This window comes from Psychroserpens sp. AS72, from assembly GCF_038900375.1.
In the GTDB taxonomy this organism is placed as follows: domain Bacteria; phylum Bacteroidota; class Bacteroidia; order Flavobacteriales; family Flavobacteriaceae; genus Psychroserpens.
The window spans coordinates 1-44,318 of sequence record NZ_JBBMRC010000016.1; the positions used below are offsets into that span (position 1 = coordinate 1).

The following is a 44,318-nucleotide window of genomic DNA, read 5'->3' on the forward strand; positions in this document are numbered from 1 at the left end:
TTTGTAGTAACAGATGCGTCTGGAAATACAGCGACTTGTAGCTTTGATGTGACTGTTGTAGACAATGAAAATCCAACTATTGCTTGTCCTGGAGACATTACTCAAGATACTGATTTAGGTATTTGTGGTGCAATCGTAACATACAGTGTGACTTCTGCAGATAATTGTCCAGGTCAAACGATAACTCAAACAGCTGGTATTGCTTCTGGAAGTCAATTTCCTGTAGGAACAACAACCAATACTTTTTTAGTCACTGACGATTCTGGAAATACTGCAACATGTAGTTTTGATGTGACTGTTAATGATACTGAAGCACCAATTGTAGATTGTTTAAGCTTACAAGTTCAGTTAGATGAATTTGGAAATGGTACTATTTCTGAAAATGATATTAATGGTAACTCAACAGATAATTGTGGAATTGCAAGTATCTCATTATCACAAACTACTTTCGATTGTAGTGATATTGGTGGTGATTTAGATGCTTTAATAATATCAGAATATGTTGATGGAAATAATAACGATGATTGTATTGAAATCTTTAATGGAACTGGTAATGATATAAATCTTAATGCAGGTAACTACACACTTAACTTCTATATTGATGGAAGCTCAACTCCTACTTACACTGTTCCTTTATTAGGTGTAATCGCAGATAGAGAGGTGTATGTGGTTTGTAATCCTTTTACTCCAAATGCAGACGTTGTTGCCAATCAAACTGGTGCCTTCGGAATTGATGGAAATGATGCTATAGCTTTAGTCTCAAATGGAAATGCTGTTGATATTATTGGAGAAATAGGAATTGATCCAGGTACTGGATGGAGTTCTGGTTCAGTATCAACAAGTGGTACAACGCTCGTTAGAAATTTAGATGTATTACAAGGTAATATAAATACTTTTGTAGCAAATCTAGCTACAGAATGGAGCTCTTATCCACAAAACACATTCTCTCAATTAGGAGCACATGAAATAGAAATTACAGAATTAGCAAACAATGTTATACTTACTGTTACAGATACTAGTGGCAATGTTTCTACATGCGAAGGAAATGTTACCATTTTAGATGTTACACCTCCAGAACCTATTTGTCAAAACGTAACTGTAGAATTAGATGCTAATGGAAACGGAAGCACAACTGCTTCAGCAGTAGACAATGGTTCTAATGATGCCTGTGGTATAGCTAGTTTATCATTAAGTGTTACAGATTTTACATGTAACGATATTGGTGATAATCCAGTTGTTTTAATGGTAACAGATAGTAATGGTAATACAAGCACGTGTACTGCTACTGTAACTGTAGTAGATAATGTAAATCCAATAGTATTAACACAAGACATAACTGTTCAACTAGACGCTAATGGTACTGCTATTATTTCTGCAAACAATATTAATGATGGTTCTAGCGACAATTGTGAGATCTTAAATATATCTGTGTCTCCTAGCACATTTGATTGTTCTAATGTTGGTGTAAACACTGTTACACTTACAGTAGAAGATGTCAACGGAAATAGCGCAACAGAAACAGCAACTGTAATTGTGGAAGACAATGTAAGTCCTACGGTTAGTTGCTCACCTATTACAGTTGAATTAGATAGTACTGGAAATTACGCTTTGACACAATCTGATATCGATGCCATCGCAGATGGTAGTAATGATGCTTGTGGCATTGAAAGTTTATCTGTTACACCTAACAGCTTCACCTGTGATGAAATAGGTAGTAATACAGTAACACTTACACTAACAGATAGTAATGGAAATACAGCTTCTTGTACTACTACAGTTACCGTAGAAGGTATTATACCAGACGTAACGATAATTGAAAGTCCACTTCCAGAATTCTGTCAAGGAGCCGTATTGGTATTGACCGCAGAGACCACAACAGTTTCAGGGCAAACGGATAGTGACATTAGTTCCTATTTATGGAATACTGGTGAGAATACTAAAAGCATTGAAGTGCCAGGCAATGGTACTTATGGTGTTATTATAACCTCGCAAACCAATTGTGATCGTTATTTTGAGTATGAGGTCACAGGATTTGATCCAGGAAACTTGATTTCAGCATATACCATTTTAGCAACAGATGAAGTTCATTTACAAAATAACAATCTTGTACAATCTGGAGGTGTAGGCGTCATTGGAGTAGGCAAAAAAATCAAGGTTCATAATGCAAGTAATATTGTAGATTTTGCACAAGCATCTCAAATACAAATTAATGGAGGAAGTTCAGTTGGAACAGTAGTTTATTCGCCAGCTAATCCAATAATTCCATCATTTGTTTATAATATTCAATCTAATAGTGAAAGTCCGAATGTTACAATAAATAATAATGCAACAGTAACACTATCTGAAACTGTATATGGTAAGATTACTATTAAAAATGGCGGAACTGCTATATTTACCGAACCAAATGTTCATATAGATGAATTGACAACAGAGAACAATACAATCATAGAATTTTCAGGCTGTACTAATGTTTTAATTAATAAAAAATTAAACTTTGGTAACAATTCAATATTTAATTCTGATGGAAATATGGTAACTGTCTATGTCAATAATCAAGTTGATATAAATAAAGGCTCTTTGATTGTTGCACGTATACATGCAAACGATAATAACATTGATGTAAAAGGTAATAATGGAACGCCAACATATTTAACAGGACTATTTATTGGTAAGAACATTAAAGGCAATAAAAATGTGATTTGGAATTCAGACACATTTTGCAGTCCTTGCCCAGCACCAAATGATGGTTCTCTTTGTAGTGATTCAGCAGAAATACCTTTACCGTTTGTTTTTGAAGGTGTAGGAGAGTTCTGCTGGGAAACATCAGGAGTTATTAATTTCATAAACTCTTGGTCATTACAATCATTAGAAATCAATGGTGTTAATTATACCAACCAGTACACTACAATTATGCCTGATAGAATTGATGGTAAATATTATATACGTTATGTTTCTAATTTTGATTGGGGTCATTTTGAAATCAATGGTTTTGAAGATAATGAAGATACTGGCTTAGGTTGTGAAGACCCGATTGAAATTGCAGTTCCTTATGTATTTGATGGTACTGATGAATACTGTTGGGAAACCACTGATGATATAGACATAGTAAACTCTTGGTCATTAGAATCATTAGAGATAAACGGTCAGGACTTTACTAATATGTATTCTACAAATTTACCAGCTAAAATAGGAGGTAAATATTATATACGCTATACTTCCAATTATCCTTGGGGTCATGTAGAACTTCAGAATTCATCAAGTCGTATTGGTCTTTTTGAAGTTAAATCTTGGCCAAACCCATCAGATTCTGAATTCAATTTAAGATTGATTACTGATAACATTTATGATAAAGCTGAAATCAAAGTATTTGATTTAAACAACAAGTTGGTACATTCTAGTGAATTTTATCCAGACCGTACTTATAAATTTGGTAAAGAACTTCAAGGTGGAGTGTATATCATAAAAGTAATTCAAGATGGAAAACTAGCCACTGAAAGGTTAGTGAAGTATTAATAATTATCTTAACTAAAACAAAAACCCTTCAGGATTCTGAAGGGTTTTTATTTACAATATATAGAAAGAATCAATCAGAGTAGCTATCTTATAATTAGAGTTTCCAAATAATTTCACTAAATCAACTTTTATGACGTATTAATAAGAAATAAATTAGCGATAATATTATGTTCTTGGCTTATTTATGCCTCTATCATACATTACAATACTACCTGCTACGGAAACATTAAGACTCAACTCTGATTTAAATTTAATCAAAAAATGGCTCTTTTTAATAGCCTGAGTTGTGAGTCCGTGATCTTCTGCTCCAAGTAAATAGACACAACGTCTTGGATGGTGGAATGTTTCAAGATCTTCGGCTTCATCTGTTAATTCGACACCAACTATTCTAGCACCTTTAGGTAGATTATTAAAAAAGTCTTCAAAAGTATCATAATGAAAATAAGGCATAGACTTTACTGCATTGTGAGTATCACTAGCTTGTTTAGCGTATCTATTTCCGATGGTAAAAATAAAACTCGCACCCAAATTTTGCGCTGAGCGCCAAAGTACGCCAAGATTTTCTGGTGTTTTTCCGTTTTGGATTCCTATTCCGAAGAACTCATTTTCGAAGTTATTAATCATAACATCAAAAATAGTAATAGTGTTTAACGTTTTATAACAAAATTTAAAATTAGTCCAGTTAGAATTAATAAAATACCTAACAAACTAACTAACGTATAAGTTTCATCTAACCAAATAGCACCTATTATCATGGTAAAAATCACTTCAATATATTTTAGAGGTGCGACTTGATTAATTTCTGTAGTTTGGATAGCCTTAGTCATATATAATTGCCCAAAGTATCCGTAAACACCTAAACTTAAAAGTAATAACCACTCTATACCTTTTGGATTCGTCCAATTATTTACACATAGAACTCCACCTATTATTGCAGAGATAATCATGAAATAATTAATGATAACGACAGGATGATCGCTATTTCCAATCTTTCTAATAAAAATATAAACTAAACCAGTAAACACAGCAGAAGAGATGGCATAGAGTAATCCAATATTATTTATTTGATTGTCAAAACCTTTTAAAAGAACAACGCCAAAAAATGCTATTCCAAAACAGAACCATTGTAAATACTTTATTTTTTCTTTTAATAAAAACAAGGCAAAAACCGCAGCGAAAATGGGAGAAATGTATCTAATAGAAACGGCAGAACCCATTGAAAGATGCTTGATAGACATAAAGAATAATGTCATTGCTACGCAACCAACAATACCTCTAGAAATAAGTAACAATTTTTTATTACCTAAAAAGGAAATTTTATTTTTAATTAAAAAAGGAAATGTAAAAAGTAACGTACCAATAGATCTAAAAAAAACGATTTGATACACGTTAAAATAACCTAACTTTTTTACAAAAACATTTAATAGTGCAAAGGCCAAAGCACTAATTGACATATAAATTATAGCTTTTTTGTACATGTATTAACGTATTAAAAGCTAACTTATTAATTGTTTTAAAGATTTTTTAAAACTTATAATTACTTGCTCTTTTAGACTTTTTTTACTTTGATGATTTGAAATTTCAATATACTCAATAGGTAATTGATTATTAATAAAAATTGAGGAATTATCTTGTTTGAAATTAGAAATCATGATGGCAGCATCAACACTGCCATCATTTATATTTTTTAAGCATTGTTCTTCTTTTTCTTGAGAATAAAAAGATTGAAACACAAGTAATCTATAACCATGTTTAAAAGAAAATTCTTGTATTTCTGAAATAATACTACCATAACAAGAGTCTGCTATTTCTGGAACAATTATGGCTAAGGTTTTAGTTTGCTGCTTTCTTAAAGATAAAGCAGAAAAATTAGGCACATAATTGTGTTCTACAGCAATATTTTTTATGAGCTCTTTAGTTTTAGAGCTAATATCACTTTTTCCGTTTAAAGCTTTAGAAACTGTTGAAACAGAGTATCCAGATAATATAGATATACTTTTAAGGGTTATAGTAGATTGATACATTAATTGTTTTATTTTTTTAGCTCAGAAATTATAGCCAAAGCATTTTTAGTATCTGCTTCAATTTTAGCTAAATCATAGTTACCGTCTGCTCCTTTTGCTATTAGCTTAGAACCCATACCAACACAAGTTACTCCAGCTTTAAACCAGCCTTCTAAATTTTCTCTTGTTGGAGAAACACCACCTGTTGGCATCACACTTGTCCAAGGTTGAGGACCTCTAATTGCTTTCACAAAATCAGGACCATAAATACCACCTGGAAATAATTTTACAACTTCACATCCTAATTCTTCAGCACGGCAAATTTCAGTTAAAGAACCACAACCTGGAGACCAAGCAACTTTTCGTCTGTTACAAACTATTGCTATATCTTCCCTTAAAACAGGTGTTACAATAAAATTTGCTCCTAAAGCCATAAAACGAGAGGCAGATGCAGCATCTGTAACAGAACCAACTCCCATAATCATTCCTGGTAATTCTTTAAGAACCCATTTATTAAGCTCACCAAAAACTTCGTGAGCAAAATCACCTCTTGCTGTAAATTCTAGTAAACGAGCACCACCATCATAAGTCGCTTTGATTACTTTTTTACTTATTTCTAAATCTGAATTATAAAACAATGGAACCATTCCGGTTTGTTTCATAACATTTGCAACTTCTATTCTTGTATAATTTGCCATAATATTGATGTTTTTTTAATTCCAGTTTAATATTTTTTTGAAATCATATGCCTCTGGATTAGATACATATGCTTTCGCTTTTTTGTAATCTTTTTCTTTTATAAAAAACAGATTGTCTATAAATAGTTGTGCCATATCCGAATTGATATCTACCAATCTAGGCGGAATTTTACCATTTTCATCTTCAAAATCTTTTAAAAATAATGGCTTAATATCTCCACTTGAATTTGCACTAACTATACAACCAGTAATTCCTTGATCGTATAATTTCTTAACACCTATACCTAATAAAGTGCATAATGTTAGATCGAATGCTATTGGGTTACAACATCTTAATTCGTAACCAAGTTCAACTGGTCTTGATTTAATTTCTAGACCAATTTCTTTTAATTTTACTTGTAATAAATAATTAAATATATGGGACTTGCTTACATTTCCTAATTCTGGATGACCATGATCATCATATGTAAAATTAATACCTGAATTAATAATTTCGTCTTCATCCATAAAGTGAAAAACGCCTTCACTTATCAATACTACACCATATTCAACACCTTCAATTTTACATTTCACGATTGAAGAAATAATCATATTGATTAATTTATCAAATGTGATTTTAGTTTTATTGAACATTTCAGGAATAATCATCATTTGAAAATGACAAGCCGAAGCAATCCCAAATGCCAAATGACCAGCAGATCGTCCCATTGCTGAAACGACGAACCAGTTTTCACTTGTTCTTGCATCTTCATAAACCGTATTCCCAATTCTAACACCTTCGTCTTTAGCTGTGTGAAATCCAAACGTAGGATTTCTATCAGGCAAAGGCAAATCATTATCTATGGTTTTAGGAACATGAATATGAGCAACTTCTAAACTTTGAGTATTTAAATATTTGGTTAATCTATTTGCAGTAGATGCTGTATCATCGCCTCCAATAGTAACCAAAAGTTTCACATTATTATTCTTGAAAAAATTGGCATTAAAATCGCTGTCTTTTGGTTTAAACCTACTCATAATAAGCGTAGAGCCACCTCGACTAAAAATACGATCAGCATGATGAAAATCGAAAATCTTCACTTCAGGATTATCAGAACATAAGCCTTGATACCCATGATGTACACCAATAACCTCATAGCCATCTTTAATAAAAGTTTTAGCTAATGTGCTTATGACAGTATTAATTCCTGGTGCTGGTCCACCACCACAAATAATCGCTATTGATTTTTTCATTTTAAAATTAGATTTTAACTTTAAATACTAATTTCTTCACTTCACCATTTCCAATCATAGGAGCATGAACATCATTAGGATAGAAAATAGCAAACTGATTATCTGTTAATTGAAAAAACATATCTGGCTTATCATTAAAAAAACGTCTATCTCTTTCTGGATCGTAATCTCCATTTTTAATAGTGCATTTTTCTCTTGGTTTCCAAGCAATTGTTTCTAAACCTTTTGCACAGATTTGAATATCGATATACGCGTCGTGACATTCAAATTTTTTCAAACTTTCTTCTTTTGATTTAGCGTCACCAGTTGCGACAATAAGCTTTAAGCCTTCAGTAATTTCAAATTTCCCGTCTTCAAGACTTAGTATATCTTTATGACTTATATAATCAAATGCTGTTTCAAACAAAGGATGTAAGCTACTGTAAGCTTTAGCGTTATTTAGCGTATCTACTATCATTACAATTTATCTTGCTACTCTTCCAGATGCATCTCCACCCATTAACTTTTCAACTTCGGCAACAGTTACCAAGTTAGCATCACCTTTTATAGTATGCTTTAAACAAGAAGCTGCAACTGCAAAGTCTAATGCGTTTTGATCATCTTCAGGATATTTTAATAATCCGTAGATTAATCCTCCCATAAAAGAATCTCCACCACCTACTCTATCAACAATATCAGTTATTTGATACTGACGTGTTTCAAACATTTTTTCACCATCATATAAAACTCCAGCCCAAGTATTATGAGATGCAGAAATTGAACCTCTTAACGTTGTAATTACTTTTTTAGCTCTTGGGAATTTTTCCATCATTTGTTTACAAACAGATAAGAATGCTTCTGCTTTAACATCATGACCATGTTTATGAACATCTAAACCTTCTGGATGAATACCAAAATGTTTTTCAGCATCTTCTTCGTTTCCTAATACAACATCGCAATATGATGTTAATTCAGTCATTATTTTTTCTCTATGAGCATCATCACAAAATGTCCAAAGCTTTGCTCTGTAATTTAAATCTGTAGAAATAGTCACACCCATTTCGCTAGCTACTTTTACAGCTTCTAAACAAGCATCTGCAGCACCTTGAGAAATTGCAGGTGTAATACCTGTCCAATGAAACCAAGCCACATCTTTAAAAACTGATTTCCAATCCACCATACCTGGTGTGATTTCTGAAATTGCAGAATGTGCACGATCGTAAACTACTTTACTCCCTCGACTTACTGCTCCAGTTTCTAAAAAGTAAATTCCTAAACGGTCTCCACCATATATGATATTATCTACACCAACACCTCTCTTACGCATTTCCATCATTGCACAAGCACCAATATCATTTTTTGGTAAACGTGTTACAAAATCTACAGGCACACCATAATTAGCTAATGATACTGCTACGTTAGATTCTCCTCCTCCATAAACGACATCAAATGTTGATGCTTGTGAGAATCTCAAAAATTGTTGTGGAGCTAATCTTAACATGATTTCTCCAAAAGTGACTACTTTTTTCATTGTATAATTTTAATTTATTATTGTTTGGTTAAACGTTTAAGCAGATTACTAAAAATAAAATCAAAACAGTGATATTTTGATTTTATCAAGTTAAAACAATACTTTTGCTTAAACGATTAAGCAAATATATAAAAACTAAGTGAATAAAAAAAGAACTACCATAAAAGACATCGCTAATGTTTTAGATATCTCACCTGCTGCTGTTTCAAAAGCAATGCACGATGATTCAAGGATTAGCGCTAAAACTAAAAAAGCTGTAAAGCGCGTTGCCAAAGAGTTGAATTATCAACCCAATCATTTAGCTAGTGCATTAAGAAGCGGAAAAAGTCATTTGGTAGGTGTAATTGTGCCCAGAACAAATAGTAATTTCTTTTCTTCTGTAATTGAAAACATGGAAGGCGTGCTTAATAAAGCTGGTTACAATATTATCATTACTCAATCTAATGAATCTTTTGAAAAAGAATGTAAAAATATTGACACTCTCCTATTTACTCAAGTTGACGGAATAATTGCTTCTATGGCAAATGAGACTGTAGATTTATCTCATTATGAAAAAATAAAATCTAAAGGAATTCCATTAATTTTATTTGATAGAGGTGAAAACGACTTAAATGTAGATTATATTGGCATAGATGATTATGACAGTAGTCATATGATCATAGAACATTTAATTTCTAAAGGTTGCAAACGTATTGCTCATATTGGTGGTTTTAGACGTACTAGAATTTTTAATAATAGGATACGTGGTTTTATAGATGCGATTCATAAACATAATTTACCACACGATGATGATCTTATAGTGGAAAGCAGTTTAACCCTTGAAGATGGTAGAATAAAAATGCAAGAACTACTTGCTTTAGATAATCCACCAGACGCTGTTTATGTTGCTAGTGATTATGCTGCTTTAGGTGCACTTCAAGTTTTAAATGAACACCATATAAAAGTCCCTCAAGAAATTTGTTTAGTTGGCTTCGGAAATGAGCCATTTACATCTCTAGTTAGTCCTACCATTACAACTGTAAAACAACACAGCAAGCAAATAGGGAAAATTGCAGCAGAAACATTTATTAAGCGAATTAAAGCTAAAAATTGGAAGCCTAAATTGGAGAAAAATATTTTAAAATCTGAATTGATAATAAGAAGTTCATCTGATAGAGATTTACCTATTAAATCGACCTGAAGTATTACCCTCTATAATATTTAATACTTCATCTACATTAGAAAAATTGACATCACCTTCATAAGTATGTTTTAAAGCACTTGCTGCAGCAGCGAATTCCATTGCTTTATAATCATCATCAAAATGTTGTAATCCATAAATTAATCCACCAGCAAAAGCATCACCAGTACCTATTCTATCAACAATATGCGTAATATCTAAATCTACAGTTTCTCTATACTCATTTCCGTTCCACATTCTAGAACGTATTTTATGCCATGACGCATTAATTGGAGTTCTAATTTTATCAAATGTTTTTTTTATGCTAGGAAATTCTTCAATCAACTGTTTACTTGCTTCAATAAAATCTTCGTTTGAATAGTCGTAATCAGATCCTAAAACTTCATTCATTTCATTAATACCACCAATAAATATAGTACAGTACTGTAATAAATCTGATAGAGTTTCTTTTGGTTCTGCTCCATATTTCCATAACCCACTTCTGTATGTAGGATCTACAGATACTTCAACACCCATTTTTTGGGCTAAAATTAAGCCTTCTCTTAATGTATGATATCCTCCTTCACAAAGCGCTGGTGTAATACCTGTCCAATGAAACCATGTACATCCTTTAAGAGACTTTTCCCAATTTACCATTTCTGGTGTTATTTCAGAAAAAGCGGAATGAGACCTATTATAAGAAATTGCACTAGGACGCATAACAGCACCTACTTCTAAAAAATAGATACCTAAAGGACGCTTAGAACGTACAATTCCAGCTGTACTTACTCCAAATTTTCTTAAATATGATTTTGCAGTATCTCCTATAAAATCGTCTGATATAGATGAAACATGTCTTACTTTACCACCAAAATTTGCAATTGAAATAGCAACATTGACTTCTGTTCCTCCAAAATAAAATTCCAAACGATTAGATTGCATGAACTTTTTATTTCCTAAAGGAGAGAGACGCATTAAAACTTCACCAAATGTTACAGTTTGATTCATAGTTGATAATTTTAATTAAAATACAAAAAAAATGCCTTTCAAAATTGAAAGGCATTTAAACTTTTTATTAAATAGTTTGTTTAGATACCTAAAGCTTGACCACCACCAATTTGGATAGTTTCAGCAGTAATAAATGCAGCATCCTTACTCGCTAAGAAAGATATTACACCAGCTACATCTTCTGGTTGACCTAACCTACCTAACATAATATTGTTTGCCCAAGATGCAAAAACTTCTGGCTTTGTTGCTTTAATTTGAGCATGAAATGGCGTATCAATAGTACCAGGTGATACTGCATTTACTCTAATACCATATTCTGCTAAATCTTTTGCTAATGCTCTAGTTATTGCATGAACTCCTGCTTTAGATGTTCCGTAGATACCAGCTCCTGGTCCACCTGCAGTCCATCCAGCGTTAGATGTATAGTTAATAATTGAAGGATGTTCTCCCTTTTTTAAGTAAGGTATTGCAGCTCTAGATGCAAAAAATACAGAATCAAGGTTTAGAGCCATAACAAATCTGTAAAAGTCAGTTGTCATTTCTTCAAAACGAGATCTTCCACCTAATCCACCAGCATTGTTTACTAGTACATCTATTCTACCGTATTTATCACCAATTTTTTTGATGTTAGATGTTACAGCTTCATCACTTGTTACATCAAAACCGTAATATTCAGCAGTAATACCTTCATCTGTAAGTTGCTTTAATTTTTCAGCTCCTGCTTTATCATCTATACCGTTTAAAATAACAGTATACCCATCTTTACCTAATCGTTCTGCTACTGCAAAGCCGATTCCTCCTGTTGCTCCTGTTACTACAGCTACTTTTCCTTTATTTTTACTCATAATATATTTTATTTTAATCTATTTTTATTTTTGTTTTTTAAATTTTTACGGTGTAGTAATTATAATTTAGGTTTTAGAGGTTCAATTTTAGGACATAAGACCCAAACCGCTAAAAGTGCTATTATTGCTAAAGCTCCACCTATTATAAAAGCAGGTGTATAATTCCCTCCTGTAGTTATGAATGTTACTAAAATGGTAAGTCCAGCTGCGCCAAGTTTAGCTGCCATACCTGCAAACCCTGAAAGTGTTCCAACGATTTTTCCGCTAAAAAGATCACTTGGCATTGTCTGTATATTTCCGATAGCTACTTGAAATCCGAAAAGCAATACTGCCATAATAATTACTGCATTGATAGCAGATCCAGGTGCTTTTAATAAGAAGAAACAAGGAATCATAATTAAACAGCCTAGAGTGATAGTCATCTTTCGTGTCTTATCTACAGACCAACCTGCATTAAGTCTATTTTTAGCAAGTAAACCACCAAATATAGCGCCAATCATAGCACCAACATAAGGTACCCATGCTGAGAATGCAATTTCTTTGACATCCATTCCAAAAACTTCTGATAAGTAAATTGGTATCCAAACAATGAAAAGCCACCAAATAGGATCAATAGCTGCAGAGGCAATTATGACTCCCCAACTCTCTTTATGTTTAAATAGCTGCCCAGTGGTAGGAGTGTACCCTTCATCATAATTCCCATCTTCATTAATATCTTGATTTCTTTGTCCTGAAAGAATATATTTTTTTTCATCATCAGTCAACCAAGGGTGTGTCTTTGGTGGTGCTTTTACTACGAATAACCAAGGTAGTAACCATAAAAACCCAAGTACAGCTACAACTATAAAAATTGCCTTCCAATCGAAATAAACTGATAACAATCCAATAATCGGATAAGCTACAATACCACCTATAGCTGCTCCTGAATTAAAGATTCCTTGAGCAAGCGCTCTCTCTTTAGTTGGAAACCATTCTGCATTGGCTTTAGCAGCACCAGGCCAGTTTCCAGCTTCAGCAATCCCTAATATAGACCTGAAAATTGAAAAACTCAACATTCCTTGAGCAAATGCATGCAACAAAGTAGCTAAAGACCATACACCAATTGAAAGTGCAAAACCAAGTCTGGTTCCTATCCAATCGAAAATTTTACCAAAAAGAGCTTGACCTCCAGCATATGAAAGTATAAATACTGTTGATATGGTACCATAGATGGCTTTGTGACCATCCTTATCCATTTCTGGGAATAAATCATTAGCGATGTCTGGCCACAGAGCTCCAAAAGCTTGTCTATCTATATAATTTATAACTGCAGCTAAAGCCACAAACCCTACTACCCACCAACGTAAACCTTTAACTTTCATACTCTTCTTTGTGTAAATTAAGATGACTTTTTAATATTATAACAATACTGATACAACACACTAAAGTGTTCTTTCATTTTTTGTTTTGCTAATTTGGGATCTTGTTTTTTAATGGCGTCAAATATATCATCATGTTCTTTGATTCCACTTTGAGCTAAACCTTTATCACAAACATGATATTTTTCGAAATTGGTAATAATTCCAGGTGTAATAACAAGCATAAATGTATTCATTGTACTATTTCCACTTGCCTTAGCTATCGCTAAATGAAAAAGTAAATCTTCTTGCACTGCATCTTCGCCTTTTAATACTTTTTTAGTATAAGCATCTAAAGCTTCTTTTATCTTTTTTAAATCTTCATCTGTTCGTCTAATCGCAGCCAAACGAACCGTCTTGAGTTCTAATAAGATTCTTGTTTCAACTAGAGATTTAAAATCTGGACTCTCAAGTCTTAAAATATCTTCTATCATTCCATTCATGGCAATGACTCCAATATTTGCAACAAAAGTTCCACTTTGTGGGATTGACTCTAGTAACCCGTAAAATTCTAATTTTTGAATCGCATCTCTAACGTTACTTCTAGTAACTTCAAACTTTTCTGACAACGTTCTTTCAGAAGGTAATTTATCACCTGGTTCAAGATTTTTATTGTTTATTAAGTCTCTAATTTTAGAAATGATAGCGTTCTGTAAATCCAAACTATCCATTTTTGCTAATATTTCTAATTTCATATTTTAAACTTTATAAAATGGTTATCAAGATTTAACGTGTTAAATTTATATAATAAATCCAAAATCAACGATTTTAATCTTACAAAAACTTTAAAAGTACTTAAAGAATTCTACTCATCATTATATAGATCAGTAGAACTCAATAAGTGACCAACTCTCAAATAATCAATTTTAATGTTTTACTTCTAAACTATAATATTTTACACGAGCAAACGAACCTTCATCTCGCGATTGAAAATAATTACCAGCTTTAAAATAGTTTTCAAATATTCCCCATTTTTTAATGTTGATATCTTCGTACACTTTGAATTCGTTATTATTTAAAATAATAACCATTTTTCCATCGGAAACTTGTACTTCTAAAGTAAATTTCCTAAAGCCTACTTCTTGTTCAAAATTAAATCCTTCATCATTTCCCCAAGACTCTTCATAAAGCAATTCGTTACCAGTAGCACTTAAGTTTTTTAAGACTTTTGTTTTTACTCTTATTTTACCTTTATCCCAGTAAATTTTCAACATAGGTGGTGCATTGTTATCATCTTCACCAATTGCATCTCTTTGCTCATTTGTTAAACGACCATGGATTTGCATGATAATAACACGATGATATTTCCCATCAGAATCCCTAGAGACCTCTTCCATTGCGAGTTTACCTTTCATGGTTCCTCCTTGTTCAAAAGTCCAATTAGTGTTATTATCTCCAGGCACCATTTGTTCTCTAAGTTCTGACCTTGAAAATTTTGTATTCTTGGTCGTTGAACTAGTTGGGTGAGCGTAAAAAACTAATGCACCTTTAGTTGAATCGTTATACATATAAGTCTTCAACTTTTCATTATTAGCATAATCTAATATCTCTGGAGGCTCTACTTCATAAGGCTTTCCTTCTTCATTTGAAACTGGAATAGTAACTTTCCAATGACTCAAATCTATCTTAGGAAGTTTTACTTTTTTGTTTTTCTTCTTCTTTTTATCTTTTTTAGATTTTGAATTTAATTCCTTAACATTATTATCATTATTTTGAGAATAAGAGTTAAGTATTACGAAAGACAAAAACACAAAACTTAGTACCTTAATTTTAGATTTGATTAACAACATCATAGTATTAAAAACTTAATATTAATCTGCTGGATAAACCTTTACATTATCAACATATGCATCAACATCTGTTACTCCATATATTAATATTGCAATTTCACCAGAAGCATTTGAAGTAAATGTAAGTTCTACTGTTGTAAATACAGTTTTACCTAGAACTTCTGTTCCAACATGGTTTAATAATGGTCCTGCATCATAACTAGCAATACCATCTGCACCATCATCAAAATGTCCATCTATAATTCCACCAATGATTCTATTTCCTCCATCAGCTACACCAGATTGCTCATCTGGAGTTTTAATAGCATATAAATATTCTAATACATACTCTGTATTAGGAGACACTATTAATTCTTGATATGCATATCTAGTATTAGAACTTAAATACACTCCTGCTGAAGTACTCATCGTCCATTTAGCTCCTGGAGTTTTTGAACCATTATCTGATCCATCATAATTAATCCAAGATCCATCACTACTAGAGTTAAAAGGACTTGTTGTTCCTCCAGAAAAACTAGAAAATTTCCAATCATTTTGACCATTTGAGAAATCACCATTTAAAATTTCAGGTGAAATAGGTACAAATACATCTACAACTTCTACATCAATAGTTATCATATCTGAAGCTCCATTTGCATCACTAGCTGTTAGTGTTACAGGGTAAGTTCCTTCTCCAGCAAACGTATAGATAGGATCTTGTAATTCAGATGTTGCACCTCCTCCAAAATCCCATAGGTATGTTGTGGATTGAAATGAAAGATCTGTAAACTGAATTGTTTTAAAATTATCTGGATCTGGAACGTATGAAAAGTCTGCTGTTGGTAAAACAGTATCGATTTGAGAGTTAGACTCTGGCAAATCAAATTCAAAAGCACTTTCACAGCTATTGAATACTATACCTGAAATTAGGCATAGACTCAAAACTGATACTCTACGGAAAATATTTATTTTATTTTTCATGTTTTATTTTTTTAATATTTTAATTGTATCCAGGGTTTTGACCTAAAAGTCCACCACTTAAATTAATTTCTCTTGAAGGAATAGGCAATAATAATTGTCTAACATTGTAGTCAATATACCCTTGAGAATTTGCATAAGGACTTAATACTGCATCTGCAACTCCAAATCTAACTAAGTCAAAGAAACGTTGATTTTCAAAAGCTAATTCAACACGTCTTTCTACTAATAATGCCTCTTTAGTTAGAACTGAAGGACGATCAGCTATAGGATCAAAACCAGCTCTCTCTCTTACTTCCATATAAGAATCAATTGCAGCACTATTTGTAGTTTCACTACCACCTGCTAAAATTGCTTCTGCATGCATTAACAATACATCTGCATAACGTAATATTATCCAATCATTTCCAGCTTGTTGTGGAGATGACCCATATGTTGGAGGAGTAGCATTAATATCTGATCCATCTGGTAAAAACTTTGTTACTTCTGTTGCACCATCACTGTATGTTTTATAAGATACCGCTGTTCTATTTCCACCGTAAGTAACAAAATCTGCAATTAGATTATCTTCAACCATGTTAAGACCATCTTCTCTACCTTGACGACGTGTTCCTGAAGTAAATTCCGCAGAAAAACCTTGACTCTCTAAAGAATTAGCTGTAGCATATTGAATAGCAAAAATAATTTCACTGTTCAATTCATTATAAAACACATCACTAAAGTTATTTTGTAATGAAAAACTACCATTTATAATATCTGCACACAACTGTTGAGCAGCACCATAATTAGTACCTTGAGTCATATAAACTTTAGCTAAAAGCCCTTGTGCAGCAGCTTTTGATGCTCTAGATTTAAATGAATTATCTAAAGTCTCAACCGCTTCTAGTAGATCTAGTTCAATTTGCTCATAAATTTGAGCTTCAGCTACTCTAGTAAACAATGCTGCGTCATCTTCTGGACCTACTACAGATGTTACTAATGGAACATCACTAAATAATCTAACTAAATTGAAATATGCATAAGCTCTTAAAAATTTAGCCTCAGCTGCATACTTAGCTCTATTACTTTCGTCTGCAACACCAACATAATTTAATATATTGTTTGCTCTAAAAATAATTTGATACATAGATTGGTAATAATCTTCTGATTGAACATTAGTTGCATCAATCAAATATCTATGGAAATCTGCTTTAGAACCTTCAAAAGTTTGCCCTCTTGTATTGTCTGTACGGTGTTCTGTTAAAAGATATTCAACTTGAATTCCTCTATTAGATCTCTCGTAACTTGTGTCTGTATTTTCATTAACGCCTTGTATAGCATCATAAATTCCAATAATACCTGCCAATACATCTTCATCAGATTGATAAAAACCTTCTACAACAATAGCAGAATCTGGTAATGGGTTTAAAAATTCTTCAGTGTCACAGGAAAAGAAAACTAGTCCTGTTACTGCAAAAATTAAATATTTTATATGTTTCATAATTTGGTGTATTTTTTAAATTAAAAATTAACGTTCAAACCAATTGACATGGTTCTAAATATAGGACTACCAGCTCTTTGAGCACCATATGACGTAGGAGTATTACTACTATCAATATACTCAGGGTTAAAACCATGGTAATCATCAGATGTTATGTAAAGTAAATTCTGACCTGTAGCGTAAACTCTTAAACTTTCTAATCCTAATTTAGAAGTTACTTCATCTGGCAGATTGTACCCTAGGTTTACATTTCTTAATGAGAAATAACCTGCACTTTGTACAACATCATTTGTATGAATTCTTTGTTGTAAGAAAGAAGCATGAGGAATTACACCAGCGTCAACAACTGCTTGAGGGCTAGAAGTAGCTCCTTGCCATTGTGTAAAGAAATATTGATCACCAATATTTTTCACTTCAGCACCTTGACTTCCTTGTACCATAAAAGAAAAATCAAAATCACCTAATTTAAATTCGTTACTAAGACTCCAAACAATTTCAGGATAAGGATCTCCAAGGATAGTCTTATCTTCATCTGTTATTAATCCATCACCATTTAAATCTTTAACGATAACATCTTGTGATTGACCATTAATTGGAATCCAAGGAGAGTCATAATATTCAGTAGCTAATTCTTGATCCACTACATAACCATAGAAAGATGATATAGGGTTACCAACAGAATTAATCCATTGTGAATTTCTACCAAAACCATCCTCTGATAGAGCTCCGTCAGAGTCTCCAAAACTAAGTAATTCGTTTTTATTAGTAGATGCTATAAGTGTTGTACTCCAAGAGAAATTTTCTTTAACAATATTTTTAGTTCTTAATTCAAACTCCCAACCTCTATTTTCGACTTTACCTAAATTCACAATTCCAGTATTAAATCCTGTAACATATGAAACCGGGTTATCTAATAGTAACTTATCACTAGTTCTTCTATAATAATCTACAGATCCTGAAATTCTATTGTTTAAAAACCCAAAATCTACTCCAGGATTAAATTCTTCAGAAGCTTCCCATTGTAATAATGTATTTGCTATATTACGAGCAGCAACACCAGTAGATATACCTCCTTCTGTAATGGCATTTGTATTATCTAACAATGCCAAATAAGGCCATGCATTAAGCAAGTCATCACCTAAATTAAAATTCTCATTACCAGTAAGACCGTAACTAACTCTAAACTTTAAATTATTTAAAACCTCACTATCTCTCAAGAAATCTTCTTTAGAAGCATTCCAACCTAATGATATTGCAGGGAAATTACCCCATTTTGAGTTTACACCAAAAACAGAACTACCATCTCGTCTATAAGAAGCTGATAATAAATACTTATTATCATAAGCGTAATTTATTCTAGCAAAATAACCGATTTTATTTTGCACTACATTAGTTTCTTCATATTCTGAAATTGAAGTCGCTCCAGCTAAGTTTTTAAGTAAATCGTTAGAGTACCCAGTACCTTCAACAGAACTAATTTCAGATTTTCTAGTTTGAATAGTTACACCAGCTAAAACATCAAACTCATGATTACCAAAAGATTTACTGTAGTTTAATGTATTATCTGAAATCACCCTAGTTCTAAACCTATTCTGTAAATAGTAAGCAGCTCTACTAGCTCCTGCTGAGTGATGTTTTGTACCATCCCATCTTGTTCTCTTACGTTGTTCTAATGTAACACCAAGAGATGTTTTTGCAGTAAGACCATCTAAAATATTGTATTTCAAATAAGTAGAACCTAGTAAATTAGTTTTAAACTCATAATGCTCTCTTTCAACATATTGTGCATAAGGATTCGCATCACCAGAAGTACGTGGTCTACTTGAACCAAAATTATCATTAGGATCAATATCTAAACTAATTAAATGATTCTCTAAAAAATAATCTCCTACACCAACATCTGGATAAGCACCAGTATCAATAAATTGTAGTGTTTCCGCAGTATGATAAATAGGCAACCAAGGTGATTGTCTAATAGGATTATGAATAGAAGTAGGCAACGCTCTTTGTTTTGAATACGAAGGTGTAGCACTCATACCAAATGTTAGCTTATCAGTTAATTTGGTATCCATTTTTAATCTTCCAGTCATTAATTTGTAGTCATCTGTTATAACAACACCTTCATCTCTAAGGTAACTAAGTGAAGCACTGAATTTCGTATCTTTAGTACCTCCTCTTGCAGAAAAAGAATGACTTGTAATAGTTCCACCGTCAAAAAATACTTCTTGCCAGTCTCTATCAACACCTGTTGTAGCAACTAATAATTGTGCATACTGTGTGTTATTAGTAAGTTCTCCAGTTGCAGCCAATTCTTTTGCTGCCCATTCAGAAACACTCTTTTTATAATCTTCACTTTCAAAAGCTTGTTTATACCCAGTATAAGTATCATAACTAAATTTAGTTTTTCCTTCTTTACCACTTTTAGTTGTAATCATGATAACACCATTAGAACCTTCACTACCATAAATAGCTGCAGATGCTGCATCTTTTAATACCTCAAAAGACTCTACATCATTCATGTTCAAGGTTCCAAGAAAATCAGAATTTACAACGATCCCATCTACTATAACAGCAGGACCTGAATCTGCAGTTACAGATCCAAAACCTCTAATAGTAATTGTTGGAGCAGCACCAGCTTCAGCTGAAGTTGCTTGGATATTTACACCAGACACCTGACCTACTAAAGCATCATCAACCCTTGCAACAGCAATTTGATCTAGATTTTCGTTCTTAACTTTAGATATTGCACCAGTTAAATGGCTTTTCTTTTGTGTACCATAACCAATTACAACAACTTCATCAAGTTTAGCAGAATCTTCCACTAATGAAACACTTAATGTTGTTTGATTATTAATAATTACTGTTTTGGTGACAAATCCCAAATAAGAGAATTGAAGTACTTCTCCTGGTGTCACTTGGATTTGAAAATTTCCATCAAAATCTGTTGAAGCACCTCTAGTTGTATTTAAAACTAGGACATTAACACCTGGAATAGGCTGTTTGTCTACTTCAGAAACAACGGTACCTTTGAGCAATAAGCTCTCTTGAGCAAACATTGTTACGCTAATTAGCAATGCAACTAATAGCGGTAGTTTGTTTTTTAAATTCATAGTTAACTGTTTTGAATTGAATTAGTTAATAAAAACAATTACTTAAAAAACAAAACAACGCAAAATGATATGTTTTTGTATCTTTGCTATTGTATTTACTTTTTAAAGTAATTATTAATTTTTACTTCCATCTATAGAAGTATTTTTTAAAAAGGATAGGCCCACCCTGTCCTTTTTTTTTGTTATAAATTAATTGGTTTACCAGATTGGTTTACCAAATATATATAAAATTTTGTTAAATACAACGTTTTCGGAAATTTTATATGATAAAATAGCAAATGTTTGAGTTAAAATAGCAAACATCTACTTTGTTGCAGGAATTATATTACAAATTCATAAAGACCTCACTTACAAGACTAATACCTGCAAATCTTTTACTTATGACTTATCACCAAAATAAGATACCTCAGCTCCACTTAAGAAATCTTCTCTTACAGGACTAAATGTGTCAATAAGCTCTCCTTCTTCCAAGCAAACTGCACTATGTAATAAATTAGGTTCAATATAAACGCCATCTCCTGCCTCAACAATTTGCTTTTCTCCATCAATTTCAAATTCAAATTTACCAGACACACAATAGGTAGCTTGTGTGTGAAAATGTTGATGTGGTGCACCTAAAGCTCCTTTATCAAATTTAACTCTCACCATCATGATTTGGTTATCGTAACCTAAAAATTTTCTTGATACTCCTCCTCCAAGGACTTCCCATTCCATATCTTTTGTGATGACATACTTTTCACTAAATCGTTTCATAATCTGTAATTTATTTGTTTGTATTTATTTGAAATAATAAGAACCTGACCACTCATAGTTCTTATCGTTAATTTTTAATGTGTGATTTGCTTCTTTTGAAGCGTTTGAATTTGCTGTTATAATTAGCTTTACAGTATCGTTTACATTTGTTATTGTAATTGCAGTATATGCTTCTGTATCTAAAACAACTTGTATTTCTTTTATACTACTGTTAGAGTTTTTTGCAGATTCTGACACTGGACTATAACTACCATGTGGTTCTAATACAGAAACAAATGTTCGGTTTTTAACACCATTTGTTCTTAAAATTAAAGCTGGATCTCGACGCAAATTGAAATCGGGATCGTTTGCTCCTAATCTAGTAAATAACAAATCATCATTAGTATTAGTAACAGTAGTTAACGTGTAAAATTTATTTTTGTTGAACCATGAAAATTTAGAATTTTCATTTGAAGCCTTTCCAGAACCTTCAAGATACAAATGTTGGTAACCATTTTTATTCCCTAATGGTTTTAAGGTTTGTGGTGTAGTATATTCAAAATTTGTTTGTAATACTTGTCCGAAATAGTAAAACGGAAAATCATAAGTATTCGTATTAGCTGAAGTCACCTTCATAATATCTAACATATAAGGTTTTTCAAAATCTTCATCTTTAATGATAGCCATTGTTCGAAGCATTTGGGTTTCAGGATATGCGTTTGTTTCTTTTGCGCTTACGACTTGAATGTTTTCATTTTCCGAAGAAAAATAATTAAGAACTGAGTGATGTTGGCTTCCTATGTCATACTTACCATTAAAATGAGAGGTTTCATTTTGAGTTACCGTATTATGAGCAATGGTTTGTTTTGCCCAAGTTTTATTTTCCTTAAGATAATTACCACCACCTTTTTGTTCAATATTTACAAAACGTGCTAATCCGTAATCCTGAATTACTTCTTCTCCATTTTCGTAAAGTGAATACGATAACTTATCATAATGTCCATGGCTAGATCCTTGTGCTGCATATTTAAAAACAAGCTCAATATCTTCATGTCGCAAAATACCAACACCTCCTTGTGTTCCTTTTGGCCCATCAGACAAGTTTATTGACTTTTTATCAAATGGTTTTGCTTTTCCATTTTTTATACCAAGTGCAACTGCTAAACCAGAATCATCTAATAAAACTTTATTCTGTTTTGTTGCAATACTTAACAATCCTGGTTCTTGCGTTCCAAAATGATAAGAAACATCTACTGCAGTCACTAAAGCATCATTATAATAGGACATTCCCTTTTGACCATCGTTAAGTGGAAAAAAATCGCCATCAGCATCCGATAAATTTAATAACGCATTAATAGATTTTAATAGGACACCTTCTTTATATTCAAAAATCTTTAATTCTGGTTTGACGTTGTGTAAGCCTTCAGCAAAAACTAAAAAAGGATACATTGCGTAACGTTGATAATATGGTCCTTCATTATAATAACCATCTGGAGAAAAAGGCTCTTCTATATTGGCTAAAAAACCAGCTTTACCGTCTTTATTTAAAAATCCACCATCATCATCTTTTTCTTTTGTATCTAATTTTAAATCTTTAATACCGTATAAAGCACGATCAATTAATTCTTGATCATCCATTACTAAGCCAATCATACCAACAGCTGCATTTCCCCAAGTACTATGATTATGTACTCTTTGATAAAACTGCGGACTATCTACAGAGATGTGATCTGCAAATGGTCTAAATAAATTTGTTTCTAATTTGTTGCGTTCTTCTTCAGATAAATAATCATAGATACAATCATAGGCTTGACTTACATATACTAACCAATTAGAATCGTTTAAACATTGCCAAAACAATTTACCTCTAGCATATGATCTTGTTTTTGGGTGCAATGGTAGTGTTTTGTATAGTTCCTCATATTGCATCAACATATCTTTTACATATTTTGCATATTTTTCATCATCAAGAATTTGGTATAACACACCAGCTTTTTGAAGTACTACCCAATTACGTTTGTGTCTAACATGTGTATAACCTCCAGAATAATCTTCAGGAATTGGCACTTCTATTCCTGATGCAATTTCAGCATCAATTTCTTCTTTAACTGCTTGTAAAGTATTGTCAAAAATTGGAATGCTTCCTAATTGTGCTCTAATATCTTTTACACCTTGAGCCGTAAGAATTAATTTAGGATGTTCTTGATTTGTAGTGGTTGTTTCATTTTTATTATTTGTATCATCTGTGTTTTCTTTTTTACAAGAAAACACAGTGAGTACAATTGCGACTAAAGCAAATAATAATATTATGTTTTGTTTTGTTTTCATAGTTAGAATTTGACACCTACACGTTTGGTACATGAATTTCCGGATAAATAACTAGTTTTTAGAAATTATTCCTATGTTTTTGTTATCTGTTCCTTTTCCTCTTAATGAAGAATCATCTGATAATTCAAATGTCCCTTCTTTAAATGTTGGTTCTACATTATAAAGGTTTTTAACGTTGTATTTTTCATCTCCAGTAACCTCAATTTCACCAGATTTGTAATAGTTATTATTTACAACATTTACTATTGGTTCTCCAACTACCAAATGCATATTTAAACCTTTTGTATTATTGAAATTATTGTTTTGAATATCATTTACCTGAACACCATATAAAGAGATTGCAACTCCATATTTATTCTTTTTTCCAAAACCTACGTTATTAAACACATTATGATCGACTTCTAAAAATGGACCAAATGTACTTTCATCCTTTCCTCCTCTATATAAACGCAATGCAGCACCTTGTAAATCGGTAACCGTATTGTTTTTCATTAACAAGTATTCTACATTATAAGCTCCAATATCATCGGTTTCTTTGTCTAAAGCAGCAATATGTCCTGAGATGTTTTTGAATGATGAATTTTGAATACTAATTGTATCTGCAAATGTTCCTTTTGAAACTCTAAGCACATCAAATGAATGATTGACAACCATATCCTTAAACTCACAATTATCAATGAAGAGTTTGTAGTTATCTAACATGGAATTTTTACTTGTACTAATAACAGAATTACCAGCATAATCTGGAGATTTTGTACCATCAAAAGTGATGTTTTCTAAAGATAAGCTTCCACCATTTTGAATTTCGAAAGCCATCATACGTTCAAATAATATGGTCGCTTTTTTAGCTCCTGAAGTTTTAAAAGTTAGCGGATGATTAATTTGAACCGCTTTGGTTAACAAGTATGTTCCATTAGCTTCTAATTCTATAATATCTCCAGCTTTAGATTCTTTTACAATGTCATACAATGTATTAATTCCGGCTTTTACTTGAATTGTCTTACCAGAATTTAATGCAACATTAGTGTCCTTTTTAGAATACCATGTTGTTCCAGTATTTTCTTTAGTTGCAACTTTTGGACTAATGCTGATGTCGTGTTTTATCTTTTTTGACTTCGGAATTAAAAAACCTTGTTCATTTTTAACTAAAGTAATATCTGCAGTTTCAAAGCCTTCTTTTATTGAAGTTTCTCCGTTTTTACCTAGAAGGTTGTCCTTAAATGTAATTCCGCTGATATCATCATAAACAGTGAAAGTATCTTTCTTGTTTTCGTTATAAAAAATATTTCCAGAAATTTCTGAAGTACTAGGCGCTTGACTTCTTTCAGAATCACTACCAGCACATAATTGAATGTGATCACAATTAATAAATGTATTGTTGCTTAATTTAGAATCAATTACAGGAACGTAACGATTTGGTGGCGAATTTGGCACACCATTCATCATAACAAATGCACCTCTAAAACGATAACCTGTTAAACCAATATGGTAATTATTTATAACGGTTTGTGTTTCATTAATAATACGAACACCTCCTGTACTAGGTTTACCGTTTCCAATAAATACATTCCCATCAACCAATGTTTCATTTCCATGTCGCATAGTTAACGTTCCTGTACATTCAAAAAACGTGTTATATTTAAAAGTGTTTTGACAAGATTTGTTTGAAATGATTTCGTGCTCACCATTGGTTCTATCAAAATAATTAGACTCTACCAAAGTGTTAGAATTTTCTAAAGCATGATGACTTGTTCCAATTCTTAAAGTTTCGCCTCCATTGTTTCCAAAAGTTGGACGAGGTCCAAAATAGTTATGATCTATTTTATGATTGTTAGCCAAACTTTCTTTTGTATCTAAACCAACAATCATGGTCACTCCTAAATTCTTTTTACCAACAATATGATTATGATCAATACGATTATTTTTTCCGAAGATAGTAATCCAATAATCCTGCACTTGACGTTCTGGATTGTTATAATTATCGATAACACATTCTGTTAATCTTGTATTATTTGCCATTTCCTCTCTATTTTTTCTGAAAGAAATCACAGCATTTGTTGGTGTGTAACCGTTTTTAAAAACTAGACCCTCTACAATTAAGTGTTCTCCAGCTAGTTGCAAGTTTGAAGCACCTTCTAAAGTTACTTTTCCTTTGTCTTCAACGGATAATTTTATTGGGTTATCAGCTGTACCTTTGCCCTCGAAAACCAATTCTACATTTTGCCAAACACCATTTGCTAATGTAATAACATCACCTGGTTTTGCATTTTTTACTGCCTTGTTAAATTCGGTTACATCTTTAACTAATAAGACATTAGATCTAACATTCTTAAAAGAGAACGTTATTAATACAATAATAATGAATGGTACAAAACTGAGGGAATGTTTGATTTTCATAAAAATAAAATTGGTTTACCAGATTGGTTTACCAATATACATGATTTTTAGTATTAACCAAAAAATATATAGACATTTAACTCATATCTGTTCTATTTTGACCAAAAACCGTAGACTTAATTAAAAATATTCCATTAATGCTAGAATACCATTGTAAGAAATAATACAGGCAAAAAGAAGCGATGCGTACAATCCGATGTTGACAAATAAACTTGTTTTATAGCCTTTCATGATCTTCTTATTATTCACAATTAATATGATACCTAATATTACTAATGGTAAAACAAACACATTAAATACTTGAGAAAGAATTTGAATTTCGATAGGATTTGCTCCAAAAGCAGGACCAATTAAAGCGACTAAACAAGCAACAGCTGTAATTATTCTAAACTGTTTAGAATTAGTATCTAACTCTCCAGATTGGTAATCTGCTATTAATAAAGGTGCTATTAATAAACAAGGGAAAATAGATGACAAACCTGCACTTAGTGCGCCAAAAAAGAAAATTGAAACTGCCCATTGACCAGCTACTGGTTCTAAAGTGTTCGCCATATCTAATACTTGTGCAACCTCTTTACCTTGATAAAACAAAGCACCTGCAGCTACTGCCATTATAACTCCACTAATAACAAATATTAATATAGCTGCTGTAATGGCATCTCTTTTTTGTTGACTTAAATTTTTAATCGTCCAACCTTTACCTTTTACAAATAATGGTCTTGATAAAAATGTCGCAGAAGCCATAGTGGTTCCTACAAAGGCAGCAACCAACATTTTACCACCTGGAACATCTGGAATAGTTGGGATTAATCCTTTAACGACATCTATAGAAAGTGGTTGCACAAAACATAATGACAATACAAATGACAAACCCATTAAGGTTACAAATACAACCAATATTTTTTCAAAAAACGTGTACTTACCAACCAACATTAATAAGTAAAAAATAACAATGATTACAATGGCTATAGTTAAGACGGTTTCATATTTATAAGCACTCAAATCTTCAAAATTCATTGCTAAAATTTCAAAAATAATATTGGATGAAATTCCTAAGATTCCCATTAGTGAATTCCATTGACCAAACGTAATACCTACAATAATTGCTATGGCTAATATCTTACCTAGTTTAAAATGTTTTTTAAATCCGAAAAGTGCTGTTTCACCAGTTATTAACGCGTAATTTCCATAAGCAAACATTAAAACGCCTGAGAAAATGCAACTTATTAAAAGCACCCACAATAATTGCATATTGAATTTACTTCCTGCAACGATCATAGAAGTTACACTACCTGTACCAATAGTATACCCAATTGCAAAAATGCCTGGACCAAATCCTAATATGATAGCAATGATTTTTTTAAAAAATGATTTTTTTTGTGTCGATGCTTCCATAATATTGGTTGTTAGTTATTGGTTTTTTGATTGTTAGTTTCTAATTCCAGTTGGTATGATAACTTTTTCCAGAATCATCATCTAATCTTTGATAAGTATGCGCTCCAAAATAATCACGTTGCGCTTGAATGATATTTGCTGAAGCGTATGTTGTTGTAATTCCGTTTAAAAACTGAATAGCCTCTCCCAAAGCAGGTGTTGTGATATCATTAAGTACACATTGAGACACCACTTTTTTGGCTGAAGGCTTATATTGATTAATGTGTTCTATTAATTCCGAATTGGTTAAAATGTTTGTTGTCTCTTTAAATATTTCGACTAAATCTTCCATTAAAGTAGATCTAATAATGCAGCCATTTGTCCAGATTCTTGCAATTTCACTTAGATTTAAATTCCATGAGAATTTATTTGATGCTTCTGCAATGAGTTTAAAACCTTGATAATGATTTATAATTCTAGCAAATTGATATGCTTCTAACACATCATTTGTAGTTATGTTCATTTCCGAAGAAACAATCGTTCTAAAATTTTGATGTAGTTGAAGACGCTCCTCCTTATAAAAAGAAATATAACGCGAAAATAAAGCCGAAGCAATTAACGTACTAGGCACTCCAAGCTCTGCAGACGCAATGGTAGTCCAATTACCTGTGCCTTTGTTTCCTGCTTTGTCTAAAATTTTATTGACCAACCAATCATCACCTTCTTTTTTTCTAAAGATAGCAGTTGTTATTTCTAATAAGTAACTACTAGCTGTAGTTCTCCAACCCTCTAAAGTATTGGCAATATCGTCTGGATTTTGACCTAAAGCTTCTAGAATTGTTGAGACTTCGGCCAATAATTGCATTTCAACATACTCAACACCATTATGAACCATTTTAATAAAATGACCACTTCCTTCTGGACCAACATAGGTACAACATGGTAAACCATTTTTATCTTTAGCCGAAATTTTCTCCAAAAACACCTTGACATTATCGTAAGCGTCACGATCTCCACTTGGCATAATTGAAGGTCCTTTTAATGCACCTTCTTCTCCTCCTGAAACGCCTGTGCCTATAAAATGAATGTTTTTCGTTTTTAAATACTCATAGCGTTCTTTTGTTTTTACATAATTAGAGTTTCCGCCATCAATTACAATATCATTTTCAGATAAATGTGGTAATAAATCTTCAATGACATAATCTATTGTTTTCCCTGCGTTAACCATTAACATAATTCGTCTTGGTTGCTGTAAAGAGTTTACAAATGCTGAAATATCATCGAAAGCCTCAGCTTGTGATAACTCTGAATATTGAGCTTTAAAATTTTTAGCTATATCTTCTTCAATGCCATCAACATGCCTATTAAACATGGAAATTTTGAAACCGTTATTAGCCAAATTTCTACATAGACTTTTACCCATAACGCCTAAGCCAAATAATCCAAATTCTGAAGTCGCCATTAATTCTTTATTTATCGTTTTAATAATTTGTTCTGGTGATAAGCTAATATCTATTTGTAATGCATTTTTAGGGTGTTCTAAAATATCGAATTGAGATGTCAATAATTCCGCAGGCATAAAATGATCAGGCCTGCTATTTATTCTTTTAAAAATTTGCTCAAAAGAACCTGACAAATGCACCCATTTTGTTTCGCTTTGAATATCTCTACTTAAAATATCGCGATACTTTTGCTTTAATGCAGAACAGACAATGACGCAACTGTTTTTAGCTAGTTGGTCTTTTGCTAAATTATTTAAAGTCTCTAACCAACCTTGTCTATCATCATCATTTAAGGCTTGACCACTTGACATTTTTAAAACGTTATGCTCTGGATGAAAATCGTCTCCATCAAAAAAAGGAATTTTTAAATCTTCTGATAGTAATTTTCCAATTGTGCTTTTTCCACAACCCGAAACACCCATTACGAATATTACTTTTTTCAATGTTCTTGTCTTATTCGTTAGGCTTTGTTGACGCTCCTACAGTTGCATTTTTAAACCATACTTCAGTATAACTTCCGTTAGCGTATTGTTTTTTTATATCTCCATCGTAGATTTCAGATCCTGTTTTAATGTTAGCCTGATTATAAGCACCTTGTTTAAAGTAATTCACTTCTCCAGCATATGCAATTTCACGTTCTACACCTACTGTTCGTCTTGATGCATATCCGTCAATAATCTGTTGTGGAATAGCTTCTGTTGTTGCAAAATCTGATTTCAGTAAGTTTTTTGCGAATGTAATAGTGTCGTGTCCTTCACTAGTAAAGGTTAAATACATCATACCTTTATAAACATTTACTTCATAAGTAAATTCTTCACCTAAAGCAATCCCATTTTCAGGTTCTTCTGGATATGAAGTTGGACTTTTACCAACAACAGAAAAATTATGTCCCCAAACTACTGTAGAATAATCCCATCGTCCAGAATTATCTCCTTTTGTATTGATTTCATAGTTCCAAAACACAGACCCTTTTGTGTGACCTGGGAATTTTTTATAATAGATTTTTAAAGGTTCATTCTCATGACCTTCATCACTATGAATTTGTCCGATTACGACTGAAAAGGCAGACGCTTTAGTAGCATCTCCTGTAGTTGACACATGCTGTACTTTAAGCGTACCTGTTAACTTGCCTCCAGTTTCAGGAATCCAATGCGCTTTTTCTCCTAATTCAGTTCTTGTATTACTTGATGTTCTAGAGGTAATACCAGAGTTTGGAGTTTTATACACTACCCAATCTGTAGTTCCATCATTTTCAACATAGAAGAAGTCTTCTTTTTGATAGTTCATCAAACTATCAACGTATGTACCATCTCCTAAAAGGATTTTCCATTTGTCCATAAACGGAATCACATCACTTGGATATTTTATTTGCGCTTCAGTTTCACTTTCAGAAGTTGCTACTGATTCTGCTTTTGGATTATTTTTACAACCAACTATTAGTAAAAGTGTAAAAACTGTAAATAGTATTTTTCTCATTGAATTTCTAATTTTCATTTCTGTAAAGACATTAATACATCAGTTTCATTACTAAATTTTCTTCTGTCTTAATTTGTCCTGAATTAATGATATTGTTTTCTGATTCTACATTATTTTTTGCTCCCCAAAGAATAGAAACAAATTGCACTGGATTATTTTTAAATGTATTTTTAGTAATATTTACATTCACAATTCCATTATGATTTAATAATCTTTTGTTTTTCTCTTTTGCACCACAATTTGTAAATGTGCTATTAGTTACCAAAAGATTTCCGCCAATGGTAGACTCATCATAACCACCTCTATAATAATCAATCACGCTTGCTTTTACGTTGTTGAAATTGCAGTTTTTTATGGTTAAATATTCGGTATTATAATCGCCTTTATCATTTATTTCTTCTGAAAGTTCTATGCCGTTTTCACAGTTTGATATTGATGTATTTTCAAAAGTAATACGTTCAGAAAATGATTCTTTATACACTTTCAACACATATCCAAATTCGCTGATTTCAGTATTTAAAACGGATAATCCAAAATGATTAGCCATGTTTTCCTTTAAACTAGCAAATGCATAGTTAGAAGCATTCCCTTTTAGGATTACATTATTTACATTTAATTTACCTTTAGATTCTAATGAGAATAATGGTGTGTTTTCTTCTCCAGAAAAAACAAGATGCGCTTTATCGGTTCCTTGCGATTGGATTGTAATTGTTTTATTAATCACTACAGATTTATTTAAACTATAAACACCTTTTGCTAATTCAATAATATCTCCATTAGTTGCTTCGTTTATTTTAGTTTGTAAATCTTCGGCTTTAGTGACCGTATGTATTACAGGATCTTTTGCTTCAACTTCATTAGAATACCAAGACGTACCATATTTAGATTTATCTAATATGTTTGGATTAGCAACGTCAACACCTAAAATTGCACCAATACTATTGTTTTCATTTCTAGAAGTACCTAATAAATCTTTTTCGATGGTATTAAAATCAAAACCGTTAAATGCTTTTACTTCTGAAGGAATTCCTATTGGAATTATGAAATTATCAGCTATTTTTTTAAGTTCTAAAGATGCTGTTGTAATTCCACCATCAAAGTCTTTAAATGTCACACCTTGATTATCTACAACATTATTTTTAAATAAAACACCATCTGCTTTATCGTTTTCAACTACTATAGATTCTAAACCTTTATCGTTATAGATTACATTATTAGCAACTGTTGTTCTAATTGCTCTTGCAGAACGGATTTCAGATTTTGGTAACACATCAGCTTGAGCAATATTTGTACCTACTCCAAATTGCCAAGGCGAACTACAGTTTACGTATGTGTTATATGCAACAACCACATCTGTGACTTGATTATAACGATTTAATGGCGATTTAGGAATGCCATTCATAACAGCTAATGGACTCCTAAAGCTTGTTCCTTTTAAATTAAAAAAGTAATTATTTGTAACCCAATGTCCTGTATTGATAATTCTAATTCCACCATAGTTTTCATTTTCACCATCACCTATAAAATAATTACCATCAATTGTACAATAATTACCATGACGCGTTACTAAAGAGCCTTCACTTTTATAGAATACATTATTTCTAAACTCATTAAAATTTGTTTTACTAGAAATGACTTCAACTTCACCATTACATTCTTCGAACAAATTATTAGCAACCATTGTATGACTTGGTGACATAGACGTATAACTATTTCCTAATTGAATAGTTTCTCCACTTGGACCACCTTTGACAGGTCTTGGGCCAAAATGATTATTTACAATTTGATGGTAATTATTAATACTTTCAATACCTTCTATACTTATTCTTACTGTTGGACCTCTGTTTGTTTTACCTGCAATATAACAGTTACTTAATTCGTTGTGTCTTCCCCAAAACTGAACCCATAAATCGCTATTATCTCGTTTTGGTTTATTAAAATCTTCGATAACACTATTGGTTAATTTACAATGATATGCTATCTCGTCTAGTGTATCTTTATTGCTTATTTTAAAGTCTACAACTGCGCTAGAAGGTGAGAATCCATTTTTAAAATGCAAACCATCTACTACTAAATATTCTCCTCCAAATTTTAAATAAGATTGCCCTTCTATACTAACTTTACCAGCAGTTTCTGCTTTAATAGTTATAGGGTTTTCTTTAGTTCCTTGTCCTCTAAACTTGATTTCAACATCTTTATAAACACCATTAGCTAATACAATATTATCACCAGGTTTAGCTTCATTGATAGCTGTATTAAGTTCATCGATGTTGGATACTTTTATTTCTGTAGAAATTTTAGTTTCACCACAAGCTACAAGTAGAATAGCTAAAACTAAAATGTATGCGATTTTTTTCATAGTTGATTATTATGTTGTTATTCTTAAAAATACAATTTTAAATCTCTTTTAGTTCTAATATATAATTGGTTAACCAGATTGGTTAACCAAAAATAGAATAATTTTTCTATTTAAAAGAACTATTTAGGATAATTATGAACACAATAAGGTTAATTGTACAAACAAATATGTTTACTCAAAGAGTAACCACTCTTTTTTTATCTCACTGATTATGAGTAACTTTAAACCATAACTCGCTAAACATCTTATAGACAAATTACCAATATTCAATAATAAATAAATACATATACTGAAAGTTGATAGGAAAGGTGATTCATTGGTATACTAGAAATAAAAGAACTTAAATCAAATATAAAATAAGAATGAAACAATTTTTTTCATTAGTAATCAATCACGAATATGACAGAATAGATGAAAATATTAGAGGCAATTCAAATGACCTTACTATTGTTCCAGCACGCATGAATGATTCATTTATAAATAAAAATCGCTTATGGTTTCGAAATCAATCTGATCGACTCAACTGCTACATTGAAGATGATGAATCCATAAAAAATGAGACTGATATTTTGTTTTTTTGGGTTGTCTGTACAAATGAAGTCTTTTATAACTACACAGATTATCCAAACAATATTAATTTTTATAATCCTTTCTATTCTTGGTCTAATTCCGAAGCACACAAAACATTACAAAAAGATGAACAATGCTTTTTACATCCAGGAAGACCACCAAAAAATGCTATAGGCTGTATTGCTATTTTAATACATAATATTGATACTTCCGAAAAAATAGAATTCACTGTCGATTTTAAAACACGAAAAACTTATTGGCAATACCATGTAATGACCAATGAAGATTCAAAAGATAAAAGATTCGCAATCATGGATTTAACATTCCAATCTATTAATAATCAAAATGACTTAGAAAACAAAGCTAATAATATTGAAGAATGGAAATTTGAAAAAATCCCTAATGAAAATACTACCGAAATAATCTTTCGATCTAATATACCTCTACCTTATTTTAAAAAAGCCCAAAAGCGCTTAGAATTAGAATGGGAATCTAAACAAATAAGCAACCAACAAGACAATCAAAAAATGATATTACCATATGCTAATTATTTATATAAGATGGTAGATAACGACAACAAAGAGCTAACACCAATCTATATATATATTTAGCTTATTAATTAAAAAACCAACAATAATGGCAGACGACGGTTCAAAACAAAGCGAAAAAATATGGCCAATTGCAAAATTTTACTTTTCAGTAGATTTAGGTGGAGGCATGAAAAACGCATCATTTCAAGAAGTTTCAGGATTAGATGTAGAAGCACAAGTTATAGAATATAGTCATGGTGATAGTCCTATTTTTTCTAATCAAAAAATGCCTGGATTGGTAAAATTTGGAAACATAACCCTTAAAAAAGGAGTCTTGGTAAAAGACAACCCATTTTTTGATTGGTATACCACTGTAAAAATGAATACTGTAAAACGTGTTACCGTAACTATAAAATTATTAGATGAAGGTGGTCATCCAACTATGACTTGGACTTTACAAAATGCGTGGCCAACAAAAATTACTGGAACTGATTTAAAATCAGATGGTAATGAAGTTGCTGTAGAAACTATTGAAATTGCTCATGAAGGCCTTGTAATTGCAAATAAATAATAGAACATGTGCGCATCAAAAACTGTTTACCCATCTGGAGGTTTCTATTTTCAAGTAAAAGTTGAAAATGAGACTTACAGTTTTAAAGAAGTTTCTGGGATCTCTTTGGAAATTACAACTGAAGAGATTGCTGAAAGTGGTGAAAATCGGTTTAAATACAAAGTGCCTACAAGTCAAAGATATAGTGATTTAGTATTAAAAAGAGGACTAGTACCTGAGAATTCGGAATTAGATCGATGGATATACAATACATTAAACTTAGGTTTTGACAAGCCAATAGAAACTAAAACATTAGAAGTTTCATTAATTAACATAAATGGAAATAAAATAATGACATGGAGTTTTGTTAATGCTTGGCCTTTAAGCTGGAATATTGCTTCTCTCAATGCTATGAACAATGAAGTTCTCATAGAATCAATAAACTTGTCCTATAATTATTTTACAACTAAAATAATCACTTGAAAACAAAAATCGAATAATTCATAAAACAAACCATATGAGCTCAGCACCATCCGAATTAATATCTGTACAATTGTCAATTAATGGTAAAGTGAATAATGCATTAATAATTAGAATTGACGTTGAAAAAAGCATTAATAAAATAGCAATGGCTACTATTAGAATTAAAGATGGTAGTATAGCCGAAGAAGGTTTCAAATTTAGTGACTCTTCAGAATTTAATCCAGGTAATAAAATTGAAATAAAAGCTGGTTATCACACAAATGAACAAACTATCTTTAAAGGTGTAATTTTAAGTCATTCCATTTCGATCGATGCAAATGATGGTCCTTCATTGCGTATCGAATGCAAAGATGAATCTTTTAAAACTACTCATGGTCTCAAAAACAATTATTTTGCTGACAGTTCTGATAGCGATATCATTAGTACAATATTGAATAATTATAGTGTTTCAAAAGATTTAGATAATACATCAATTAAATACAAGGAAGTCATTCAATATGGAGTTACAGATTGGGATTTTATTCTATCAAGAGCTGAAATTAATGGATTAGTTGTCGCCACAGATGATGGTAAGATGTGTATTAAAAAACCAGTTGTAAGTAGTAATCCAGTACACACTTTAACTTATGGTGATAATATCATTGAATTAGATCTTACAGTAGGAAGTGAAGAACAATTAATGTCTGTAGATGCCATTTCATGGGATGCATCAAACCAAAAAATTATTTTAGGTAAATCTCAAGAACCAATTGTTAACGAACAAGGTAACATTACTGGAAAAAAACTGGCTAATGTTTTAAACGTTAATGAGCTTTTACAAACACCAACACATATAGAACAAGATGCTCTGAATTCTTGGGCAAATTCACGATTGCTTAAATCTAGATTATCTCGTATTAAAGGGACTATTCTATTAGAGGGAAACGCAGCTATAAAACCAAATACTATTGTAGAAATAAAAGGTGTTGGTAGAAAAATGAATGGTAATGCCTATGTTTCATCAGTTTCGCATGATTTATATGAAGGACGCTGGTTAAGTAAAATTTCTATTGGTCTGAATCAAGAAGCGCCTGCAAATGTAATAAAACCTTCCAGCCATAATCCTGCAATAAATGGATTGCAAATAGGAATCGTAAAAAAAACTCACGATGATCCAGATGGAGAGTTTCGAGTATTAGTTACATTACCTCTTTTAAAAAATTCTGATGATGGTATCTGGGCACGTCTAAGTAATTTATATGCCTCAAACGGATTTGGAAATTTTTTCTACCCTGAAATTGGAGATGAAGTGATTCTTGGATTTTTAGATGATAATCCATCTGCTCCTATTATTCTTGGTAGTATGTACAGTAAAACAAATGCACCTTTTACTACACCAAATGAAAAGAATACACATAAATCCATAACTACTAATTCGCTCATGAGCATTGATTTTGATGAAGAAAATAAGGTGATAACCCTTAAAACTCCTGGAAACAACGTAATAACATTAAGTGATAAAAAGAAAGAGATAACTTTGACAGATCAAAATAATAACAGCGTAAAACTTAATGATGCTGGAATTACAATAGACAGTAAAAAAAATATTGATATTAAGGCAGCAAATAATATTATAGTATCAGCAGTTAATATTGATATTAAAGCAAATAGTAATCTCGATCTATCAGCAAATAATATAACTGAAAAGGCTAAAATATCCTATTCTGCTCAAGCTGGAGCAAGTGCAGAACTAGAGGCATCTGGCAATACCACAGTTAAAGGAGCAATGGTATCTATTAACTAACAAAAGTAATCTTGATAACAAATCAAGTCTTTTAAATCTATTAAATTTAAATATATGGGACAACAAGTATGTATGGGAGCACAAATGCAATGTTCATATGGTAACACACCTTGTAGTTTGGTCGTTTTACCAACCAATAGAGTAACTACAGGTTTTATGCCAGCTGCAAATATAATGGATCATATTCCTTTAGTAAACATCTTGCCATTTGGAATGTGCTCATCATTAGCAAATCCATCTGTAGCCGCTGCTACTACAGCTGCTTTTGGTGTTCTTACGCCAATGCCCTGTATTCCAGTTGTACCAGCACCTTGGACACCTGGAAATCCTACTGTGATGATTGGAAATTATCCTGTGATCAATAATACATCTCAATGTTTGTGTGCTTTTGGTGGTGCCATTTCTTTTACTAATGCAGGACAACAAACAGTTGAAAATTAGTTAAGATACATATAGATAAAGACATCATATATTACATAATATATCTAAATGAAACATGGAAAATACTGGATTAATAATAGCGCATCCCTTTTTGACTCAATTATTTAACTATTTAAATTATTTGGATGACAAAAATCAATTTAAAAATGAAGAGCTCCAATATAGAGCTGTATATCTACTACACTATATTGCTACAGAAGAAAATAGCGACATTGACGAAGCGGATTTATCTATGTCAAAAATACTTACGGGATTACTAATAGAAGATTCCATACCCTCAAATATAGTACTTACAGAAAATGAAAAAAACTATGCAAATGAAGTATTACAAGTTATAATATCAAAATGGGATAAATTAGGTAGCACCAGTAATGATGGTCTTCGAAATACGTTTATTAAACGAAATGGAATATTGAAAAAAAGAGATGAAGCTTACCAATTAACTATAGAAACTAGTGGCACAGATATATTATTAGATTATATACCTTGGAATATTAAATTGATAAAATGGCCTTGGTTTGAACAATTAATTTATATTTCGTGGAGATAGTTTGTGCTTGCTTTAGAGGAAAATTATATCGTACGATTTTATTTGATAAAAAAGAAAAGTTAATAATGCAGATTAAAAATAAAAAAAGTCACAACTTTAAAGTTGTGACTTTCGTCTTAGTAGCGGGAACTGGACTCGAACCAGTGACCTTCGGGTTATGAGCCCGACCTTGACCGCTTTTTCAACACAAACACTGGTTGTTTGAGCTGCTATTTATATGAAACCGTGTTCAAAACCATGTTCATGATTTTGTTTACTGGATTAAACAATATATTAGCCCAAAGGTAGATTTTTCAGCATATAATCCTGCCATTTTATGATAATATATTTAGAAATACCATGTTCATCCCTTTTCAAAAAACCATATTCATATATAAATAAATAAACATCACCTTGCTTATTCTTCCAATAGTGTGTGAAAAAATTAGGATTAAATCCCTTTTCAATTAAAATTCGAGCTCTTACTGTGACTTTCCCTCCTTTATTATATTCCTTAAAAATTTTACGATTAAGCTTCAATTGGTTATCGACTTTATTATAAAATCGTTCTGGTTGTTCTTTCGATTTCTGGTATTGATAACCACTTTTGCACTGTGGGTCACAAAATTTCTTATCAGTTCTGCCTATTAATACCTTATTACAATGCAGACATTCTTTTTGAAATCTCATAAGTTTTAAATTAAGTGTATTTTATACGTATCCTATTCGAATAATATATGATTAAATCCTTTATAATCTGTAATTTATCCTTAAAAAAAACCATGTATCCACAAAAAAGCATAACATTAAAGCATTTACTCATTAATCAAAATAAATGTATTGGACTTCAATTTAACACAAATAAAGTAATACAAGCACTTATAAACACACTACCGGACATATCTTGGAGTCAAGAATTTGGAATGTTTTATCTACAAAATAACAAAAGTAATTTGGACTTAATATTTAAAACTTTCTATGGAATAGCATGGGTAAACGGTAATTATTTCTTTTCAGATAAAATTATTAATATCGATAATCCTCAACTCAATTTAGAACGCTATAGAAATAGAAAACCGAAAGAAGGTTTTAAACCTTGCCCTGAGGAATACTTATTAAAACTTGAACTTAAAAGATATTCTGACAATACAGTTCGCAACTATGTCTCTTGTTTTGAAGCATTTATAAATTACTATTATGATTCTGATCCAATAACTCTAAATGAGGTAGATGTAAGACAATATTTACAAAAAATCATACAAGAGGGGAAATCTAATTCTTATGTGAATTTAGCTCTTAATAGTATAAAATTCTTTTATGAAATTGTTCATGATATGCCAAATAGATTTTACTCAATTGAAAGACCAAGGAAAGAAAAAAAACTACCCGAAGTTTTATCTAAAGAAGAAATTATAAAAATCATTAATAACACGAATAATATTAAACACAAGTGTATTGTAGGTCTACTTTATTCTTCTGGACTTAGAAGAGGAGAGTTATTGAACCTAAATATTACTGACATAGATAGTAAAAGAATGGTTGTCAAAATCAACAATGCAAAAGGAAATAAAGACCGAATATCTATATTAAGTCCTAGTATTCTAAAAGACCTTCAAACATACTATAAAGAATATAGACCTAACAAATATCTCTTTGAAGGACAAAAAGGCGCCAAATATAGTGTAACTAGTGTTTTAAACATTATTTCTAAGGCTGCAAAAGAAGCTGGGATTTTAAAAAAAGTCACACCTCATATGTTAAGACATAGTTTCGCAACCCATTTATTGGAAAATGGAACTGACATCAGACATATCCAACTTTTATTAGGGCATAGTTCTACTAAAACAACGGAAATTTATACTCATGTAGCTAATAGATCATTCATGGAAATTAAAGATTTACTATCTTAGCGTTATAATGTGGATATAGACAATTGTCTATACCCAATTGTTGGCAATAATTTAAGAAATGACGAAATACATTCAACTTTTTTTAATCCTTTTGACATTATCTGCTTGCGGACAAAAAGAAAATGAAAAGAAAAGTCCTGAAAATGTGAGTGAAAATTTTGCGGAATCGAAACAACCAACTGAATCACAAAATGAAAAAATTAGTGACGAAGAATTATATCTGAATATCGAGTTTCAAGATTTCTTTGAAAAAGATCAAATCTCGTTTTTAATTAATAATTGCCTAGTATTTGAAAATAAAATTTTAACAAGTGACAAATCGGTAGGTCTGACTGACATATTCCTGAAAATAAAAAAAGAAAATTCAGCTTTAGTTATTGCTTTAAACAATGACAAAAACATCACTTGTAAAACAAAAGATTCGACACTAATCTTTACGATACTTGTTAATCAGGTTGAAAATATTTTTACTTTAAATTTAAATGATGGCAAGTATGTCGGATTTGATAAATTAGATAATAACAAATTACTTTTTAATCAATCTCATATGCCATTTGAATATGACTAATCTAGTTTAGCGAATTGAATGAACTATTGCCAACAACGTGTATAATTAATTGCTGGTTCTGTGTGTACTCGGAAAATCCTACGGATTTTCCTCTGGTTCGTTTTCTTTTGCTAACTTAGTTCCAGCCAACGCAACTAATCATACACGAACACGTTGTACAACATTTACCAAAAAATGAAATTAGGAAGTTTAATCATATTATTTTTAGTTTGTTTGAGTTGTAAAAACGAGAATGAAAACAAATCAAATTCAACGAATTCTGAAAGGTTTGAATTAGTTCCAGAACCTGATAAAGATGAAAGAGAAAAATATGAGAAAAACCTGAATCTGACCTCTTTTCTTGAAAACCCGATTGACCTACAAGAATTTAAAAATAAAACGAAAAGAGATGTCACCACAACCGTGACAAATGGTTTGGAATATTATTTTCACCCAAAAATTAATGATTCTATTTTTTATAGTTACAACTTCATTTCTACAGTAAATAGACAATTAGAAATTAATGAAATAGTTGTCTTTAAATACGGAAAAAACCAACACAACTATGAAGACAAAACTGAAATACTGATTGAATTAAAGATTAAAAGTAATGATTCCGATTTGGGAAAAGCTAATTTTATCGGACTTTCAAAAACAGACTTGGAATCGGAATTTGGAAATGATTATCTGACTTTCGACAGTGGAATTGCTTACTCGAATAAAAATAAAGTTCTGATAATCGAACTTGAAGAATCAAAAGTAAAGTCTTTGAGATATATAAAATTAAACACCGAAAAAATCAACACAGAATTAATCGGACAAATAATGAAATAAAAAACGTTGTACAACACCGTATATAATTTATTGCTAGTTTTAGCTTACTTACGAAAGTCCTCACGGACTTTCTTTGTCCGTAATTATTTACTAAATTAGTTGCTTGAAACACGCAACAAACCATATACAAAACCGTTGTAAGTAATGCCGAAAAACCCAGAAACCGAGTGAATAAAACAATATTTGAAATCACCAAAATGGATTGTCCTTCAGAGGAAAATCTAATCCGAATGAAATTGGATGGAATTTCAAGCATTGCGAATTTGGACTTTGATATTCCGAATCGAAAATTGACCGTTTTTCACAGCGGAGAAATTGACCAAATCGAAAAGTCAGTTATCGAACTAAATTTAGGCGGAAAGAAAATCTCAACGGAACAAACCGACCAAACGGAATTTAAAGAAAATGAAAATCAGAAAAAACTACTTTGGTCTGTACTTGTAATAAATTTTGCTTTTTTCATTATCGAAATGACAACAGGAATTATCTCAAAATCTATGGGACTTGTTGCAGACAGCTTGGATATGCTTGCCGATAGTTTCGTTTATGGAATTAGTTTGTTTGCGGTTGGTGGAACAATAATAAAGAAAAAACGGATTGCCAAACTTGCTGGATATTTTCAAATAACACTTGCGATTATTGGATTTGTAGAAGTTTTAAGGAGATTTTTCGGAGACGAGAAACTTCCCGATTTTTCGACAATGATTATCGTTTCGATTTTTGCACTAATCGCAAACGGAATTTGTCTTTACATTTTGCAAAAGTCAAAAAGCAAAGAAGAGGCTCATATGAAAGCGAGTATGATTTTTACATCAAATGACGTGATTATCAATTTAGGAGTAATAATTGCTGGAATTTTGGTAAATTGGTTGAGTTCGAGTAAACCTGATTTAATTATCGGAACAATCGTTTTTGCGTTGGTAATTCAAGGTGCATTCCGAATACTGAAATTGAGCAAGTAAGCGAAAAAGCACTACTTACAACAACGTGTATAATTAATTGCTTTGGTCGTTGCCTACTTGGAAAATTCCTTCGGAATTTTCTCGCGTTCGTTTTTGTTTACTAAATTAGTTGCTGAAACACGCAACTAACCATACACAAGACCGTTGTAAGCCATTTGAGAAAAACCGAATATGAAAGAACAATTCCTTGAAACAAAAAAGCTACTTCTCTTTGAAGAGACTGTTGGAGATAAAAAAATAGTTTATCGTCAGCACAAAGAAGATGAAGAAAAGGAATTTGTAAAAATATATGAACAAAAAGGGAAAGACTACTTTTTCAATTATGATGGACAATCAATAAACCAAATTGAATTAAGAGATTTTGATGAAATTCCGTATCTGTTCAGTTCTTTTGGCTATGGATTTAGTGACAATACCGTGAACAGCTTTTTTCGTTATCAATTTGACGATAAACGGATTAGTAAGATTATTATATCAGAAGAAATTGAATCAAAAAAAGTTCGTAAAAATCTTTTTCTAAATCTAAATGACCTTTCTGCATTAATTTCAAGTACAAATCAAGAACAACGTGCTTGTAACGACACCAAAAAAATCTTAATAAAGAACTTTTTGGTAGATATATTTCCAGAGATAGCATTCGATTATAAAGAAACTAACAACAATAAAAAACTGATTTTAAGAAACTTAAATCAAAAGCTGATTGACCAACTTACAGCTGACGATATTGAGAAAATTGGAGACTTTTATGTAAATGCGGCTAAAAAGTATAAAAGAGCTGATTTAGTCAAAAGAATGACTTTTGGTCTTCAGAAAAATGCTCAAATTCTGACTTTGCAAGAAATAATAATTAAATATGAGTCATTACTAAAAGAAAACCCACCTGAAAGTTCTTGGCAAAAATTCTTTGATGAATATATTACTCTATTTGACACTCGATATGCACATAAAATTAATTATAAAAATATTGCGACTGGAATAACTAAATATCCTGATTTAGTTTTAGTTGATATTTATGGTTATATCGACTTTTATGAACTTAAAAAAAGTAGCACGCCATTAATGAAATATGATTCCAGTCATAAAACTTGGTATTGGACAAAAGATGTTTCAATGGTAATTGCTCAAGCAACTGATTATTTACAAAAATCAAAAGAGAACGCTATAAGTTATACCAAATCAATTAAAGAAGAAACGGAAACAGAAAGCGAAGAAGGAATTGATGTAAATATAATTAATCCAAGAGTAATAATCGTAGCAGGTTCAACAAAGGAATTAAACACTAAAAAGAAACTTAATCATTTCAAAAACCTTCGTGAAAGTCTTAAAGATATTGAATTTGTACTTTATGATGAACTACTTGAAAGACTAAAGAACTTATTGGATAAAATAAAAATTAAGTAAATGACAACTGACGAGAAAATAGAAAAAATATCAGATTTTTTGCACGAACCAAATAATAAATTGATTTGGAATAAAGATAAGTTTTTAAGTGCAGGAACATTTTTTGACATTCAAATGTCATACAATCCAATGAACATAGATTTTTCATTTGAAACCGAAGTAAACGGAATTGAAGAAACAATTGATATTTTAAAAAGTATTACAATTAACAGAGAAGTGGAATCTATAAAACAAGATGTTGAAACCAAATTAAACGAATACAATATAAACCCAAATCAAAAATTTTATCTCGCTATTAAAGGCAATAGGAATGAACAAACTGCGGAATAAAACGGCTTACAACAACGTATATAAAACATAGCTATTACAGGCTTTCCGAGAGGTTTTTGTGTATTTGCAAAGTCCGTCAAATTTTTAAATTTGGCTTTTAGTAAAATCAAGAGAAAAAGAAAAATTTAAAAATTCGGCTCGTGTTTAATCCGAAAAGTTAGCGTCTTTTTACACGCTACGTTTCATATACACGACCGTTACAACCAATAGCTCAAAAATCGTAACTCCTTTTAAACCGAATTCCAAAACACTAAATTCATCGGAATTTTTTCTTACTCAAACTCGGAATTTGAATAATATAATCGGAATCCACTCAAACGGAATTTTTAGCTTGTTTGCGGAATTTTATAAAGTTTGTGAAAACTGATTTACTCTTGCGGAATTTAGCCTGTTTTCGGAATCTTGTATTAATCTGAAAAAAGAAGTTTATCATTTTTTTTTGAAAATTAAGGATATAAGAAAATTAATCAAACGGATTTTTTGCAGATCGCATTTACTCTACTCTATCGCAAAAGGTTGTAACATCGTGTATAAAAAATTGCTATATTGTGCTTAAATAATGGTCGTTGCTCTTTTG

The 44,318-nt window shown here is 31.5% G+C and carries 37 protein-coding genes; 14 read left to right on the plus strand and 23 right to left on the minus strand.

The window, feature by feature from the left end; all coding sequences use genetic code 11:
- The coding region (locus tag WNY78_RS18205; RefSeq protein WP_342874656.1) for an HYR domain-containing protein at positions 1-3,513 on the plus strand (3,513 nt) is incomplete at its 5' end.
- 165 nt (positions 3,514-3,678) lie between these two features.
- On the opposite strand, the gene WNY78_RS18210 is transcribed toward WNY78_RS18205, so the two are convergent.
- Genes WNY78_RS18210 through WNY78_RS18240 form a run of 7 tightly spaced genes read right to left on the minus strand, consistent with a single transcriptional unit; the run spans position 3,679 to position 8,957 of the window.
- Complete coding sequence (locus WNY78_RS18210; RefSeq protein WP_342874657.1) at positions 3,679-4,137, minus strand: RNA methyltransferase; 459 nt, start codon at positions 4,135-4,137, stop codon at positions 3,679-3,681.
- A gap of 23 nt (positions 4,138-4,160) precedes the next feature.
- The gene (locus WNY78_RS18215; protein ID WP_342874658.1) at positions 4,161-4,991 is read right to left on the minus strand and encodes a DMT family transporter; all 831 of its coding nucleotides are present in this window, start codon (positions 4,989-4,991) and stop codon (positions 4,161-4,163) included.
- 18 nt (positions 4,992-5,009) lie between these two features.
- Positions 5,010-5,537 carry a LacI family DNA-binding transcriptional regulator gene (locus tag WNY78_RS18220; protein ID WP_342874659.1) on the minus strand — a complete coding sequence of 176 codons (528 nt, stop codon included), beginning with the start codon at positions 5,535-5,537 and terminating at the stop codon, positions 5,010-5,012.
- An 8-nt stretch (positions 5,538-5,545) separates the two neighbouring features.
- Positions 5,546-6,214, minus strand: coding sequence for a bifunctional 4-hydroxy-2-oxoglutarate aldolase/2-dehydro-3-deoxy-phosphogluconate aldolase (locus WNY78_RS18225; RefSeq protein ID WP_342874660.1), 669 nt, complete (start codon positions 6,212-6,214; stop codon positions 5,546-5,548).
- A 15-nt stretch (positions 6,215-6,229) separates the two neighbouring features.
- Complete coding sequence (locus WNY78_RS18230) at positions 6,230-7,447, minus strand: 6-phosphofructokinase (RefSeq protein WP_342874661.1); 1,218 nt, start codon at positions 7,445-7,447, stop codon at positions 6,230-6,232.
- Between the two features lie 7 nt (positions 7,448-7,454).
- The gene (locus tag WNY78_RS18235) at positions 7,455-7,904 is read right to left on the minus strand and encodes a YhcH/YjgK/YiaL family protein (RefSeq protein ID WP_342874662.1); all 450 of its coding nucleotides are present in this window, start codon (positions 7,902-7,904) and stop codon (positions 7,455-7,457) included.
- A gap of 6 nt (positions 7,905-7,910) precedes the next feature.
- Positions 7,911-8,957 carry a sugar kinase gene (locus WNY78_RS18240; RefSeq protein WP_342874663.1) on the minus strand — a complete coding sequence of 349 codons (1,047 nt, stop codon included), beginning with the start codon at positions 8,955-8,957 and terminating at the stop codon, positions 7,911-7,913.
- A gap of 139 nt (positions 8,958-9,096) precedes the next feature.
- Here WNY78_RS18240 and WNY78_RS18245 point away from each other — a divergent pair, with 139 nt between their 5' ends.
- Positions 9,097-10,137, plus strand: coding sequence for a LacI family DNA-binding transcriptional regulator (locus WNY78_RS18245; protein ID WP_342874664.1), 1,041 nt, complete (start codon positions 9,097-9,099; stop codon positions 10,135-10,137).
- Here the strand turns inward: WNY78_RS18245 and WNY78_RS18250 are convergent.
- The 15 genes from WNY78_RS18250 to WNY78_RS18320 form a co-directional block, all read right to left on the minus strand.
- Positions 10,117-11,124 carry a sugar kinase gene (locus WNY78_RS18250; protein ID WP_342874665.1) on the minus strand — a complete coding sequence of 336 codons (1,008 nt, stop codon included), beginning with the start codon at positions 11,122-11,124 and terminating at the stop codon, positions 10,117-10,119. The genes WNY78_RS18245 and WNY78_RS18250 overlap by 21 nt on opposite strands.
- A gap of 80 nt (positions 11,125-11,204) precedes the next feature.
- Complete coding sequence (locus WNY78_RS18255) at positions 11,205-11,969, minus strand: SDR family NAD(P)-dependent oxidoreductase (protein WP_342874666.1); 765 nt, start codon at positions 11,967-11,969, stop codon at positions 11,205-11,207.
- A gap of 59 nt (positions 11,970-12,028) precedes the next feature.
- Positions 12,029-13,330, minus strand: a complete 1,302-nt coding sequence (locus tag WNY78_RS18260; protein ID WP_342874667.1) for an MFS transporter — start codon at positions 13,328-13,330, stop codon at positions 12,029-12,031.
- A 17-nt stretch (positions 13,331-13,347) separates the two neighbouring features.
- Positions 13,348-14,061 (minus strand): FadR/GntR family transcriptional regulator, encoded by a 714-nt coding sequence (locus WNY78_RS18265; RefSeq protein WP_342874668.1) that lies wholly within the window; start codon positions 14,059-14,061, stop codon positions 13,348-13,350.
- Between the two features lie 171 nt (positions 14,062-14,232).
- Positions 14,233-15,156 (minus strand): polysaccharide lyase family 7 protein, encoded by a 924-nt coding sequence (locus WNY78_RS18270; RefSeq protein ID WP_342874692.1) that lies wholly within the window; start codon positions 15,154-15,156, stop codon positions 14,233-14,235.
- 21 nt (positions 15,157-15,177) lie between these two features.
- Entirely contained in the window at positions 15,178-16,116 is a 939-nt protein-coding gene (locus WNY78_RS18275) for a PKD domain-containing protein (protein ID WP_342874669.1), read from the minus strand.
- A gap of 19 nt (positions 16,117-16,135) precedes the next feature.
- Positions 16,136-17,593: a RagB/SusD family nutrient uptake outer membrane protein gene (locus tag WNY78_RS18280; RefSeq protein WP_342874670.1), complete on the minus strand. Its 1,458-nt coding sequence runs from the start codon at positions 17,591-17,593 to the stop codon at positions 16,136-16,138.
- Between the two features lie 20 nt (positions 17,594-17,613).
- On the minus strand, positions 17,614-20,703 hold the full coding sequence (locus WNY78_RS18285) for a TonB-dependent receptor (RefSeq protein WP_342874671.1): 3,090 nt from the start codon (positions 20,701-20,703) through the stop codon (positions 17,614-17,616).
- Positions 20,704-21,081: 378 nt separating this feature from the next.
- Positions 21,082-21,456: a cupin domain-containing protein gene (locus tag WNY78_RS18290; protein WP_342874672.1), complete on the minus strand. Its 375-nt coding sequence runs from the start codon at positions 21,454-21,456 to the stop codon at positions 21,082-21,084.
- 24 nt (positions 21,457-21,480) lie between these two features.
- Positions 21,481-23,763, minus strand: a complete 2,283-nt coding sequence (locus WNY78_RS18295; protein WP_342874673.1) for an alginate lyase family protein — start codon at positions 23,761-23,763, stop codon at positions 21,481-21,483.
- Between the two features lie 51 nt (positions 23,764-23,814).
- Positions 23,815-26,160 (minus strand): chondroitinase-B domain-containing protein, encoded by a 2,346-nt coding sequence (locus tag WNY78_RS18300; protein WP_342874674.1) that lies wholly within the window; start codon positions 26,158-26,160, stop codon positions 23,815-23,817.
- Positions 26,161-26,280: 120 nt separating this feature from the next.
- Complete coding sequence (locus WNY78_RS18305) at positions 26,281-27,555, minus strand: Nramp family divalent metal transporter (protein WP_342874675.1); 1,275 nt, start codon at positions 27,553-27,555, stop codon at positions 26,281-26,283.
- 40 nt (positions 27,556-27,595) lie between these two features.
- Entirely contained in the window at positions 27,596-29,479 is a 1,884-nt protein-coding gene (gene gndA / locus WNY78_RS18310; protein ID WP_342874676.1) for an NADP-dependent phosphogluconate dehydrogenase, read from the minus strand.
- Positions 29,480-29,489: 10 nt separating this feature from the next.
- On the minus strand, positions 29,490-30,512 hold the full coding sequence (locus tag WNY78_RS18315) for a polysaccharide lyase family 7 protein (protein ID WP_342874677.1): 1,023 nt from the start codon (positions 30,510-30,512) through the stop codon (positions 29,490-29,492).
- 31 nt (positions 30,513-30,543) lie between these two features.
- The gene (locus tag WNY78_RS18320) at positions 30,544-32,871 is read right to left on the minus strand and encodes a chondroitinase-B domain-containing protein (protein ID WP_342874678.1); all 2,328 of its coding nucleotides are present in this window, start codon (positions 32,869-32,871) and stop codon (positions 30,544-30,546) included.
- A 362-nt stretch (positions 32,872-33,233) separates the two neighbouring features.
- Here WNY78_RS18320 and WNY78_RS18325 point away from each other — a divergent pair, with 362 nt between their 5' ends.
- The 6 genes from WNY78_RS18325 to WNY78_RS18350 are packed head-to-tail and all read left to right on the plus strand — an operon-like array spanning position 33,234 to position 37,778.
- Positions 33,234-34,052: a hypothetical protein gene (locus tag WNY78_RS18325; RefSeq protein WP_342874679.1), complete on the plus strand. Its 819-nt coding sequence runs from the start codon at positions 33,234-33,236 to the stop codon at positions 34,050-34,052.
- A gap of 25 nt (positions 34,053-34,077) precedes the next feature.
- Positions 34,078-34,542 (plus strand): phage tail protein, encoded by a 465-nt coding sequence (locus WNY78_RS18330; protein ID WP_342874680.1) that lies wholly within the window; start codon positions 34,078-34,080, stop codon positions 34,540-34,542.
- A 6-nt stretch (positions 34,543-34,548) separates the two neighbouring features.
- A complete protein-coding gene (locus tag WNY78_RS18335) occupies positions 34,549-35,004 on the plus strand; it encodes a phage tail protein (RefSeq protein ID WP_342874681.1) in 456 nt (151 codons plus the stop codon).
- Positions 35,005-35,038: 34 nt separating this feature from the next.
- The gene (gene vgrG, locus WNY78_RS18340; RefSeq protein ID WP_342874682.1) at positions 35,039-36,787 is read left to right on the plus strand and encodes a type VI secretion system tip protein VgrG; all 1,749 of its coding nucleotides are present in this window, start codon (positions 35,039-35,041) and stop codon (positions 36,785-36,787) included.
- 54 nt (positions 36,788-36,841) lie between these two features.
- On the plus strand, positions 36,842-37,228 hold the full coding sequence (locus WNY78_RS18345) for a DUF4280 domain-containing protein (protein ID WP_342874683.1): 387 nt from the start codon (positions 36,842-36,844) through the stop codon (positions 37,226-37,228).
- A 55-nt stretch (positions 37,229-37,283) separates the two neighbouring features.
- Positions 37,284-37,778 carry a contractile injection system tape measure protein gene (locus WNY78_RS18350; RefSeq protein WP_342874684.1) on the plus strand — a complete coding sequence of 165 codons (495 nt, stop codon included), beginning with the start codon at positions 37,284-37,286 and terminating at the stop codon, positions 37,776-37,778.
- 273 nt (positions 37,779-38,051) lie between these two features.
- Here WNY78_RS18350 and WNY78_RS18355 read toward each other — a convergent pair whose 3' ends face one another.
- Entirely contained in the window at positions 38,052-38,447 is a 396-nt protein-coding gene (locus WNY78_RS18355) for a hypothetical protein (protein ID WP_342874685.1), read from the minus strand.
- Positions 38,448-38,539: 92 nt separating this feature from the next.
- Between WNY78_RS18355 and xerA the strand changes: the two genes are divergently transcribed.
- The 6 genes from xerA to WNY78_RS18385 all read left to right on the plus strand — a co-directional run bounded on the left by xerA (position 38,540) and on the right by WNY78_RS18385 (position 43,741).
- A complete protein-coding gene (gene xerA, locus WNY78_RS18360) occupies positions 38,540-39,667 on the plus strand; it encodes a site-specific tyrosine recombinase/integron integrase (RefSeq protein WP_342874686.1) in 1,128 nt (375 codons plus the stop codon).
- 58 nt (positions 39,668-39,725) lie between these two features.
- Positions 39,726-40,235 (plus strand): hypothetical protein, encoded by a 510-nt coding sequence (locus tag WNY78_RS18365; RefSeq protein WP_342874687.1) that lies wholly within the window; start codon positions 39,726-39,728, stop codon positions 40,233-40,235.
- Positions 40,236-40,409: 174 nt separating this feature from the next.
- Positions 40,410-41,048, plus strand: coding sequence for a hypothetical protein (locus WNY78_RS18370; RefSeq protein ID WP_342874688.1), 639 nt, complete (start codon positions 40,410-40,412; stop codon positions 41,046-41,048).
- Positions 41,049-41,215: 167 nt separating this feature from the next.
- Positions 41,216-42,010 (plus strand): cation transporter, encoded by a 795-nt coding sequence (locus WNY78_RS18375; RefSeq protein WP_342874689.1) that lies wholly within the window; start codon positions 41,216-41,218, stop codon positions 42,008-42,010.
- A 171-nt stretch (positions 42,011-42,181) separates the two neighbouring features.
- Complete coding sequence (locus tag WNY78_RS18380) at positions 42,182-43,411, plus strand: Shedu immune nuclease family protein (RefSeq protein WP_342874690.1); 1,230 nt, start codon at positions 42,182-42,184, stop codon at positions 43,409-43,411.
- Positions 43,412-43,741, plus strand: a complete 330-nt coding sequence (locus WNY78_RS18385; protein ID WP_342874691.1) for a hypothetical protein — start codon at positions 43,412-43,414, stop codon at positions 43,739-43,741. It begins immediately after the preceding gene.
- Positions 43,742-44,318 lie beyond the last annotated feature (577 nt).

Coding starts and splice junctions, on each gene's coding strand:
- WNY78_RS18265 (WP_342874668.1), bottom strand. CDS start 14,061: ATGAAATTAGAAATATTAGCAAAAATGGATAGTTTGGATTTACAGAAC.
- WNY78_RS18355 (WP_342874685.1), bottom strand. CDS start 38,447: ATGAGATTTCAAAAAGAATGTCTGCATTGTAATAAGGTATTAATAGGC.
- WNY78_RS18255 (WP_342874666.1), bottom strand. CDS start 11,969: ATGAGTAAAAATAAAGGAAAAGTAGCTGTAGTAACAGGAGCAACAGGA.
- WNY78_RS18330 (WP_342874680.1), top strand. CDS start 34,078: ATGGCAGACGACGGTTCAAAACAAAGCGAAAAAATATGGCCAATTGCA.
- WNY78_RS18385 (WP_342874691.1), top strand. CDS start 43,412: ATGACAACTGACGAGAAAATAGAAAAAATATCAGATTTTTTGCACGAA.
- WNY78_RS18300 (WP_342874674.1), bottom strand. CDS start 26,160: ATGAAAATCAAACATTCCCTCAGTTTTGTACCATTCATTATTATTGTA.
- WNY78_RS18220 (WP_342874659.1), bottom strand. CDS start 5,537: ATGTATCAATCTACTATAACCCTTAAAAGTATATCTATATTATCTGGA.
- WNY78_RS18305 (WP_342874675.1), bottom strand. CDS start 27,555: ATGGAAGCATCGACACAAAAAAAATCATTTTTTAAAAAAATCATTGCT.
- vgrG (WP_342874682.1), top strand. CDS start 35,039: ATGAGCTCAGCACCATCCGAATTAATATCTGTACAATTGTCAATTAAT.
- WNY78_RS18280 (WP_342874670.1), bottom strand. CDS start 17,593: ATGAAACATATAAAATATTTAATTTTTGCAGTAACAGGACTAGTTTTC.
- WNY78_RS18320 (WP_342874678.1), bottom strand. CDS start 32,871: ATGAAAAAAATCGCATACATTTTAGTTTTAGCTATTCTACTTGTAGCT.
- WNY78_RS18380 (WP_342874690.1), top strand. CDS start 42,182: ATGAAAGAACAATTCCTTGAAACAAAAAAGCTACTTCTCTTTGAAGAG.
- WNY78_RS18315 (WP_342874677.1), bottom strand. CDS start 30,512: ATGAGAAAAATACTATTTACAGTTTTTACACTTTTACTAATAGTTGGT.
- WNY78_RS18370 (WP_342874688.1), top strand. CDS start 40,410: ATGAAATTAGGAAGTTTAATCATATTATTTTTAGTTTGTTTGAGTTGT.
- WNY78_RS18210 (WP_342874657.1), bottom strand. CDS start 4,137: ATGATTAATAACTTCGAAAATGAGTTCTTCGGAATAGGAATCCAAAAC.
- WNY78_RS18295 (WP_342874673.1), bottom strand. CDS start 23,763: ATGAAAACAAAACAAAACATAATATTATTATTTGCTTTAGTCGCAATT.
- WNY78_RS18365 (WP_342874687.1), top strand. CDS start 39,726: ATGACGAAATACATTCAACTTTTTTTAATCCTTTTGACATTATCTGCT.
- WNY78_RS18345 (WP_342874683.1), top strand. CDS start 36,842: ATGGGACAACAAGTATGTATGGGAGCACAAATGCAATGTTCATATGGT.
- WNY78_RS18270 (WP_342874692.1), bottom strand. CDS start 15,156: ATGTTGTTAATCAAATCTAAAATTAAGGTACTAAGTTTTGTGTTTTTG.
- WNY78_RS18290 (WP_342874672.1), bottom strand. CDS start 21,456: ATGAAACGATTTAGTGAAAAGTATGTCATCACAAAAGATATGGAATGG.
- xerA (WP_342874686.1), top strand. CDS start 38,540: ATGTATCCACAAAAAAGCATAACATTAAAGCATTTACTCATTAATCAA.
- WNY78_RS18260 (WP_342874667.1), bottom strand. CDS start 13,330: ATGAAAGTTAAAGGTTTACGTTGGTGGGTAGTAGGGTTTGTGGCTTTA.
- WNY78_RS18240 (WP_342874663.1), bottom strand. CDS start 8,957: ATGAAAAAAGTAGTCACTTTTGGAGAAATCATGTTAAGATTAGCTCCA.
- WNY78_RS18285 (WP_342874671.1), bottom strand. CDS start 20,703: ATGAATTTAAAAAACAAACTACCGCTATTAGTTGCATTGCTAATTAGC.
- WNY78_RS18325 (WP_342874679.1), top strand. CDS start 33,234: ATGAAACAATTTTTTTCATTAGTAATCAATCACGAATATGACAGAATA.
- WNY78_RS18230 (WP_342874661.1), bottom strand. CDS start 7,447: ATGAAAAAATCAATAGCGATTATTTGTGGTGGTGGACCAGCACCAGGA.
- WNY78_RS18335 (WP_342874681.1), top strand. CDS start 34,549: ATGTGCGCATCAAAAACTGTTTACCCATCTGGAGGTTTCTATTTTCAA.
- WNY78_RS18235 (WP_342874662.1), bottom strand. CDS start 7,904: ATGATAGTAGATACGCTAAATAACGCTAAAGCTTACAGTAGCTTACAT.
- WNY78_RS18215 (WP_342874658.1), bottom strand. CDS start 4,991: ATGTACAAAAAAGCTATAATTTATATGTCAATTAGTGCTTTGGCCTTT.
- WNY78_RS18225 (WP_342874660.1), bottom strand. CDS start 6,214: ATGGCAAATTATACAAGAATAGAAGTTGCAAATGTTATGAAACAAACC.
- WNY78_RS18350 (WP_342874684.1), top strand. CDS start 37,284: ATGGAAAATACTGGATTAATAATAGCGCATCCCTTTTTGACTCAATTA.
- WNY78_RS18275 (WP_342874669.1), bottom strand. CDS start 16,116: ATGAAAAATAAAATAAATATTTTCCGTAGAGTATCAGTTTTGAGTCTA.
- WNY78_RS18250 (WP_342874665.1), bottom strand. CDS start 11,124: ATGAATCAAACTGTAACATTTGGTGAAGTTTTAATGCGTCTCTCTCCT.